This window comes from Streptomyces sp. BoleA5 (assembly GCF_000373665.1).
Taxonomy (GTDB): domain Bacteria; phylum Actinomycetota; class Actinomycetes; order Streptomycetales; family Streptomycetaceae; genus Actinacidiphila.
The window spans coordinates 115,344-163,124 of sequence record NZ_KB892103.1 but is presented as its reverse complement, the minus strand read 5'-3'; the positions used below and the strand labels follow the sequence as shown (position 1 = coordinate 163,124).

General features: G+C 72.5%; 41 protein-coding genes and 3 pseudogenes. 19 read left to right on the top strand and 25 right to left on the bottom strand.

Features of this window, described 5'->3' with window-relative positions:
* Positions 1-715 (top strand): hypothetical protein (locus B085_RS42920; protein ID WP_234018602.1); only part of this gene is annotated, 715 nt, incomplete at its 5' end.
* 75 nt (positions 716-790) lie between these two features.
* Here the strand turns inward: B085_RS42920 and B085_RS0119095 are convergent.
* Complete coding sequence (locus B085_RS0119095; protein ID WP_018560181.1) at positions 791-2,242, bottom strand: aldehyde dehydrogenase; 1,452 nt, start codon at positions 2,240-2,242, stop codon at positions 791-793.
* A gap of 59 nt (positions 2,243-2,301) precedes the next feature.
* On the bottom strand, positions 2,302-3,153 hold the full coding sequence (locus B085_RS0119090) for an oxidoreductase (protein ID WP_018560180.1): 852 nt from the start codon (positions 3,151-3,153) through the stop codon (positions 2,302-2,304).
* Between the two features lie 173 nt (positions 3,154-3,326).
* On the opposite strand from B085_RS0119090, the gene B085_RS0119085 reads away from it, so the two are divergent.
* Complete coding sequence (locus B085_RS0119085; RefSeq protein WP_106434976.1) at positions 3,327-3,872, top strand: TetR/AcrR family transcriptional regulator; 546 nt, start codon at positions 3,327-3,329, stop codon at positions 3,870-3,872.
* Positions 3,873-3,899: 27 nt separating this feature from the next.
* Here B085_RS0119085 and B085_RS0119080 read toward each other — a convergent pair whose 3' ends face one another.
* The 6 genes from B085_RS0119080 to B085_RS0119050 all read right to left on the bottom strand — a co-directional run bounded on the left by B085_RS0119080 (position 3,900) and on the right by B085_RS0119050 (position 9,996).
* Entirely contained in the window at positions 3,900-4,160 is a 261-nt protein-coding gene (locus B085_RS0119080; RefSeq protein WP_018560178.1) for a response regulator transcription factor, read from the bottom strand.
* A 231-nt stretch (positions 4,161-4,391) separates the two neighbouring features.
* Complete coding sequence (locus B085_RS0119075) at positions 4,392-7,268, bottom strand: SpoIIE family protein phosphatase (protein WP_037731988.1); 2,877 nt, start codon at positions 7,266-7,268, stop codon at positions 4,392-4,394.
* Between the two features lie 47 nt (positions 7,269-7,315).
* Positions 7,316-7,576: a hypothetical protein gene (locus B085_RS0119070; RefSeq protein WP_018560176.1), complete on the bottom strand. Its 261-nt coding sequence runs from the start codon at positions 7,574-7,576 to the stop codon at positions 7,316-7,318.
* A gap of 223 nt (positions 7,577-7,799) precedes the next feature.
* Positions 7,800-8,453, bottom strand: coding sequence for an FMN-dependent NADH-azoreductase (locus B085_RS0119065; protein ID WP_018560175.1), 654 nt, complete (start codon positions 8,451-8,453; stop codon positions 7,800-7,802).
* A gap of 771 nt (positions 8,454-9,224) precedes the next feature.
* Complete coding sequence (locus tag B085_RS0119055; protein ID WP_018560173.1) at positions 9,225-9,425, bottom strand: hypothetical protein; 201 nt, start codon at positions 9,423-9,425, stop codon at positions 9,225-9,227.
* Between the two features lie 214 nt (positions 9,426-9,639).
* Positions 9,640-9,996, bottom strand: coding sequence for a hypothetical protein (locus tag B085_RS0119050; RefSeq protein WP_018560172.1), 357 nt, complete (start codon positions 9,994-9,996; stop codon positions 9,640-9,642).
* 382 nt (positions 9,997-10,378) lie between these two features.
* On the opposite strand from B085_RS0119050, the gene B085_RS0119045 reads away from it, so the two are divergent.
* Positions 10,379-10,858, top strand: a complete 480-nt coding sequence (locus B085_RS0119045) for a MarR family winged helix-turn-helix transcriptional regulator (protein ID WP_037731965.1) — start codon at positions 10,379-10,381, stop codon at positions 10,856-10,858.
* A gap of 101 nt (positions 10,859-10,959) precedes the next feature.
* On the opposite strand, the gene B085_RS0119040 is transcribed toward B085_RS0119045, so the two are convergent.
* From B085_RS0119040 to B085_RS0119030, 3 genes are all read right to left on the bottom strand, one after another.
* Positions 10,960-11,292: a hypothetical protein gene (locus B085_RS0119040; protein ID WP_018560170.1), complete on the bottom strand. Its 333-nt coding sequence runs from the start codon at positions 11,290-11,292 to the stop codon at positions 10,960-10,962.
* A 175-nt stretch (positions 11,293-11,467) separates the two neighbouring features.
* A complete protein-coding gene (locus B085_RS0119035; protein ID WP_026251202.1) occupies positions 11,468-12,106 on the bottom strand; it encodes a DUF1345 domain-containing protein in 639 nt (212 codons plus the stop codon).
* 113 nt (positions 12,107-12,219) lie between these two features.
* On the bottom strand, positions 12,220-12,693 hold the full coding sequence (locus tag B085_RS0119030; RefSeq protein WP_018560168.1) for a carboxymuconolactone decarboxylase family protein: 474 nt from the start codon (positions 12,691-12,693) through the stop codon (positions 12,220-12,222).
* 109 nt (positions 12,694-12,802) lie between these two features.
* Between B085_RS0119030 and B085_RS42915 the strand changes: the two are divergent.
* Positions 12,803-13,538: pseudogene (locus tag B085_RS42915) on the top strand (class I SAM-dependent methyltransferase).
* A 74-nt stretch (positions 13,539-13,612) separates the two neighbouring features.
* Here B085_RS42915 and B085_RS0119020 read toward each other — a convergent pair.
* Together B085_RS0119020 and B085_RS48700 are read right to left on the bottom strand one after the other, a co-directional pair.
* A complete protein-coding gene (locus B085_RS0119020; RefSeq protein ID WP_018560166.1) occupies positions 13,613-15,913 on the bottom strand; it encodes an esterase-like activity of phytase family protein in 2,301 nt (766 codons plus the stop codon).
* Positions 15,914-16,201: 288 nt separating this feature from the next.
* A pseudogene (locus B085_RS48700) lies at positions 16,202-16,392 on the bottom strand (IS5/IS1182 family transposase); the annotation flags it as partial.
* Positions 16,393-16,486: 94 nt separating this feature from the next.
* Between B085_RS48700 and B085_RS0119015 the strand changes: the two are divergent.
* Positions 16,487-17,695, top strand: coding sequence for an acyltransferase family protein (locus B085_RS0119015; RefSeq protein WP_018560165.1), 1,209 nt, complete (start codon positions 16,487-16,489; stop codon positions 17,693-17,695).
* 215 nt (positions 17,696-17,910) lie between these two features.
* Positions 17,911-18,369: pseudogene (locus tag B085_RS0119010) on the top strand (transposase); the annotation flags it as partial.
* 175 nt (positions 18,370-18,544) lie between these two features.
* Here the strand turns inward: B085_RS0119010 and B085_RS47100 are convergent.
* A complete protein-coding gene (locus B085_RS47100; protein WP_078619960.1) occupies positions 18,545-19,150 on the bottom strand; it encodes a hypothetical protein in 606 nt (201 codons plus the stop codon).
* Positions 19,151-19,467: 317 nt separating this feature from the next.
* On the opposite strand from B085_RS47100, the gene B085_RS50830 reads away from it, so the two are divergent.
* Positions 19,468-19,824 (top strand): transposase domain-containing protein, encoded by a 357-nt coding sequence (locus B085_RS50830; protein ID WP_018560163.1) that lies wholly within the window; start codon positions 19,468-19,470, stop codon positions 19,822-19,824.
* A 280-nt stretch (positions 19,825-20,104) separates the two neighbouring features.
* Here B085_RS50830 and B085_RS0119000 read toward each other — a convergent pair whose 3' ends face one another.
* Positions 20,105-20,833 (bottom strand): NADPH-dependent F420 reductase, encoded by a 729-nt coding sequence (locus tag B085_RS0119000; protein ID WP_324603871.1) that lies wholly within the window; start codon positions 20,831-20,833, stop codon positions 20,105-20,107.
* Positions 20,834-21,149: 316 nt separating this feature from the next.
* Here B085_RS0119000 and B085_RS0118995 point away from each other — a divergent pair, with 316 nt between their 5' ends.
* From B085_RS0118995 to B085_RS0118975, 5 genes are all read left to right on the top strand, one after another.
* Positions 21,150-22,577: a hypothetical protein gene (locus B085_RS0118995; RefSeq protein ID WP_018560161.1), complete on the top strand. Its 1,428-nt coding sequence runs from the start codon at positions 21,150-21,152 to the stop codon at positions 22,575-22,577.
* Positions 22,578-22,652: 75 nt separating this feature from the next.
* Positions 22,653-23,906 (top strand): AAA family ATPase, encoded by a 1,254-nt coding sequence (locus B085_RS0118990; protein WP_018560160.1) that lies wholly within the window; start codon positions 22,653-22,655, stop codon positions 23,904-23,906.
* Positions 23,903-25,162, top strand: a complete 1,260-nt coding sequence (locus B085_RS0118985) for a DUF2201 family putative metallopeptidase (protein ID WP_018560159.1) — start codon at positions 23,903-23,905, stop codon at positions 25,160-25,162. Before B085_RS0118990 ends, B085_RS0118985 begins: the two co-directional genes overlap by 4 nt.
* Positions 25,163-25,283: 121 nt before the next feature.
* Entirely contained in the window at positions 25,284-26,696 is a 1,413-nt protein-coding gene (locus B085_RS0118980; RefSeq protein WP_037731964.1) for an APC family permease, read from the top strand.
* Complete coding sequence (locus B085_RS0118975; RefSeq protein ID WP_018560157.1) at positions 26,693-27,715, top strand: acetamidase/formamidase family protein; 1,023 nt, start codon at positions 26,693-26,695, stop codon at positions 27,713-27,715. Before B085_RS0118980 ends, B085_RS0118975 begins: the two co-directional genes overlap by 4 nt.
* Before the next feature lie 117 nt (positions 27,716-27,832).
* Here B085_RS0118975 and B085_RS0118970 read toward each other — a convergent pair whose 3' ends face one another.
* Positions 27,833-28,306 carry a carboxymuconolactone decarboxylase family protein gene (locus tag B085_RS0118970; protein WP_018560156.1) on the bottom strand — a complete coding sequence of 158 codons (474 nt, stop codon included), beginning with the start codon at positions 28,304-28,306 and terminating at the stop codon, positions 27,833-27,835.
* 90 nt (positions 28,307-28,396) lie between these two features.
* A complete protein-coding gene (locus B085_RS0118965; protein WP_018560155.1) occupies positions 28,397-28,987 on the bottom strand; it encodes a flavodoxin family protein in 591 nt (196 codons plus the stop codon).
* A gap of 180 nt (positions 28,988-29,167) precedes the next feature.
* Between B085_RS0118965 and B085_RS0118960 the strand changes: the two genes are divergently transcribed.
* Positions 29,168-29,776 (top strand): flavin reductase family protein, encoded by a 609-nt coding sequence (locus B085_RS0118960; RefSeq protein WP_018560154.1) that lies wholly within the window; start codon positions 29,168-29,170, stop codon positions 29,774-29,776.
* Between the two features lie 98 nt (positions 29,777-29,874).
* On the opposite strand, the gene B085_RS0118955 is transcribed toward B085_RS0118960, so the two are convergent.
* The gene (locus tag B085_RS0118955) at positions 29,875-31,095 is read right to left on the bottom strand and encodes a threonine synthase (protein ID WP_018560153.1); all 1,221 of its coding nucleotides are present in this window, start codon (positions 31,093-31,095) and stop codon (positions 29,875-29,877) included.
* Between the two features lie 503 nt (positions 31,096-31,598).
* Here B085_RS0118955 and B085_RS0118950 point away from each other — a divergent pair.
* A complete protein-coding gene (locus B085_RS0118950; protein ID WP_037731986.1) occupies positions 31,599-32,120 on the top strand; it encodes a GNAT family N-acetyltransferase in 522 nt (173 codons plus the stop codon).
* 3 nt (positions 32,121-32,123) lie between these two features.
* Here the strand turns inward: B085_RS0118950 and B085_RS0118945 are convergent, their stop codons facing one another.
* Positions 32,124-32,732, bottom strand: coding sequence for a TetR/AcrR family transcriptional regulator (locus B085_RS0118945; RefSeq protein ID WP_018560151.1), 609 nt, complete (start codon positions 32,730-32,732; stop codon positions 32,124-32,126).
* Positions 32,733-32,843: 111 nt separating this feature from the next.
* Between B085_RS0118945 and B085_RS0118940 the strand changes: the two genes are divergently transcribed.
* Positions 32,844-33,869 carry a hypothetical protein gene (locus B085_RS0118940; protein WP_018560150.1) on the top strand — a complete coding sequence of 342 codons (1,026 nt, stop codon included), beginning with the start codon at positions 32,844-32,846 and terminating at the stop codon, positions 33,867-33,869.
* A gap of 13 nt (positions 33,870-33,882) precedes the next feature.
* Here the strand turns inward: B085_RS0118940 and B085_RS0118935 are convergent, their stop codons facing one another.
* The gene (locus B085_RS0118935) at positions 33,883-34,083 is read right to left on the bottom strand and encodes a hypothetical protein (protein ID WP_158689766.1); all 201 of its coding nucleotides are present in this window, start codon (positions 34,081-34,083) and stop codon (positions 33,883-33,885) included.
* Positions 34,084-34,606: 523 nt separating this feature from the next.
* On the opposite strand from B085_RS0118935, the gene B085_RS0118930 reads away from it, so the two are divergent.
* Positions 34,607-36,496, top strand: coding sequence for an FHA domain-containing protein (locus B085_RS0118930; protein WP_037731962.1), 1,890 nt, complete (start codon positions 34,607-34,609; stop codon positions 36,494-36,496).
* Between the two features lie 9 nt (positions 36,497-36,505).
* Here the strand turns inward: B085_RS0118930 and B085_RS0118925 are convergent, their stop codons facing one another.
* Positions 36,506-36,853, bottom strand: a complete 348-nt coding sequence (locus B085_RS0118925; protein ID WP_018560147.1) for an ArsR/SmtB family transcription factor — start codon at positions 36,851-36,853, stop codon at positions 36,506-36,508.
* Positions 36,854-36,963: 110 nt separating this feature from the next.
* On the opposite strand from B085_RS0118925, the gene B085_RS0118920 reads away from it, so the two are divergent.
* Positions 36,964-38,265, top strand: coding sequence for an MFS transporter (locus B085_RS0118920; protein ID WP_199789219.1), 1,302 nt, complete (start codon positions 36,964-36,966; stop codon positions 38,263-38,265).
* 651 nt (positions 38,266-38,916) lie between these two features.
* Here B085_RS0118920 and B085_RS0118915 read toward each other — a convergent pair.
* Together B085_RS0118915 and B085_RS0118910 are read right to left on the bottom strand one after the other, a co-directional pair.
* The gene (locus B085_RS0118915; protein WP_018560145.1) at positions 38,917-40,095 is read right to left on the bottom strand and encodes a GDSL-type esterase/lipase family protein; all 1,179 of its coding nucleotides are present in this window, start codon (positions 40,093-40,095) and stop codon (positions 38,917-38,919) included.
* 77 nt (positions 40,096-40,172) lie between these two features.
* On the bottom strand, positions 40,173-40,742 hold the full coding sequence (locus B085_RS0118910) for a TetR/AcrR family transcriptional regulator (protein WP_018560144.1): 570 nt from the start codon (positions 40,740-40,742) through the stop codon (positions 40,173-40,175).
* 436 nt (positions 40,743-41,178) lie between these two features.
* Here B085_RS0118910 and B085_RS0118905 point away from each other — a divergent pair, with 436 nt between their 5' ends.
* The gene (locus B085_RS0118905; RefSeq protein ID WP_234018601.1) at positions 41,179-41,961 is read left to right on the top strand and encodes a hypothetical protein; all 783 of its coding nucleotides are present in this window, start codon (positions 41,179-41,181) and stop codon (positions 41,959-41,961) included.
* 74 nt (positions 41,962-42,035) lie between these two features.
* On the opposite strand, the gene B085_RS0118900 is transcribed toward B085_RS0118905, so the two are convergent.
* Positions 42,036-44,162, bottom strand: coding sequence for a SpoIIE family protein phosphatase (locus B085_RS0118900; RefSeq protein WP_018560142.1), 2,127 nt, complete (start codon positions 44,160-44,162; stop codon positions 42,036-42,038).
* 321 nt (positions 44,163-44,483) lie between these two features.
* Here B085_RS0118900 and B085_RS0118895 point away from each other — a divergent pair, with 321 nt between their 5' ends.
* Positions 44,484-45,065 carry a TetR/AcrR family transcriptional regulator gene (locus B085_RS0118895; protein ID WP_018560141.1) on the top strand — a complete coding sequence of 194 codons (582 nt, stop codon included), beginning with the start codon at positions 44,484-44,486 and terminating at the stop codon, positions 45,063-45,065.
* 247 nt (positions 45,066-45,312) lie between these two features.
* Here B085_RS0118895 and B085_RS0118890 read toward each other — a convergent pair whose 3' ends face one another.
* The gene (locus tag B085_RS0118890) at positions 45,313-47,727 is read right to left on the bottom strand and encodes a glycoside hydrolase family 32 protein (RefSeq protein ID WP_018560140.1); all 2,415 of its coding nucleotides are present in this window, start codon (positions 47,725-47,727) and stop codon (positions 45,313-45,315) included.
* Between the last annotated feature and the right edge of the window lie 54 nt (positions 47,728-47,781).

Below are 47,781 nucleotides of genomic sequence, written 5' to 3'. Positions count from 1 at the left end.
GGGCTCCGCGGTGTTTGATTCGCCGGTCGGGGGGTGTGGGGGGATGCTGGTGTATATGGGTACGCGTGTTCCTGCGGATTCCGTGGTTCGGGCCGATCTGCCTGCGTGGTCGCCGATGCTGGCGGTGGCGGGGCCGTTGCCGGGGGCGGAGGCGGAGGCGGAGTACGGGTTCGAGCCGTTGTTCAACGGGGCGCGGGTGCTGGTGTATCTGCCGGGGGACGGGCGGGTGCGGTTGGTGTCGGGGATCGGGCAGGACGTGACGGCGGGGTATCCGGAGCTGGTGGGGTTGGCGGGGGTGTTGCCGCCGGGTCTGGTGGGGGTGCTGGACGGGGAGGTGGTGGCGTTGGGGAAGCATGGCGGGGTGTCGGTGGAGCGGTTGCAGCGGCGGATGAGTGTGCGGCATCCGGCGGCGGTGGCGGAGGCCGCGGCGGCGATGCCGGTGCAGTTGGTGGTGTACGACATCTTGCATCTGGGGGAGCCGGTGTTGCATTCGCCGTTCACGGCGCGGCGGGCGTTGCTGGATGATCTGGGGGTGTCGGGGCCGCATGTGGTGGTGCCGCCGTACTGGCCGGCGATGGCGAGTGAGGCGTTGCACTACATCCGGCAGGAGGGGTATGACGGGGTGGTGGCCAAGCGGTTGACCAGTACGTATCTGCCCGGTCGCCGCAGCCGTGACTGGATCAAGGTCAAGAACCTCCACGCCGACGGCAACTGACCCCCGCTCGCGCCGCCGCGGCCGGTGACCGCCGGGCCCGGGGCGCGCCACACCGTCCGGGCCCGGCCCGCCCCGTCACCGCCGGCGGGTGATGGTCTTGTACTCGACGTAGCCGGTCAGGCCGACCGCGCCGTACTCGCGGCCGACGCCGCTCGCCTTGTGGCCGCCGAACGGGCCGTCGAAGCTCATCGGGGAGCCGTTCAGGGTGACGGTGCCGGTGCGCAGCCGGCGGGCGACCGCCAGTGCGCGCTCGGGGCTCGCGGTCCAGACGCCTCCGGACAGGCCGTACTCGGAGTCGTTGGCGATGCGCACGGCGTCGTCCTCGTCGTCGTAGGCGATCACGACCAGTACGGGGCCGAAGATCTCCTCCTGGGCGATGCGCATGCCGTTGTCGACGTCCGCGAACACGGTCGGGGTGACGTAGTAGCCCTGCTCCAGCCCGGGCGGAACCTCGGGGCCGCCGGTGACCAGGCGGGCGCCCTCCTCGATCCCCAGCCTGATGTAGTCGATCACGCGCTGCTGCTGGTCGCGGCGGATCATGGGGCCGATGAAGGTGTCCGGCTCGGAGGGGTCGCCCACCTTCAGCGACTCCACCATCTCCTTCAGGGCCGTGACGACCTCCTCGTAACGGCTGCGCGGCGCCAGGATCCGGGTCTGCAGGATGCAGGCCTCGCCGTTGTTCGCCAGGGAGCCGAAGCGCAGCCCCTGCATCACGGCGGGCAGGTCGGCGTCCTCCAGGACGACGGCCGCGGACTTGCCGCCCAGCTCGAGGCTGATCCGCTTGAGCTGCTCGCCGGCGATCGAGGCGATCCGCCGGCCGGCGCGGGTCGACCCGGTGAAGGCGATTTTGTCGACGTCCGGGTGCGAGACGAGGTGCTCGCTGGTCTCCCGGTCCGCGGGCAGGACGCTGAGCACGCCTTCGGGAAGACCCGCCTCGTGGAAGAGGTCCGCCAGCAGCATCATGCTCAGCGAGTTCTCCGGGGAGACCTTCAGGACCACGGTGTTGCCCGCCAGCAGGGCCGGGGTGAGTTTCGCCGTGGCCGCCGAGAAGGGCGAGTTCCACGGGATGACGGCGGCGACCACGCCGATGGGCTCGCGCCTGACGACGGTGTCGAAGTCCACCGAGGGGTCCGAGGGTTCGAGGACCTCCTCCCAGCCGAGCTCCGCCGCGGCCTTGAGGTAGGCCGCGACCTGGCGGGTCAGGAACGGCTGGCCGGCCCTGGTGAACCAGCCCGCCGAACCGTTCTCGGCGGATATGGCCGCGGCGATCTCGTCGGACCGGGCCTCGCGCAGCGCGTTGACCCGGCGGATCACCTCCTGCCGCTCCTTGGGGTCGGTGCGCGGCCAGGGCCCGTGGTCGAAGGCGACGCGCGCCGCGGCCACGGCGGCGTCGACGTCCGCGTCGGCCGCCTGGGCCACCCGGCCGAGCACGGAACGGTCGTGGGGGGAGCGGATGTCGAGGAGGAGGTCCGGGTCACTGGGGGACACCCAGGAGCCGCCGATGTAGAGCCTGTCGCGAATGATCATCAGTCATGTCCTTCCGGTGGGGGCGAGGGAGTGGGAGACGGCGGGGGCCGGGCCCGGGGTCAGGCGGAGCGGGGCACGGCCGGATGGTCCGTGGAACGGCTGACGTCCGCCCACGTCCTGGCCTCCGCGAGCCGGGCCTCCTCGGCGCTCAGCGCGATCTCCAGGGCGTCGCTGCCGAGCAGCAGGCGGCGCGGGGGCTCCTCGGCGCCGACGACGTCGACGATCGCGCGGGCCATGCGGGCCGGGTCGCCGGGCTCGTGGCCGCTGTAGGCCGCGAGCCGCTCGCCCCACAGCCCGACGGTCTGCCGGTAGTCGGCCGTGATCGGGCCCGAGGTCAGCGCGGCGCCGGCGGCCCAGCCGGTGCGGATGCCGCCCGGCTCCACGACGGTCACCTTGATGCCGAGCGGGGCCACCTCGTTCGCCAGGACCTCCGAGAAGCCCGCGACGGCGAACTTGGCGGTCTGGTAGGCGCTGAGGCCCGGCGTGCCGCCGACGCGGCCCCCGATGGACGAGATCTGCACGAAGTGTCCAGAACGCCGGCCGCGCAGCACGGGCAGCGCCGCCCGCGTCACGTTGACGACCCCGAAGAGGTTCGCCTCGACCTGCGCGCGGAACTCGTCCTCCGGGAAGTCCTCCACCGTGCCGTTGGTGGCGTAGCCCGCGTTGTTGACCACGACGTCGAGGCCGCCGAAGCGCTCGACCACCGCCGCGACCACGTCCCGGGCGCCGGAGGGCGAGGTGACGTCCAGCGCGAGGCTCTGCAGGCGCTCGGGGTGGGCCTGCGCCAGTCCGGCCAGTGCCTCCGGCCTGCGCGAGGTCACGGCGACCTGGTCCCCGGCCTCCAGCGCCGCGACCGCGAGGGCCCGGCCGAGACCCTGGGAACCACCGGTGATCAGCCATGTACGTGCCATGGAACGTTCCTCCTGTCCTGTGACGAGCGCTCCCGGGCCGATGGGTGGAACCGAGATCACTGTGGAAACTCGTCGACTAACTGCAACATCAATGTAGCACTCCTGATTGCGGATGCTGCGGTTGTGATGGCGATGTACGTCTAATTGCGACTCGCTGTTATCGTGTCGCCATCATGAGAGCTGATGCGGCACGTAATCTCGCAGCGGTCCTGCGCACCGGGGCCCGACTGCTGGCCGAGGACCCGGGCACCTCGATGTCGGCCATCGCCACCGCGGCGGGGGTGGACCGGACGACCGTCCACCGCCGCTTCGCCACGCGCGAGGCGCTGCTCAATGCGGTCTTCCACGCGAAACTCGACTCCGCCGAGCGTGTCCTGGACGAGGCGCGGCTGATGGAGGCACCCGTGCCCGTCGCCCTGCACCGCTACGTGGAGAGGATCGTCCCCGTCAGCCGCGAGTGGCCCGTCGACACGCGCCGCATGATGCGGCAGGATCCCGACGCGGACCGCCGGCGCGCCGAGCAGAGCGCGCGGCTGGACGCCTTCCTGCGGCGCGCCGCCGACGAGGGGTATCTGCGTCCAGACGCCTCCCCGGAGTGGGTGAGGGCGACCCTCGACCAGCTGGTGGACACCGTCGCCCACCGCTTCCCCGACGTGGAACCGCCGCGGGCGGCCGACCTCGTGGTGGACACGTTCCTCAACGGTTTCGGGCGGTCCTGACCTCGCGGGCGGACGGGGCCGTACGGCTCACAGCCCGAGTGCGATGGCGGTGCGGGTGAGTTCGGCGGTGCTGTGGATGCCGAGCTTGGCGCGGATGCGGCGGAGGTAGGCGTCGACGGTGTGCTTGGACAGTCCCATGTGGCGGGCGGTCTGGAGGTAGGTGCGGCCCGCGGCGATGTGGCGGAGGGTCTCGCGTTCGCGGGGGGCGAGTTCGGGGAGCCCGGTGCCGGTGTCGGCACCCGTCTCGGCGTCGGTGTCGGCGGGGGGCGTGGCGGGTGCGGGGCTCATGGGGGTGTCCTTCGGCGGGGCGGCTGTCGTGGCTGCTCGCGCCCTCGGAAGCGGGAGATGGGTGTCCGTTTAGGGTGTTTTGCCCTACATCCACCACCTTCGCGCTGTGGCGTCTTCGCCCTGTCCGCCGACTGTCACAGACGTGTCACACCGCGGCCTCCGGCTGGCGGCCCCGCGACCACCGCCCGTGCGGTACCGCTGTCCGCGAAGAGGAGCCGGACCGCCGGACGGTCACTCGAGGGGCGGTACGGCGTCCAGGTCGAACGGCTGCGGCGACGGCACGCGGACGTCGGGGTCAGGCAGTTGCTGTGCCGTCCAGATGCACTTGCCGTTCGGGGTGTAGCGGGTGCCCCACCGCTGGGACAGGGAGGCGACGAGCTGCAGTCCCCGGCCGCCCTCGTCGGTCTCGGACGCGTGACGGATGCGGGGCATCGTCAGGCTGTCGTCGGAGACCTCGCAGACAAGGTCGATGTCCCGCAGCAGCCGCAGCGCCATCGGGCCCCTGCCGTGGCGCACGGCATTCCCCACGAGCTCGCTGGCGAGCAGCTCCGTCGTCGGGGTCAGCTCCTCCAGGCCCCAGGCGGCCAGCTGGTCCCGGACGTGCCTGCGGGCGATCCCGGCCGCCCGCGGGTCCTCGGGGAGCGGCCAGCAGGCCATCCGGTCCTGGGCGAGGGCGTGGACGCGGGCGACGAGGAGCGCGATGTCGTCGCTGGTGGTCCGTCCGACGGGGAGCAGCCCCGAGATGAGGGTGTCGCAGAGCGTGCCCAGGTCGGCGCCGTCCGCGTCGGCCAGGAGCCGCGCCAGGTCGCCCAGGCCCTCGTCGATCTCGCGCTCGGAGGACTCGACCAGCCCGTCGGTGAACAGCACGAGCATGCTCTCCTCGGGGATCTGCAGCTCGACGCTCTCGAACGGCTGCTCGGCCGCCCCCAGGGGAGGGTTCGGCGCCGCCTTCGGGAAGCGCACGGTCCCGTCGGGATGCACGACCGCGGGCGGGGGGTGTCCGGCGCGCGTGACCGAACAGCTGCCGGTGGTCGAGTCGTAGAGGACGTACAGGCAGGTCGCGTAGGAGTCCGAGCCGAGTCCGCCGACGATGTCGTTGAGATGCCCCATGATCTCGTCGGGGGGCAGTTCGAGGCCGGCCAGGGTGTGCACCGCCGTACGCAGGCGCCCCATGGTGACCGCCTCGGACAGGCCGTGACCCATCACGTCGCCGATGACGAACGCGACCCGGCCGGCGGACAGCGGGATCACGTCGTACCAGTCGCCCCCGACGTCCGCGCCCTGCTCGGTCGGCAGATAGCGCGCGGCGAGCTCGCAGGACGGCAGCGCGGGCAGTTGCTGGGGGAGCAGGGCGCTCTGCAGCTCCCGGGAGCGGGTGTGCTCGGCGTCGTAGAGCCGTGCGCGTTCCAGGGCGTGGGCCACCAGGGCGCTGATGGCGCTCAGCAGGGTGCGCTCCTCGTCCGTCAGGCGCCGCGGCTGGTCGAAGGCGACCACGCAGACGCCGAAGGTGAGCCCGGAGGCGGTCAGCGGCAGGAAGGCCCACGATCCCTTCCCCGTCAGGTGCGGGCGGTCCGCCATCGCGGGGTAGCGGGCCGAGTACTCCTCCGCGGAGGATACGAACACCGGCCCGCTGGTCGAGATCGCTTCCCACACCGGGTCGTTGGCGCTCCGGGGACGGCCGTGGAGGTTGTCGAGGAAGGACTGGGGGTAGCCGACCGACCCCACGTTGTAGGCCCTGCCGTCCTCGAGCGCCTGCACCAGCAGCCCGGTGGCGGCGAACGGCGGCAGCACGCGCTGGGCGACGGCGTCCACCACGTCGCGCGAGGTCGTCGCCTTGGCGAGGGCCGCGGTGAGTTCGGCGATCCGTGCCGCGCGTTCGCCCGCCGCACGCTCTGCGGCGGCGCGCTCGGCCTCGTGCCTGCGGCGCTCGGTGACGTCCGTGAAGTAGAGCGTCACCCCGTCGGGCAGCGGGACCAGCCGGACCTGGTAGCAGGAGTCAGTGTCCGGCATCCGTACGTCGAAGCTCGTGGGCGCCGCCTTGGCCGCGGCCTCCCGGCAGCGGGACTCCAGCCCGGGGACCTGCCGCACCGAGGGCAGCGTCCAGAGCACCCGGCCGAACAGCTCCGCCTCGGAGGAGCCGAGCACGTCCTCCGCCTCCAGGTTGACGAAGGTGATCCGCCAGTCCTCGTCGGCGGAGAGGAAGCCGTCGCTCATGTACCGCAGCGCGCGGCTCAACGCGTCGCGCGCGGACCGGGACTCGTTGCTCTCCCACGCCGTGCCGATCATCCGGTACGGCTCGCCCCTGTCGTCCAGGACGACCTTGGCGCGGGTCTCGGTCCACCCGTAGCTGCCATCCGGGCGGCGCACCCGGTACTCGGCCTCGAACACGCCGTGGTCCCGGATCGCCTTCTCGACGGCGGCGAGCGTCCAGCGCAGGTCGTCGGGGTGCACGACCTTCATCCAGCTCTCGACCCGGGGCACGAAGTCGGCGGGATCGGTGCCGTAGACGGCCATGGCCGCGTCATCCCAGGCGAGTTCGCCCGTGCGGATGTTCCAGTCCCATGTGCCCACCTCGACGGCCTTCAGGGCCTGCCGCAGCCGGCTGCCGCTGGGTTCCTCGTGTGTGGGGCGGGTCGGGGGCGGGGCCTGGTCCACGCGTTCCTGCGCCCAGGCGGTCACCGCCTCGAGGAAGCGCCACTGCTCCTCGGTGGGCTCTCCGGCCGGGCCGGTCACGACGGTCAGCGACCCCACCGAGGTCACGCCGTCCGACAGCGCCACGGACGCCAGCCCCGTGCCGGGCCACCCCTTCCCCGCCAAGGGCCGGACCGCGCCCGCGGATCCGTCGGCCGCCCACACGCGCCCGCGCCGCCGCACCGCGCGGGCCGGGACCGCGGGGCTCTCCTGCTCGATGATCTCCCAGGGGCGTACGGACCCCGAGGACAGCCCGACCGTCGACACCAGGCGCAGCGCCGACATCGGCCCGCACAGGTGGACCGTGCCGCCCAGCCCGTCCAGCTCGGCGACCGCGTGCTGCAGTGCGAGCCGGAGCACCTCGCCCTCGGCGATGCCCTTCTCCACAGCGGCGAGCAGCGCCAATCGGTCGTTCACCATGTAAATGTACATTTCGTGAGGAAAGCTGGCAGGCGAGGCAGGCCTTACCTCGTAGCCCGGTTCCGCCCGGGTTCCGGCTCCCCGTCGAGCCGCGGGCCGCGCGAGGGTTCCCCCTGGACGTGCAGGCGGAAGAGGGCGTGCAGTACGTCGTCCGACATGCCGGCCAGGACGGCCTCCGGTGTGGTGGCCATCGCCTGCGCGAGGTCGTCGACCAGGTGTGCCAGACCGTCGATGCCGGTCTCCTGGGCGCCGGAGGCCGGGCCGGGGGCGGCGGGGCCGTGGTCGGTGGTCCTTTGGTTGCTCATGCGCATCTTCCGAACGGGGCGCGGTCGCCGCGGCGGGAGGCCGTGCGAGGTGTGCTGGACAGGGTCAAGGCTGCGTCAACGCGGCGGCGCCGGCCACGGAACGCTGTTCCTATGCCTCCCGGTACCAGGCCCGGCGCGAGCCGGCCGGGTCCTGCCCGTCCCCGGTGGGGCAGCGGCGGAAAGGGGCAGGACACGGGCGGGGCGCGGGCAGGACGGGCAGGCGTCAGGCGGCCCTGACGCGCTGCGCGACCTCCTTGCCCTTGGTGGTCGCGTCCTCCAGTGCCCGGGCCCAGGAGGCCTCGGCCAGCGGGACGAGTTCGGCCATGGCCGGGTTCGACGCCGCCGCGGTGAGTTCGGGGACGATGAAGTCCAGCTCCAGGCCCATGTACTCGCCGAGGATGGCCCGCAGGTAGTTCTGGACGTACTCGGAGGACTCCCGCGGGGTGCCGGGCGCGTAGGAGCCGCCGCGGCTGGCGATGACGGTGACCGGCACGCCCTTCACGCTGGACGTGTCACCCGTCGTGCGGCCGACCATGAGGACGTGGTCGATCCAGCTCTTGAGCGTCGAGGGGATCGTGAAGTTGTACATCGGGGCGCCGAGGAGCACGGCGTCGGCCCGCTCCAGCTCCTCGATCAGGGTCAGCCGGCCCGCGAAGGCCGCTTCCTGCTCGGGCGTGCGGGACGGGGCGTCGACGAACGCCGCGGAGAATCCGTGCACGTCGAGGTGGGGAAGCGGGTCCGCGGCGAGGTCGCGGTAGAGCACCGTGCCGTCCGGGTGCTGCTCGCGCCAGGCGTCGCGGAAGGAGAGCGCGACGGTGCGGGAGCGGGAGTCGGAGCCCGGGTGGAGGGAGGAGTCGAGGTGCAGCAGGGTGGCCATGTGAAGTTCCAGTTGCGTCAGGTGGGTTCGTGTCCCCGTGGGGCGGCTCCCCGGCGTCATGGCGCCGGGGAGCCCGGTGGCCCGCCTCGCCGGGGGGTGCGAGGTGCGGGTCCCACGTCTCCACCGTGGAGCACCCGGCTGCCGCGACCCAAAGAGGGGATTAGCCGCTAACTTTTGGTAAGTGGGGTGGTGTGCGGCGGCGAACCCATCCGGACGGATGGGGAGTTGACATGCGAAGAGGGCGCCTGCCCGAGCTGCAGCGGGGGCGCCGGAGGGGGCGTCGGCGGGGCGGCGGATCGCCGCGTCGTTCGCGCGCGTGGGGGCGTGCCCCGGTGTCGCGCCGGGCGGCAACCGGAGCCCCGCGACCGCGCGTTCGGCCGCCGGATGGCCGGCGCGCACCGATCCGAAGTCGTCCGCGACGACGTTCACGGGGTGCGGATCGCCGTGGAGGCGGACCGGACGGAGCCGGTCCGTGAGGCCGGGGGCGGCGTCGAGTCGCCGCCCGGACGCGCGCGGCGGCGCGGCGAGGGGTGCGGGCCGTCTGCCGGGACGTGTGGTGCGCGCGGGCTCGCGGCCGGCTCGCCCTGCGGGCGCCGGACTCTGCTGTCCCGTACGGGGGCGGCCCGGTAGGGGCGGAGGCCGGCGAGGTCCGGAAGCGGGTCCGGCGCCAGGGCGCGGACCGGCGGTTCGTCGGCGCCGGAGCCGGTCACGGAGCCCGGGTCACGGAGCGTGGGACGGGGGCCCGGTGACGCGCGGCTGCGCCGGGGTGGTTCAGTCCTGGCCGGAAGCGTCCAGCGGGCGGCGGTGGGTGCCCATGCCCGGGGCGCCGATGGAGGCGAGGTCCTCGCCGGCGGGCCGGCCGCGGTGCCGTCCGGTGCCGGAGGCGGTGGCCGGGGTCTGCCGACGCCGCATCGCCACGAAGGCGCTGGTGAGCAGTCCGCCGGACTTCGTCGTCGGGATGGCCTTGAGCATGGTGCTTGTTCTCCGGGTGGTTCGGTGTGCCGGCGGGATCGGCGGGATCAGCGGCATCAGAGGAGGAAGGGGAGCGGGAGCCGGCCGGTGCCGGGCCGTGCGAGGACGGTGCGGCTCGGCACCGGTGCGGCTCCCTGCCCTGGCGGACGGTGCGTGGCCGTCCGGTCGCCGGGGCGCGCGTGGTCCGGCGGGGTGTGCCGGATGCGGTCGCGCCTCAGCGGACGGGTCCGTGGCCGTAGGACAGCCAGACGGTCACCCAGTGGCCGTGGCTCCAGCGGGCCAGGCGGTGGCCGTCGAACCGGTAGAGCTTGCCGTCGTACCCGTGCCAGTACTGCACGCCGTGGTGGCCGTAGTCGTAGTGGTGGCGGGTGATCTCGTTGTTCCAGCGCCGGTCGTCGTTCCCGGCGCGGTCGCCGGTCCTGTCCCATGCCGTGTTGACGGACACGGTCTGCCGGTCCTGGCCGGAGGGCCGGGGAGCGGCCGAGGCCGAGCCGGTGGCTCCGAGCAGGGCGGTGCCGGCGAGTGCCACCGAGGCGGTGGAGGTGGCGATGATGCGCGTCCACTTGTTCATGACTGGTCGTCTCCTTGTTGTGCCCCTGTGTGGGGGCGTCGGACGACGGTCCGGCCGGTGGGCCGGTCCCCGTCGTGCGGAGCGATTCCGCGGGGCCGCCGGGGCGGGGCTCCTGGTTCGCAGGCGCTGGATCCGCTGGGACCGGCGTCGCTGTGAATCGCTGGTGAATGGAACCTAACAGATGATTGAGGAGGGTCAATCATTTGAGGGGTGTGACCATCGCCTCGGGCGAGGAATCCGGAGAAGTGGAATAACTTGGGCCTGAGGTCCGCCGGAGCTGCGGTGGATTGTCCGTCCATGGGTGGAACGTGTGCACCGAAATCGTTGAAGGTCATGGATTAACCACCCCTCACGATGGTTGGTGGCGCGCTATGATGAGTCCATGGCAGTGAACGAGATCGCGATTGAGGGTGCTGCAGGCGGCGACCCGCTGGAGCAGCTCGGTTTCCTGCTGGCCCGGCACGGCGCCATCGCCGACAGCCGCGTCCGGCGCGCCTTCGGCTCGTGCGGCCTGGCGCCGCGGGCCGGAGCCACGCTGATGCTGCTCGGCGGGTGCGGGTCCATGGGGCAGCAGGGTCTTGTCTCGGCGCTCGAGGTGGATCCGAGCGTCATGGTCGCGATCCTCAACGACCTGGAGTCCGCGCAGCTCGTCGAGCGCCGCCGCGACCCGGCGGACCGGCGCCGTCACATCGTCGCCATCACGGACCGGGGGCGCGGCGTCCTGGCCGAGGCCCGGGCCGCGGTGGACGAGGTCGAGCGGGGGCTCTTCGGCGATCTCTCCCCGGAGGAGGTCACGGTGCTCCGCGGGCTCCTGGCTCGGGTGCGGACGTCGCCGGGCGAGGAGTTCTGCTCCGAGGGGTGACCCCGGGCTCCGTTCCGGCGCGCGTCCGTGCGCCGGAACGGAACAGCACCTCCGGTGGCCGGAGGTGCTGTGGTCTTCGGGCCGGCGAGGTCGCCGGACCCTCAGTCGAGGATCACGCCGTTGTTGATGGTGCCGTTGTTGACGTTGGTGGAGTTGTTGTTGCCGACGACGATGATGATGCTGCCGTTGCCGCTGCTGTTCGGTCGGTTGCCGCCCTGGTTCCAGCGGCCGTCGCCCCGGTCCCGGTCCCAGTCGCCGTGCCCCCCGCCTCCGCCGTGACCGCCGCCCCTGCCGGAGGTCTTCGCGGCCGCGGCGTGCGCCTCGGACGGTGTGGTGGCGGCGAACGCGGTGGCGGGGATCAGTGCGCCTCCGGCGGCCAGGGTGGTCGCGGCAGTGAGGGTGACGAGGCGCTTGGTGAGGTGGGTGCGGGCCATGGTCGTCGTCCTTCGGGAGCGGTGGTGGAGGGGTTCCGGCGGTGCCGGTGGGCTGCCCCTGGGGGGCGTGAAGCCGATGCCTCCAGTAAGCCGGGCGCGGCGCCCGGCGTCATGTCGCTGCAATTCGGGACTTGACATGAATTCCGCACCCGGCGTACAAGCCCGCGGGTCGGCGTCAGCCGGTGACCACGCCGACGGCCAGGTTGATGGTGGTGGCCAGGATGCTGGTGCCGAAGACGTACGACAGCAGCGAGTGCCGCGGCACCGTGGCACGGATCGCCGGGCTGGAGACGTCCGTGTCGGAGACCTGGTAGGTCATGCCCAGGTTGTAGCCGAAGTAGAAGAAGTCCCGGTACGTCGGCGGGTGCGGGGAGTTGAAGTCGGTCCCGCCGGTCGGGACCGCGTGGTACACGTAGCCGTAGCGCGCGGCGTACATCAGGTGGAGCGCCGCCCAGGCCATGAACACCCCGCCCAGCGCGGTCGCCGCCGCGGCGTGATCCCTGTCGGAGCCACCGCGCAGGAGCAGGACGACGATGGCGAGCAGCCCGAACAGGGCCGCGCCCACCACCACGAGTTCTTCGACGACCGGCCGGAAGTCCTCCCGCCGCGCGTTGCGGTGGGCGGCGGCCGCGTCCATCGGCCACAGCACGAGCCAGCCCGTCACGACGAAGACCGTCTCCGTCGCGGCGATCCCGGCGAGCACCCCCAGCGACGCGTCCGACAGGACGCCGGCGACGAGCGCGCCGGCGGTCGCTCCGACGACGATCGCTCCTGCCGGTCGGGGGACCGCCGAGAGCGGCAAACCGGTGCTCATGCCGCATCGCGCTACAACCCCGCGCACATGGTTCACGGCAGCGGCACTTGGGACCGCGCGAAGGGGCGGCCGGCGGTGCCCCGGCCCGTGGGCACGGGCCGGGGCGTCCGTCCTCAGCCGAACTGGCCGGGCCGGTAGTCGCCCGCGGGCTGGCGGTTGACGACGTTGACGCGGTTGTAGGCGTTGATCACGGCGATGAGGCCGATCAGGGCGACGAGCTGGTCCTCGTCGTAGTGCTTGGCGGCGTTCGCCCAGACCTCGTCCGTCACGCCGCCGGCGGCGTCGGCGATGCGCGTGCCCTGTTCGGTGAGTTCGAGGGCGGCGCGCTCGGCCTCGGAGAAGACCGTGGCCTCGCGCCAGGTCGCGACGAGGTTCAGGCGCACCGAGGTCTCACCGGCCGCGGCCGCCTCCTTGGTGTGCATGTCGGCGCAGAAGGCGCAGCCGTTGATCTGGCTGGCGCGGATCTTCACCAGTTCCTGGGTCGCGGCCGGCAGCCCCGACTCCGCGGGCACCTTGCCCGCCGAGTTGAGGTGCTTGAAGAACCTGAGCGCGAGGGCGTTGCCGAACAGGTTCACGCGGGCTTCCATGGCGGTCTCCTCCTACGTGGTGACGGTTACGCAGCCATGACGGACGGGCCGGTGGAAATGTGACGTCCACGGATGTGACACGGGTCCCACCCCGGGTAGCGTCGCCCCCATGGCCGACGAGGAATTCCGGGACCCGCGGCTCGCCGCGCTCTACGACGCCCTCGACGATCCCGGCCGCGGCGACCTCGACGCGTACACCGCGTTGGCGCGGGAGTACGAGGCGCGCCGGGTCCTGGACATCGGCTGCGGAACGGGGGTGTTCGCCCTGCGTCTGGCCGGCCTCGGCATCGAGGTCGTAGCCGTCGACCCGGCCGGGGCCGCCCTCGACGTGGCCCGGGCCAAGCCGGGCGGCGAGCGGGTCCGGTGGATCCACGGTGACGCGACAGGACTGCCGCCGCTGTGCGTGGACCTGGCGACGATGACGGCCAACGTCGCCCAGGCGATCGACGACCCCGGGGTGTGGCGGGAGACGCTGCGGGGGGGCGTACGAGGCGCTGCGGCCGGGCGGCCGTCTGGTGTTCGAGACCCGGGACCCGGCGAGGCGCGCGTGGGAGGGCTGGAACCGGGAGGCGTCGCATCGGGTCGTGGACGTGCCGGGGACCGGACCGGTGGAGTACTGGGTCGAACTGCTCGACGTCAGCGGGCCGCTGGTGACGTTCCGTTGGACCTACGTCCTGGCCGTCGGCCGGGAGACGCTGACCTCGACCTCCACCCTCCGGTTCCGCCGGCGGGAGGAGGTCGAGGCGGCGCTCACCGCGCAGGGGTACGTCCTCGACGAGGTGCGCGACGCCCCGGACCGGCCCGGCCGGGAGCTTGTCTTCCTCACGCGCCGTCCGGAGGCGTGAGCGGCCCGCACGGGCCTGGCGCGTACGGCCGCCGGTGGAGCCGGCGGCCGTACGGGGGAGGGCGGCGTGGACGATCAGCGCTTGCCGAAGACCTTCCTGGCGGAACCGAGGTCCATGAAGACCGTCTCTCCGGTGGCGTCGGCCAGGCCGTCGTTGTCGGTCACGGCGTAGGCGTGGCCGTCACCGCCCACGGTGAGGCCCTCGAGCTTCTCCTGCGTCCACCCCTTCGTCGCCCGCAGGTCGGGCAGCACGTCGTGGGCCAGCGTCTTGGGCAGCACCTGGAGCGGTCCCGACGGGGCGGCGGACTTCGGCATGTCGACCGTGTACACCCGCTTGACCCTCGCGGCGGGGCCGTTCAGCTTGTCCCGCTCGATCAGGGCGAGCTTGTCGCCGACCGCCGTGATCTCGGACAGGCCGATCCAGTCGCCCGGGGTGTCCGTGGTGGCGATCCGGTAGCCGAACCAGCTCCACGTGCCCGACGCGACGTCGTAGCGGCCGATCCGGACGACCCCGGCCGGGTCGCCCTTGACCTCGCGCTGCAGGGTGGCCCAGACCACCTCGCGGCCGCGCCGGTCGGTGGTGGCGGTGACGCCCTCGAAGCCCTGCTTCGCCAGGCCCGCGGCGACGTCGGCCGGGAGCGGGACGACCTGGCGGGTCACCCCGTCGCGGTCGAGGCGGACCAGCTTGTTGCCGTCGCCGGTGGCGCCCTCGACGGCGAGCCAGAAGCCGCCCTGCGGACGGGCGTGGATGCCCTCGGCGTCGTAGCCGACCGGCTTGCCGTCGGCGTCCTTGACGGTCAGGGCCCGGGTGATGACCGCCGGCTGCCGCGAGGTGTCGATGGTCATGATCTTGGTGACGGAGTACGCCGCGTCGGTGACCGTGTACAGCTCGTGGCGCCTGCCGGGAACGGCGGACAGCGCGCCGAGCGCACCCCAGCCGATCGGCGCGCCGTCGGAGTCCGTGGCCGAGACGATGCCCGGGAACGACGGGGTGCCCTCGCCCAGCCGGAACAGGCTCACCGAGGCGCGCACGTTGACCGAGGCGTCGTCCTCCTCGCTGGAGACCACGAGCAGGTCGCGCGACGGGATCGGCAGCAGCCCCTCAGGGCCGTTGGTGATGGCCAGCATCTGGCGGAAGACCGGGGCGGTCGGGCGGCTGACGTCGTACACGGCGACGAAGTTGCTGCGCTCGGAGCCGACGAAGGCGTACCGCACGCCGTGGAAGGTGGCGACGACCACGCCCTCCGGCTCGGTGCCCTTCTTGGCCGCGCGGTCCTCGTTGTGCAGGCCGTAGCGGACGGCCAGGCGCTCGAAGCTGTTGCCCGCGTCCCAGACGACCTTGCCCGTGCGGCTGTCGAGGACGGTCCAGCCGCGCGTACCGCCCTTCCAGTCGCCCTCGTTGGCGGTCGCGAAGTAGCGGTCGTCGATCCAGTTGACGGCGTCGGGCTCGCGCCGCACGTCGGTGATCGAGCCGCTCTGGTCGATGACGCCGTCCTTGACGGTGTCGATGCCGCGGACGGTGGCCGTGCCGGCGGTGAAGGCCTTGGTGATGCGGCCCGTCGGCAGGTCCACCAGGACGACGCCGTTGTTCTCCTGCAGCGTCACGGCCAGCTGGTCGCGGCCGTTGACGGCGACGTACTCCGGCTCCGGGTCGGTGGGCTCCACGATCCCGGCGGCGGACAGCACGGGCAGCGCGGTGCCGTCGGGGCGGGTCAGCGGCACGGCCCGGGTGCTCCAGTGCTGCGGCGCGGCGCCCTTGAGGTCGACGATCTGCACGAAGCCGGCCGGGGCCTGGGGCAGGTCGCCCTCCTCGCCGCCCGGCGGGGTCGCCTCCTCGTCGCGCTCGTTCTCGATCGCGATCGCGGCGTACCGTTTGTCCTTGGTGACGGTGATGGAGTCCGGCTGACCGCCCAGGTCGAAGCTGGTGACCCGCTTGCGGTCGCGCAGGGATATGACGTCGAGACGCCCGGAAGGCGTGGAGTAGCCGCTGCTGGTGTTCACCACGACCAGCACGTACTGACCCACCACGGCCACGGAGGTCGGCTCGTCCTCGGCGTCGCCCAGCTCCGCCAGCGACAGCGTGCCGATCCCGCGGGGGCTGCCCGGGTCGGCGATGTCGAGGAAGCCGATCCGGCGCGCCAGGGCGTCGGTGTAGACCAGGGTGCGGCCGTCCTCGCTGACCGCCGAGATCTCGGCGACGGTCGCCGTGGCCGGGTCCTCGCCCGCGGGGCGGTTCTGGAAGACCGGGTACGTGGCGGTGCGCTGGAAGGTGGGCGTCACGTGCGGGTGGTGGGCGCTCGCCGGGCTCGCGGCCACCAGCGTGCCGGCGGCGACGGCCGCGGTCGTGAGCGCGGCGTAGGTTCTCTTGGGGAGCATCGTCTCTCCGTTGCGCTGCGGTCGGAAAGGCGATCATCTCGCCGCCGGACCAGCGCGATCGGGCCCACAGGTGAACAACCGGCGAAGATCGCCAGCACGGTGCGACCGGAGTGCCCCGGTCCGTACGCATGCGGGGGCACCGGCACCGCCCGTGTGGTGGACACCGCCGGCCGCGCCGAGCGGTTCCGGCGCCGCTGCGGGAGCGGGGGCACGGCGCCCGGCGGAAGCTGACGCGGGCCGCTGCCCCACGGCGGCGCTCCGGGACCGGCCCTGCCGGGTGGTGCCTCTGATGCGGGTGGTGCCGCAACGGAGTTCACGTGGCGAGCCGCCAACTCTCCCGGCCGGCGTCGGCCTGTTCGTGCTCGCCGACGGCTCGGATCCTGGCGTGGGTGGAGTTCACCGCCCGCTTGCCCCGCTGGGAACGTGCTCCATGGGCCCCGGTCAGGCACCCGGGTCGTCCCCCGAGTTCCCTGACTTCCGCCGCCCTCGATGTGAGCGGAGTTCGTTGCGGGGGTGGCGCGCGACGCCCGCGTTTCCAACACTGGTGACGTACAGGCGACGGGGGGCGCAGACATGGCGACGCACGCAGGCCGGGCGCAGGCACCGTTGACGGAGCGGCGGTCGGAGCTGGACGCGATCCGGATGCTGGTCGTGATCGGGCTGGTCTTCTTCCACTCGGCGCTCGTATTCGCCGCCGACGACGACTACTACGTCAAGAACGCGGAGACCACCGAAGCGATCATGATCATCGCCGGGTTCGGGGTCGTCTGGGCGATGCCGCTGCTGTTCCTCATCTCCGGCCTCGGTGCCTGGCACTCGCTCCAGCGCCGCGGCGCGGGCGGCTTCGCCGGCGAGCGGCTGCTGCGGCTCGGCGTTCCGCTGGTCTTCGCGACCCTCGCGCTGAACCCGCTGCCGCAGTGGCTGCGGCTGCGCTCGGCCGACGCCGACTACCACGAGTCGTACCTCGGCTTCCTGCCCCGCTTCTACGACGTGCACCTGGAGCCCGAAGAGTTCCCCTTCCTGGTCCAGGGCGAGCACTTCGAGACCGGCCATCTTTGGTTCGTCGTGCTCCTCCTGACGTTCTCCCTCGTGCTGGTGCCGTTCCACCGGTGGTTGCCGCGCGAGCGCGTCCGCCGCATCGGCGACCGGGTGGCGGAGGCGACCCTGCGCCGGCGGGGCCTGGTGCTCCTGCCGGCCCTCGCCTTCGCGGCGATCTGCGCCTTCGCACGGCTGGAGGAGGAGTACGCGGGCTGGCACCGCTGGTCGTACCTGCTGTTCTTCGTCGCCGGCTTCGTGCTCGCCGCCGACGACCGCTTCCGCACCGTGATGCGGCGTGACGCCGGGATCGCAGCCTGGCTCGGCGCCCTGCTGTTCGCGGCGGCCGGCCCGGGCTTCGCCCTGGCCGACGAGCCCTTCACGGAGATGACCGCCCTGGCCACGGTCTCACGGGCGCTGTTCGGTGCGGCCGGATGGTGCCTGGTGGTCGCCATCCCGGGCCTCCTCGACCGTCGGCGGCCGGAGCAGCCGCACGCGGCGCCGAACCCGGCCCCGACGACGCGCCGACGCCTCTATGGTCATCTCGCGGCGGCCGTGCTGCCGCTGTACGTCCTGCACCAGCCGATCGTGGTCGCCGTCGCGTACTTCGTGATCGGCTGGTCCGCGCCGATCCTGGTCGAGTACGCCGTGCTCGTGGTGACCGCACTCGTCCTCACGCTCGCCGCGTACGAGTTGCTGGTCCGCCGCACACGGGCGACACGCTTCCTGTTCGGGATGCGGCCCTAGCTAGAGGCAACGCCGTTCAGTGACTGATTTCGGCCCGTCGGGGTGAACTTCGACGATGTGCCTGATGGTTCAGGTCTGGTAGCCGTATTCCGTTGTGTGTGAGATATGCGGATGGGGGCGGGCTGACCGCTTCGGGTCGTATGCGCCGTGAGTCGGTGCGGATGCAGGCGGCCGAGCTGTTCGAGCAGGACATCAAGCCGCTGGAGGTGGCACGACGCCTGTCGGTTGCCGGGCTGATCGCGATACGGCCGGGCTCGCGCACGAGACTGTGCCACCGGTTGCGCAGTCACCGAGCGGGCAAAGGCGCACGTCGCAGCATGGGCGAGCGGGACTTCATCGCACTGATCGACGGCGCCCATCAGCTCGTCAAGGCACCCATCGTGCTGGTCTGGGGCCGTCTGAACACCCATTTCTCCCACGCCATGCGCAAGCTGATCGCCGAGCGCGAGTGGCTGACGGTGTTCCTTCTGCCCGCCTACTCGCCCGATCTCAACCCTGTCGAGTGGGTATGGGCACACGTCAAACGCAGCCTGGCCAACCTCGCCGTCGTCGCCCTCGAGCGCCTTGAGACCCTCGTCCGCAACCGGCTCAAACACCTGCAGTACCGGCCCGACACCCTCGACGGCTTCATAGCAGGCACCGGCCTGACCCTCAACGATCCAGCGTCACCCTGACAAGCCGAAGTCAGTGAGTAACCAACGAGGCGCCCCGGCAGAAGAGTTGAGACGTCAGACATCTCGCTCAACCGTCGAGGAGCCCCGTCCGCTTCGCACCGGGCTCCAACCAGCCGGCCGTCACCCGATCGGTGGCCCCCCTGAAAAGGCTCAATGAAGACCACCGGATAGGTGCTCAGCGCTTCTTTCCGCCGAAAGCCTCCATCGTGCATTCCTTCTCCACCTTGACCTGCTCGTCATAGCCCATGGTGTTATGGCCGGCATAATTCCAGCCAGAATTATCCGGCAAAGAGACAACCTTCAATCCCTTGGCGTTCAGGCACTTGATATTGGCTCGCCAGTTTTCGGCGTAGTGCGGGTTCCTTTCGGGATCCAACTCGGGCGGCTGACGAGGCAGCTTGTTGGCGCAGGTCTTCATTGCCGCCCTGGCGGTGGGGCTGTTGTCGCTCCCATCGATGACGTAGGGGCCCCGTGCTGAGGCCATCTTGTGGCCGTGCTCTTTCAGGCAGGTGGCGTACGCACGCCAGTAGCGGTCGCGGTCAACGTCTGAATCATCCAGGCGTAGTTGAGGGCGGTCGTCCTCTCCCCTGGGTGATGTCGCGTCGGCGAGTGCCGTGTCCTTCCCGGCTGTTGGCGTGCCGGTCGTCAAGGATGCGATGTCGTGCTCACCGGACGGGCCACCGGTGCTGCCTGTGTTACTGCCACAAGCGGTCGCGACGAACACGCAAATCAGCGCAGCGGTCCCGCCCAGGACGCGGGAGGAGATAGGTGATTGGGTCATGCCATCGAATCATGACCCACGAATGTCAGCAACCTGTCAAGAACCATTGGCCATCCGGTGCCGACCGCCTACATCGCCCACGCTCGCAGATGCCACACCAGAAGATGGGATCCCAGCCGCCTGGCTGGGCATAGACAGCTTCCTTCTGTGGGACGTCGTGTGGCAGGTACTGTAAGGGCGGGGGCTGTTCGTCAAGGCTCGTGAACGAGGCAGCGGAGCTGGTGTAGAAGAGGTTTGTCCTCCAAGACATCCTCACCACAGGAGCTCCGCTGTTGGAACAGGCTGTTATAACGAGACCGGGTGGGGTAGCGGCCGGGGTGTTCGCGCCAGGGCATATCGGCGAGCTGACCCGGATCGTGCCGTTCGAGATGGTCGATGCGGTGCTGACGCAGACCGGTACGGTGCAGCGCAGGGTGCGCTTGGTGTCGGCGAGGGTCACGGTCTACGTCCTGCTGGCCGGAGTGCTCTTCACCGGGCTGGGCTACCGGCAGGTCTCCACCGGTGGCAGGTTCCGGCCGGACGTGCAGCGCACCAGCAGGTCCGCTCCGGTGGCCGCCCGGCTGTTCAGCAGTGCGGAGGCCGCGAAGTTCCGGTCTCCCAGCAGCAGCATCCCCGCCCGCAGGTCCACCGCCGCCCACGCCGTACGCACCGTCCTCACCGGAATCCGCTGGTAACTCCCCGGCCGCAACGACACCGCACCCACACCCCGGAACCCGAGGCCACCCCGCATGCCTCCAGCGAAGCACCCCGCCGCCCCACCGTCAGCACCCCGAACAAGATCACCAACAGAGTCACGGCGTTGGCCCTTGAGGCCTCCCGAACGTGCCGGTCGCCGCTGCTCGTTGACGGCGCGCCCGCCTCCGCCATCGGCCGATCACGGGCTCGTGACCTGCGCGAACGCCGGATCCCGCGTGGCCCCGCCGGCGGCGGCGGCGGACGCCGCGGGCCCGGCCTTCAGCGGGTGGCGGCGGCGAGCGCGGCCCGGATCGTGTCGGCGGGCACAGGGACCCCCGCGACCTTCGAGAAGTCGGCCTCGTCGCCCGCGTACGGCAGACCGTAGACCGGGGTGCCGGGCTGGGAGCGCCAACTGTCGGCGAGGGTGCCGTAGTCGACCGCGTCGTAGCCGAGCACGTCGAGGAGGCTCGCCGCGTCCGCGACGGCGGCGGGGTCGTCGCCGGCGATCGGAAGGGCTGTCCGGTCGGGGGAGCCCTTGGGGCGGGCGAGCTCCGCGAGGTGGCGGAAGAAGATGTTGTTGAACGCCTTCACCACGTGGGCGTCGGGCAGGTGGCCCTGGAGTAGCCCGCTCTCCGTGCTCGTCCCGTCCTCGAGCGCGGCGATCCGGCCGTCGCGCTGGGGGTAGTAGTTGCCGGTGTCGATGACCGTCTTCCCGGCCAGCGGGGCCGCGGGGACCTGGTCGAAGGCCCCGAGCGGGATCGTCACCACGACCCAGTCGCCCGCCGCGGCCGCCTCGGCCGGGGTCGCGGCGCGGGCCCGGGGTCCCAGCTCGGCCACCAGGCCGTCCAGGGTCTCCGGCCCGCGCGAGTTGCTGAGCACCACGTCCAGGCCCGCGGCCACGGCGAGCCGCGCCAGGGTGCCGCCGATGGATCCGCTGCCGATCAGTCCGAGAGTCGCCATATAGAGCGCAACCCCGTACCCCTCGGTTCTGTTTCCGGCGGGCCGCAAAAAGCGGGCAAAGGCAGCAAGCGAGGAGGCGGATCGGCGGATCGGCGGATCCGCCGGGAACGGACGGGTACGGCGGAAGGCCCCCCTACGGTCATGGGCAAGGCGTCAGCGCCGCCGGGCCACGGGAGGGCGCCCCCTCGTGCCGTACCGGACCGGCTGAGGGCCCGGACCTCGGCGCGGCGCTCCGGCGGGGAGGCCTACGGCACCCGTTTATCCGGGGGGCCTGACAGATAGTGACGGTGAACGCTATGCTCCCGGCGATGACGACTGAATCCTCTTCCAGATTGGGGGACCCGTCCGCGCAAGGTGAGTGCTGATGCTCACTCAGACCGCGAACGAGGATTCCCGCCTCTCCTTCTGGCTGCGCGTGCGCGAGTTCGCCGTGCCGCCGTCCATGGTCGAGACCGCGACCGCCCGCCGCCGAACCGGTGACTGGGCCGGGGCGTGTGCCGCCGCCGGTATCGACGTCGACCTCGACCTGCGCTCCCTCGCCCGCACCCACGGCAGGGAACTCGCGGCCCGGGTCCGGGCCGACCTCCGCCATCTGGCTCCCGATCTGCTGCGCTGGCACATGCCGCGGGTCGCCCCCGACGGTCTGCTGCGCCCGGCGCTGACCATCACCCTGGCCCGGTACGGGGCCTCGGCGCCGGGGGGCGGCGACCGGGTGCACCTCGTGGTCCGGACCCCGCCCGCGTGGGCGGACGGCGGGCAGCGGTTCAGCCTGGCGCTGTGGGACCCGGCCCGCCCCGGGGCGGGCGCCCGCCACCATCCGCACCACCGGCCCCACCGGCGGTTCCGCCTCGATCTGCACCGGCACCTGTGGGACGCGCGCAGAACCGGTGAGCTGCCGTTCCGCGCCGGAACCGGCGGCCGGCGGCCCGTCGATCCGCCCCTCCTCCCGGACCCGGAACCGACCGGGCCACTGCCGCCGCACCAGCGCTGCGCGGTCGACCGGTGGGAGGACGAGGCGCGGATGGTGCTGCGTGCCGAGGGCCGGACCTCCGGCACCGTCACCGTGCGCCTGGGCTCGCGCCACCGGCTGCTCGTGGACGCGACCGGCGCGGACGACGGCGCGGGAGGGCCCACCGCTCGGATCACGGAGGCGACCGGAGCCGGCGGCGGCAACTGGTCCCTGCCGGTGCTGCCGGACGCGGCGACCTGGGTGCCGCCGGATGTGGAACTGCTCGCCGCCGGCCTGATCGCCGCCGACGGACTGCACCCGCTGGTGGCGGCCGCGCTCGTGCCCGGCCACCCGACGCCCGGGCCGTCCCTGCCGCGGGGCGGGCCGGGACTACCGCGCGTCGTGGAGTGCCGGGGCGCACCGCACCGGATCGGCCTGGTCGACGGCGTCCTGACGGCGCTGGACCACGAGCCGGAGGAGATCCGCCGGGAGGAGCTGCTGGTCGCGCTGACCGGCACCCCGCTGCCGTGCCTGCAGGCGATCGACCGGGCGCACCGGCGCCCGGAGTCCCTCTCCGACGTACGGGCACGCCTGGACCACGGCGACATCGCCGGCGCGCTGGCCGTCGTCGAGGGCCTGCTCGGTCCCGGCGCGGTGCTCCGCGACGGCCCGCTGCGGGACGAACTGGAGGCCGCAGCCCAACGGCGCATCGCCTACGGCTTGTTCCGGGCCGGCCTCGCCGGGCCCGCCCCCGGGCGGGTGCCGCCGCGCGCGTACCCCCCGGCGCTCCGCACCCGGCCCCGCCGCGGCCGTCCCGACCCGCGGTACCGCACCGCCCGCTGACCGCGGAGTGTGCGCGGCGCCCCCGCGCACGCCCCTGCACCCCTTCGGCTTCACGAACCCCCGAGGTGATCACCCATGCCCACGCACGCCCGCTCCGTCCTGCCCTCCGACCCGGCCGGCGAACCCCAACTCGACGTCGCCGAAGCCCTGTTGACCATGCTGCGCCGCACCACCACCGAACCCCGCCCCGACATCCAGCTGGAGGCCCTCACCCTGGCCGTCGCCGCCGACCTGCCGGTGCTGCTGTGGGGCGAGCCCGGGATCGGCAAGACCGCCGCGCTCACCCAGCTCGCCGCCGCGCTCGACCTTCCGCTGACCACGGTGATCGCCAGCGTCCACGAGCCGTCCGACTTCTCCGGCCTGCCCGTCGTCGGGGACGACCCCGCCGAGCAGGGCGTCCCGATGGCCCCGCCGGACTGGGCCGTACGCCTGGTCCGGTCCGGCCGTGGTCTGCTGTTCCTCGACGAGCTGTCCACCGCGCCGCCCGCCGTGCAGGCGGCCCTGCTCCGCCTCGTGCTGGAGCGGCGGATCGGCGCCCTGCGGCTGCCGTCCGGGGTGCGGATCGTGGCCGCCGCGAACCCCCGCTCGTCGGCGGCCGACGGCTGGGAGCTGAGCGCGCCTCTGGCCAACCGGTTCGTCCACCTCCAGTGGACCCACGACCACGACGTGGTGGTCCGAGGCCTGGGCGGGACCTGGCCCCGGGCGACGCTGCCCCGGCTCGATCCGGGCAGGCTGCCCGGTGCCGTGGACTTCGCCCGGCGCGTGGTGTGCGGGCTGCTCGCCGCCCGCCCCGGCCTGGTCCACCGCCTCCCCACCGGCGAGACCCGCCGCGGCGGTGCCTGGCCGTCCCCGCGCAGCTGGGAGATGACGCTGTGCCTGATCGCCTTCGCGACCGCGGCCGGGGCCTCCCAGGAGGTGCTCTCCCTGCTCGTCCGGGGCACCGTGGGGGACGGCCCGGGGCTGGAACTGCTGGCGAGCATCGACCGGATGGACCTCCCCGACCCCGAGGACGTGCTCGCCGACCCGGACGGTGCCGTACTGCCCGAGCGCGGCGACCTGCGCCAGGCCGTCCTGGACGGCGTGGTGGACGCCGTCCGCTACCGGCCGGAGAAGGCGCGCTGGGACGCGGCGTGGGCGCTGCTCGTCCGGGCCCTGGAGACCGGGGCCCCGGACCTGGTGGTCGTCCCGGCGACCACGCTCGCCTCGCTGCGCCGCGAGGACTGGGACGTCCCCGCGGCCATCGAGCGGCTGGCCGGAGCGGTGTCCCTGTCCCGGCGCGCCGACCGGGCGGCAGAGCGGTCCGGGCTCGTCGCGAAGGCCGGCCGGTGAGCGCGCGGGCGCCGGCGGCCCTGGACCGCGAGAAGCTCTTCGCCGCCCGGCTGTACGCCGCGCGGGTCCGCCCCTACCTGGCGACGGCGCTGTTCGCGCTGCACGTCGTGGAGTCCCGGCGGGTGCCGACGATGGCCGTCGACCCGCACTGGCGGTGCTACGTCTCGCCGGCGTTCGTGGACCGCACGCCGCTCGAGGAACTGGCCGGGGTGTGGGTGCACGAGGTGTCGCACCTGCTGCGCGACCACCACGGGCGCGGTGACCGCGTCGCACGGCAGCAGGGGCTGGAGGGCCCGGCGGAGCGGCTGCGGATGAACATCGCCGCGGACTGCGAGGTCAACGACGACGCCTTCGGGGAAGGGCTGGACACGCCCCGGGGCGCGGTGCTCCCGCAATCCCTGGGGCTCCCCGAGGGGAAGCTCATGGAGGACTACCTCGGACTGTTCGGGATCGGCCCGCTCACCCAGGACTTCGTCTGGCTGGACTGCGGCAGCGGCGCGGACGGCCTGGAACGCGAGTGGGACCTCGGTCCGGAGGGCGCCCACGGCCTGGGCGAGCAGGAACGCGACGCCGTCCGCTTCCGCGTGGCGCAGGCCGTCAACGGCCGCCCGGGCAACGCGCCCAAAAGCTGGCGGCGGTGGGCCGAGGAGGCGTTCCAGCCGCCGCAGCAGTGGCGGGACCTGCTGGGAGCGGCGGTGCGCTCGGCGGCCTCCGGTTCCGGCGCGGGCCAGGACTACAGCTACGGACGGCCCTCGCGCCGGTCGGCCGGCGTGCCCGGAGTCGTCCTGCCGAGTCTGCGGCGCAGACCGCCCCGGGTCTGCGTGGTCATCGACACGTCCGGCTCCGTCAGCGACGCGGAACTGGGCAGCGCGCTCCTCGAAGTGGCCGCCATCTCCCGCGCGGTGGGCGGCCGCCGCGACATGGTCACCGTCGTTCCGTGCGACGCCGCGGCACGGATCGCCCACCCGTTGTGCAGCGCCGAGGACATCCCGCTGGTGGGCGGTGGCGGTACGGACCTGCGCAGCGGCTTCGCGCGGGCGCTGCGCACCCGGCCGCGGCCGGACGTCGTCGTGGTGCTGACCGACGGTCAGACGCCCTGGCCACGGTCGCGTCCGGCGTGCCGAACGGTCGTGGGCCTGTTCCCCCGCCGGGGCGCGGGGCGTTCGTGGCGTGAGAACGACCCCGACTACGTGCCGGACACACCCCCGGACTGGGCCCGCGTGGTCGTCATCGGGTCGTCCGGGGCCGCCGGGTGACGGTCGCGGGAGGGGATCTCGTGTTCCGTCAGAATCCCTGTGCACAAGCGTTCCCCTGCGTCGGCCGCGGACCCTAAGATCACCCCGCCAGTCAGGGGACCGCGGCCGCCGGGGAGGCGACGTGAGCGACAGCGCACCTCATGGGCAAGATCTCGGGAAGTACGGCTACACCCAGCAGTTGGCGCGGTCACTGGGCTTCCGGGACCTGGTGGTCTACGGCCTGGTCTTCATGGTGCCGATCGCGCCCTTCGGCATCTTCGGCGGCGTCTTCCAGGGCTCGGGCGGCATGGTCGCCCTCGCCTACGCCATCGGCATGCTGGCGATGATGTTCACGGCGCACTCCTACGCCCAGATGTCCCGGGCTTTCCCGATGGCCGGGTCGGTCTACTCGTACGCGGGGCGGGGCATCGGCGCGCCGGTCGGCTTCCTGTCCGGCTGGATGATCCTGCTCGACTACATCCTCGTGCCGGCCCTGCTCTACCTGATCGCCGCCGTGGCGATGAACTCGCTGATCGCCTCGGTGCCGGTCTGGGTCTGGCTGATCGGGTTCGTCGTCCTCAACACCGTCGTGAACTGGCTCGGTATCGAGATGACCGCCCGGATCAACAAGATCATGCTGCTGGCCGAACTGGTCGTCCTCGCGATCTTCCTCGCCTTCGGCGTCCTCGCGCTCATCGGGGGCAAGGGCAACGGCTCCGGCTTCCACGCCTTCTACGACTCCGGCACCTTCTCCTGGTCCCTGATCTTCGGGGCGGTGTCGATCGCCGTGCTCAGCTTCCTCGGCTTCGACGGCATCTCCACCCTCGCCGAGGAGAACCGCGAATCCGCGCGGGCGATCGGCCGGGCCATGGTGGCCGCGCTGCTGCTCGCCGGAGCGCTGTTCATCGTGCAGACCTGGATCGCGGCGATGCTGGTTCCCGAAGTGCCTACGCTGATCAAGGAGGGAGACCCGGGCGGCACCGCCTTCTACGATGCCGCCCGGGTCGCCGGAGGCGAATGGCTGGGCACCCTCAGCGCGCTCGCCACCGCCATCGCCTGGGGCTTCGCCAACTCCCTGGTCGCCCAGGCGGCCACCTCCCGGCTGCTCTTCGCGATGGCCCGCGACCGGCAGCTCCCCGCCTTCCTCGCCAGGGTCGACGCCCGCCGCCGGGTGCCCGTCAACGCCACCTTCCTGGTGGCGGTGGTCTCGCTCGGCCTCGGTCTCTACATGAACTCCCGGGACGACGGCATCACGCTGCTCAGCTCGCTGGTCAACTTCGGCGCGATGACTGCCTTCCTGGTCCTGCACGTCTCGGTCGTCGTCCACTACGTCGTGCGCCAGGGCAGCCGCGACTGGTGGCGCCACCTGATCGCACCGCTGATCGGCTTCGCGATCCTCACCTTCGTGGTGGTCAACGCCAAGGTCACCGCCCAGCGACTCGGCTTCCTCTGGCTGGCCATCGGCGCCGTCCTGATGGTGGGTCTGCTCGTCGCCGGCCGGCGCACGGAGATACCCGACGAGCCCATCGCCGCCGAGGAGGCCGGACAGTCATGAACGACATCGACGTCGTACGGCTCCACCCCACCCCCGAGCAGTACGCCTACGCCTTCGGCGGCCCGCGAGAGCCGCTGCTGCGCGTACGCCCGGGCACGGTCGTGGAACTGTTCACCGAGGACTGCTTCGGCGGTCTGGTCCGCGGCCCCGACGACCTGCCGAGCAAGGTGTGCGAGTTCCCGTACCTCAATCCCGTCACCGGCCCGATCCACGTCGAGGGCGCCGAGCCGGGCGACACCCTGGCCGTCCACTTCGTCGACATCGCCCCCGCCCGCGACTGGGGCGTGTCGACCACCTTCCCCCACTTCGGCGCGCTGACCACCACGCACTCCACGGCGATGCTCCACGACCCGCTGCAGGAGGTCGTCTGGCGCTACGGGATCGACCGCGAGCGCAACAGCTGCCGGTTCCAGGCCCGCTTCTCCGACCACACGGTCGAGCTGCCCCTCGACCCGATGCACGGCACGGTGGGCGTCGCCCCCGCGGCCGGCGAGGTCGTCATGAGCATCACCCCGGGCGCGCACGGCGGGAACATGGACACCCCGGAGCTGCGCGCCGGCACCACCCTCTACCTCCGCGTCAACGTGCCGGGGGCGCAGCTGGCGATCGGCGACGGGCACTGCCGGCAGGGCGAGGGCGAGGTGTGCGGCACCGCGGTCGAGGCCGCGATGGACACCGTGGTGGTGATCGACCTGCTCAAGGGCGGCGCCCCCGCGTGGCCGCGCATGGAGGACGACCGGTTCCTGATGTCGACCGGGTCGGTACGGCCGCTCGAGGACGCCTACCGGATCAGCCAGCACGACCTGGTCGGCTGGACGTCCACCCTCACCGGCCTGCACCAGCTCGACGCGTACCAGTTGGTCAGCCAGGCCGGGCTGGCGCCGATCGGCAACGTGGTCGACACCAACTACACCGTGGTCGCCAAGCTGCCCAAGACCGTGCTGGGCGGGGCGCCGGCCTACGACGGGCTGCACCGGTCGCTGCGCGAGAAGGGCCTCGACTACCTCCGTACACGCTGAACCGCCGCCGGCGCCGCGGGGACGGCCGGGAAGCGCCGTCCGTCCCCGTACCGCGGTCGGGAACGGTACGGGGACGGACGGCCCGGCCTGGGCGACGCCGGCGGCGGGAACCGCAGGTCAGCCGAACATGCCGAGCTGGTAGCCACCGGCCGGCTGCTGGTTGATCACGTTGATCCGGTTGTACGCGTTGATCACGGCGATGAGCGAGATCAGGGCGACCAGCTGGTCCTCGTCGAAGTGCTTGGCGGCGTTCCCCCAGACCGCGTCGGAGACGCCACCGGCGGCGTCGGCGACCCGGGTGCCCTCCTCGGCCAGCTCCAGGGCCGCGCGCTCGGCCTCGTCGAAGACCGTGGCCTCGCGCCAGGTCGCGATCAGGTTCAGGCGCACCGAGGTCTCGCCGGCCGCGGCCGCCTCCTTGGTGTGCATGTCGGTGCAGAAGCCGCAGCCGTTGATCTGGCTGGCGCGGATCTTCACCAGCTCCTGGGTCAGGACCGGCAGCGTGGACTCCGCCAGTACCTTGCTCGCCGAGTTCAGGTGCCTCATGACCTTGCCGGCGAGGGCGTGGCCGAAGTAGTTCACGCGGGCTTCCATGCTGAGCTCCTCTGCTGTGGGGTGGGATTCGCAGTGATGACCGGGCCGCCCCGCCGAATGTGACAGCGGGGCGCCTGGCGGACCGTCCGGTCAGGCGCCGACGACCGCGCGTCCCGCGGCGTAGATGCGGGCCTGCTCGGCGACCCGGCGGCCGAGGTGCTCGGCGGTCGCGATGTCGGCCTTGTGGACCTCGTCCGCACCGACGTCGGTGTGCGTCTGGGCACCCGCGCCGAGGTAGATGCCGAGGCGGTTGAGGTCGTCCTCGGAGGCCGAGGTGCTGTTCCAGCCCGGGTGCAGGCCGAGGTTGACCCAGGTCATGCCGTGCTGGGCGGCGAGGATGGAGAAGTACTGCAGGGTGTGCAGCTTGTCGCCGCTCTTGGCACCGGAGTTGCTGAACCCGGCGGCCAGCTTGTTCTTCCACGAGTGGACGAACCAGCGCTTGGAGGTCGTCTCCGCGAACTGGTGGAAGGCACCCGAGGCCGTGCCCATGTAGGTCGGGGAACCGAAGACGATCGCGTCCGCGGCGTCGAGCAGCTCCCACTGCTCCTCGGTGATCTCGTCGACCTTGACCAGATGGACGACGGCGCCGGCTTCCACGGCACCGGCACGCACGGCTTCGGCGAGGACGGTCGTGTGGCCGTAGCCGGAGTGGTAGGCGATCGCGACGACGGGGGTGGTCATGGACGTTCCTCCTGCGGTGAGCTGTCCGGCCCCTCAGGGAGCCCTCATCCACCAGGACCGAACAGCTCCCACCGCTATGACGCCGACCGGCCGTTTGTGACGAGGAGCACGCCGGGGCCCGACACGCCGGTGACCGCCGGGCGGACGGGATGGCGGGCGGCGGCCGGGAATACTGCGGCCATGCGCGTCGACTTCGATCCCGAGGCCATGGGCGGTCCCGCCTTCTACCGCTTCCTGACCTCCGTGGTCGTGCCCCGGCCGATCGCCTGGATCTCCACCGTCACCCCCGACGGCCTTTCCGAGAACCTCGCACCGCACTCCTTCTTCAGCATCGCCAGCACCGATCCGCCGATCGTGCAGTTCACCTCGATCGGCCGCAAGGACTCGCTGCGCAACGTCGAGGAGACCGGCGACTTCGTGGTGAACTTCGCCACCGAGGCGCTCATGCCGCTGGTCAACGCCACGGCCACCGACTTCCCGCGGCACGTCAGCGAGTTCGACTACGCGGGCGTCGAGCGCGAGCCCAGTCTGAGGGTCCGTCCGCCCCGCGTCCGCGCCTCACCGGTCGCCCTGGAGTGCCGCTCGCACACCAGCCTGCGGATGGGCAACTCCACCCTCGTCTTCGGGCGCGTGGTGCACGCCGTGGCCGACCGGGACGTCCTGGCCGACGGCCGTCCCAGCGCCCCGCTGCTGCGTCCGCTCACCAAGCTCGGAGCCGACGAATGGGGCACGCTCGGCGAGATCCGGCACCTGAACCGCATCCCGTACGAGGAGCCCGGCCCCCGGTGAGCACCGGAGGGGAGCGCGGCGCCGATCTACGCCGGCGGCGCCGTCGAGCCGCGGACCACCAGGCGGCAGGGCCGCGGTTCTGTCCCGGCGGCGTGGGCTCAGGGGATGCGGTCGGTGAGCTCCAGGACCGGCGGGTCGACCCGGAACGACTCCGGGTACTTGGCCGCCGCGCCGGTGTTCAGCACCACGACCTCCTCGTCCCCGGACAGCCACCCCTGCTCGCGCAGGACCCGGACCGCCGACAGGGTCGCCGCGCCCTCCGGGCACAGCAGGGCCCCGTCGGCCGCGGCGCACCTGTCGCGGTCGGCGAGCAAATCCTCGTCGTCGACGGCGACGGCCCGGCCGCCGGTCTCGTACACCGCGTCGAGGACGAGGAAGTCGCCCAGCGCCTTGGGCACGGTGATGCCGAACGCCACCGTGCGCGCGTCCTCCCACGGCTCACTGGTGCGCTCGCCCTTCTCGAAGGCGCGCACGATCGGGGCGCATCCGGAGGCCTGCACGCTCACCAGCCGGGGCATCGGCCCTTGCAGCCACCCCAGGGCACGCAGTTCGAGCAGGGCCTTGTGGATGCCGATGAGGCCGACACCGCCGCCGGTGGGGTAGACGATGACGTCGGGCGCGCGCCAGCCGAGCTGCTCGGCGATCTCCAGACCCATGGTCTTCTTGCCCTCGATGCGGTACGGCTCCTTGAGCGTCGCCGCGTCCATCCAGACGCCGGGCTCGGCGGCGATCTTCTCCGCCACCAGCCGGCCCGCGTCACCGATCAGGCCGTTCACCAGGTACAGGCCGGCTCCCGCCGCGGCGCACTCGGCCCGCGTGATCGACGGCGCGTCCGCCGGCATCGCGATGAGCGCCTCCAGGCCCGCCCGCGCGGCGTAGGCCGCCCACGCCGCCCCCGCGTTGCCGTTGGTGGGCATGGCGATCCCGCGCGCGCCCAGTTCCAGCGCCCTGGCCACGCCGACGGCCGCGCCCCGCGCCTTGAAGCTGCCGGTGGGTATCAGCCCCTCGTCCTTCATCACCAGCCCCGGCACGCCGATCGAGGCGCCGTACCGCGGCAGCGGCACCAGGGGCGTCATGCCCTCGCCCAGGGTGACGACGTGTGCCGGATCGCGTACGGGCAGCAGTTCGTGGTAGCGCCACAGGCTCTGCGGGCGCCCCGCGAGGTCCGCGGGCGAGAGCGAGTCCCGGACCCGGTCCAGGTCGTAGCGGGCGAGGAGCGGCGATCCGCACGCGCACAGGTTCTGCACCCGGTCGGCGTCGTGGCGGCGGCCGCACCGCGCGCACTCCAGATGCGTCAGCGCACTGAATGGCAAGGTCATGCCTCCCTTCATACCTCGCCGGGCGCCTGGGATGGAAAGGCGCCGCCCGGGCGGCGCACGAGGTGCCATGGACGATGTGACGACCGGCCCCCCGCCCGCGGAACGCCGCGAGGGCGAGGTGGTCACCAGCGACGGGGTGCGGCTGTGCTGCACGGAGGCGGCCGCCTTGGGCACCACTCGTCCTCGTCCCCGGTTTCGCGCAGAGCGCCGCCGAGTTCGGCCCGCAGACCGACGGGCTGAGCAGCGGCCGCCGCCGCGTGATCGCACCGGACGCTTCTTCCCGTCCGGACGACCGAGTGGATCGCCTCCCTCGTCCCGGGTGCGCGGGCACCCGCGTCTCCTCCGCGGCCGAGGGAGGCAGCCACCTGATGTTCCGGGAGAACCCGGCCCTGTTCAACCGCGTGGTGGCAGGCTTCCTCGACGAGACCGTGACGTGGACGGCGCTGGGCGACCCGGATAATCCGGGTGCGGTAGGCCCGCCACGCCTGATACCCCTTCGTGCCATGAGTGATCTTGCGACAGCACGGCTTGTGCTCCATCCGATGACCGCCGCCGAGGCCGAGCGCGTGCTGGCGGGCGAACCGGACGACGCTGCCCGCTGGGCGTCCGGATACCCCGCCGAGGGGGATGTGTTCGCCGCCCGGCGCCTGCTGGAGACCTTCGCGGGCCCCGGCGACCCCCGGCCGTTCGGCAACTACGAGATCCGCCGCCGCGAGGACGGCCGGGTGATCGGCGGCATCGGCTTCCACGGCGCCCCGGACGAGAACGGCGACGTCACCATCGGCTACGGCCTCGTCCCGTCGGCGCGGGGCAGCGGATACGCCTCCGAAGCCCTGCGCGGACTGCTGCTGTTCGCGCGGGAGCGCGGCGTCACCCGTGTGAAGGGCGGCGCCGACCTGGACAACATCGCCTCGCATCACGTCATGACCGCGGCCGGCATGCGGCCGGCCGGACAGGACGAACGCGTCAGGTACTTCGCCATCACCTGGACCGGCGCGGGGACGGACACCGACCCGCGGGCCTGAGCGTCACCGGCCCGGGACGGGACCGTGCCGGCGCACCAGGGGCAGGTACACCTCGTCCACGATCTCCACCAGGACGTCGTCCGGCGCCGTGGGCACCCCGCGCACGACGAACTCGTTGCGCAGCAGGACGACCGCCACGGTGGCGACCCTGGGACGGAGCGCCTCGGGAGCGGCCTGACCGCGGGCGATCGCGCGGCCCAGGACCGTCAGCCACGGGGCGGCGACGGCGTCGCCGGACTGGTCCTGCAACTGCCCCAGGAATTCCGCCGCGCCGCCGGCCGCGGCGAGCAGTTCGCGCAGGATCGCGCCCAGGGGCGAACTCCAGTGGCGGTTCGCCCCGCGCAGCAACTCCAGGACGTCCTCCCGCAGATCGCCCGTGTCGGGGAGGGGGACGGACGTCGTCATGCGCCGGTAGGCGGCGATCCCCAGGGCGAGGCGGTGGGGCCAGCGGCGGTAGATGGCGTTCTTGTTGGTCCCGGCCCGGGCGGCGACCTTGTCCATGGTCAGCCCGGCGTAGCCGGACTCCGCGAGCTCGTCCACCGCGGCACGGAGGATCGCCTCCTCCAGGGCCGCTCCGCGCCGGCGCGTCTGCCCCGTGGGGTCCCCTGGCACGGCTCCTCCCCTCATCGGTACGGCGCGTACCTTCCGATTCTCCTTGCTGCCCGGGCTCCTCGGCAATTAGGGTACTTGCCGTACCGTAAATTCCGTCGGAGAGGGCGACGCATGCGCGCCAAGGGCATCAGCTACGACACCGGGTTCGTCTTCGGTGGACAGGTCGGCCACAAGGGGTTCGACCCGGACGTGGTGAAGCGCGAACTGCGCTTGATCCGGGACGAATTGCACTGCGACGCGGTCCGCGTCATGGGCGGCGATCCGAACCGGATGGAGCTCACCGCGGGCCATGCCGCGGACCTCGGGCTCGAGGTCTGGTTCTCGCCGTACCCGCTCGAACTCTCCGAGGACGAGACACTGTCGCTCTTCGCCGACTGTGCCGAGCGTGCGGAACGGCTCAGGCGGCGGGGGGCCGAGGTCGTGTTCGTGACCGGCGCCGAACTCAGCCTGATGAACAAGGGGTTCCTGCCCGGCGACAGCACCGCGGAGCGGGTGGCCTTGCTGGCCCGGCCGGACCGTGCCCGCGAGCACATCGCCGAGGCCGGCGAGCGCGTCAACGCCTTCCTCGGCAAGGCCGTGTCACTGGTCCGTGAGCGCTTCGCGGGCAAGGTCACGTACGCCGCGGTGCCGCTGGAACGTGTCGACTGGACCCCGTTCGACTTCGTGTCCCTGGACCTCTACCGGTCGGCCGCGATCGCCGACCGCTTCGCCGACGGCGTCCGCGACCTCGTCGCCCAGGGGAAGCCGGTGGCCGTCACCGAGTTCGGCGCGGCGAGCTACGAGGGCGCCGGTGACGCGGGCGCGCGCGGGCTGGAAATCGTCGAGTACGATCCGCGGACCCGCGCGCCCCTGCGGCTGAACGGTGCCTACGCGCGCGACGAGGCCGGCCAGGCGGCGTACCTGCGTGAGCTGCTGGAGGCGTTCGACGCCGGCGGTGTCGACACCACCTTCGTGTTCACCTTCGCCCTCCACGACCACCCGCACCGCCCCCACGGCGACCCCCGCGAGGACCTGGACCTGGCGAGCTACGGCGTCGTCAAGGTCCTCGACGGCCGCACCGGCACCGCGTACCCGGGGATGCCGTGGGAACCCAAGGAGGCCTTCACGGCACTCGCGGAGTACCACCGGGGGCACTGAGACGACGTGCCGCTCAGTCCTGCGGGGGGCGGTTCCGCAGCCGCGCGAGCTCCGACGCCCACCGGCCCCGGCGGTCGCCGACCGCCTCGTCGCCCTCCGGAGCGGGCACCGGCAGCCTGACCGATTCGCAGTACGCCTTCCACGCCTGGTACCAGTTGGGCGCCAGGACGGCGGCGAGCATGATGAGCGGTACGAGCACGGCGGATATCAACACGGCTGCTCCCTTCCGTGCGGCCGTCGCGCCGTCGGGGGCGCGAACAACGGTCGGTGGAAGCTGGTCCGCCGACCGGACCGGATGAGACGGGCTCCGTCCGTTATCGTCCTCGCGGCCGCGTCGAACGCAAATCGAGTGAACCGCCGCCGCCCTTGGCGCACCTGGTCATGCCGCCCTCGCGAGGTCGCGACGAGGGCGGCGGCCCCGTCGCCCCCGATGCTCCGAACGGATGACGCGACGGGACCCCTGGCCAGAGGTCATGGCCGCCGCGGCCGGCCCCCGTCCCGGGTCCTCCCGTCGTCGCGGTGGAGCTCCACCGCCGGCGCGACGGCCGCGTGGTTCGGGCGGCCCGTCGATGCGACGGATGACGGAGGCGGCCGGTCCCCGGGGGCGTAGCCGGCGGCCGTGCGGGGGGTGGTTCCGCGACGTGTTGGGCCGGGGGTGTTTCCCACGGTGGGCGGGTTGGGCAGCCAGGGACTGTGCGTGCGTTCCCCGGGGTTCGTTGACACGAGATGAGGGACCAATGCCTCCTGAGATAGTCGGGCGTCGAGGCACGTTGGCAGGGGAGAGGTTCGGGATCGGCGACAAGCCCGTCACGTTCGGGCGCAAGGCCGGGAACACGGTGGTTATCGCCAGCGTCAGCGTCTCCCGACTGCACGCGGAGGTGCGCCGCGAGGGTCACGGCTTCGTGCTCTACGACCGGGGGAGCAGCAACGGGACGCGGGTCAACGGGGAACCCGTGACGTCGCACGTGCTGCAGCCCGGCGACGAGATCGGCATCGGCGACGAGACCTTCGGCTTCGAGGCCGCCGACGCGATGGAGACCATCCTCGACCTCTCCGTGCTGGAGGCGCTGATACCGCCGGCGGAGCCGGAGGAGCCCGGACCGGTGCTGAAGGTGACGGTGGCGGGCGGCGGTCCGGTGGGCCTGGCGTTCGCCCTGCTGCTGGAGAACCTGATGGGCCGGCGGGTCTCGATCACCGTCCACGACAGCCGCTGGGCGCAGGAGGGGGACCGCGTCGTCTGGAAGGACGAGGGGCAGGGCAACGTACGGCGGCAGCAGGTCGTGACGGTGCAGAGCCGGCAGTATCTGAACCTGCCCGATGAGGTGCAGGACCGGCTGTTCACGGAGGGCACGTACACCGAGATGTGGCCCGCGGGCCCGGACTCGATCCGCGGTTTCAACCCGCGCAACATCCGCATCGCCTACGTCGAGGACACGCTGCTGGACCTGGCGAACGGCAGGCGCGACCGCATTCGCCTGGTCCCCGCCCGGTTCGACGCGGCCGAGCAGGCGGAGACGGTCGCCCAAAACCACGTCCTGGCGATCTGCGAGGGCGGCCGGTCGCGCACGCGCGAGCACTTCGCCGCCAGGTTCGGGACCCCCGACACGTCGATCTACTCCCTGGACGGGGAGCACCTCCAGGACGTGGTGCTGGGGCTGCGCGTCAAGTCGAGGCTCTCCGACCCCATGACCGTCCTGCTGACCGTCGCGCAGAACCGCTTCCTCCTCAACTCCCTGCGCGGCGAGGGCTTTTTGAACATGCGGCTGACCGACGCCGAGGCGCGCGAGGTGGTCGGGATCGACCCCGTGCGGCAGGTCTTCGAGCAGTGCATCGCCTCCCGCCCCTGTGTGATGAGCCGCGACGGCCACGGCGACTTCCACTGCTCCACCCACAGCACGTTCTTCCTGCCCGCCCTCCTGAAGGGCTCGGCGCTGTGGCAGCGCATCAAGGAGGGCTTGGCGCTCTTCGACGTCGACGAGCAGGACCTGAGCGCGATCACCGCCTTCCGTCTCGACATGGTGCAGCGCCCGCGCTTCACGGCGCGCCTGCACCCGGCGACCGCGGCCGGCCCGGGGACGTACGGGTTCCTGCTCGGGGACGCCGCCAACGCCATCCACTTCTGGCCGGGGCGCGGTCTGAACAGCGGCCTGGCCTCGGCGATCTCGCTCGCCCGCACACTGAGCGGCACCTGGCGCGGCAGGGCGCTGCGCGACGCGGACTTCGTACGGCACGAGGCGGCGATGTCGATGCTCCAGTACCGGCACAAGAGCCGCGCCTGGAACGCGATGATCACCACCGACGAGAACGGGGTGGGCCAGGCGATCAAGGACAAGATCGCTCGGAGCATCGAGGAGTCCGCCGCCGGCAAGCCGGACCGTGCGGCCGATGTCGACGCCCTCATGGAACAACTCCGCGCGATCCGGGAACGGCTGGCCCCGCGCATCGCAGGGATGCCCGACGACGCCGTCCTGCGCGAGCATCTGGAGACCCTCGGGAGCGAGACGTTGCGCACCCTGCGGGACAGCGGTCCGTGGGACACGGTCAGCGTCGGTGGTGAGGAGGTCGACATCGACATCTTCTACCAGGACGTGCGGGCCGCCTCGCGCACGGCTCCGGTGAGCGGCTGAGCCGCCGGGTCAGAGGTCGATCGGTCCGGGCGGTGCGGCGCCCGGCTCGTCGACGACGGCGGTGATCAACCCGGGGAAGCGGCTCTCCAGGTCCTGGCGCCGCAGGCTGACCAGGCGCTGCCGGCCGTGCGGGTCGTTGCGGATGACCCCGGCCTCGCGGAGCGTCTTGAGGTGGTGGGAGAGCGTGGACTTGGGGATCTCCCCGTTGACGGGCTGGCAGGCCGAGCCCTCCAGGGGGCGGTCGGCCAGGCGGCGCACCAGGTCGAGCCGCGAGGGGTCGCTCAGCGCGAAGAGCACGTCGGTCAGCACCAGGTCCGCGGTGTCGGGGTGCGGCAGCTCCCGGGGGGCTCCAGTCATGGTTCGATAATAGTTGAACAATCGGCGGATGTGTGTTTACCCTCGAACGGTTCGATATTTTTGGAACCGTTCGGAGAATCGATATGCACACCCAGCGCCCCGTGAGGCGGATGCCGCGTCCGGTCGGCTTCTGGTTGCTCGCCGCCACCCTGCTCGCCTTCCTGGCCGCCTCCAGCGCGCCCTCCCCGCTCTACGTGGTCTACCAGCACCAGTGGGGCTTCTCGTCGATCGTGCTCACCACGGTCTTCGCGGTCTACGTGCTCGCGCTGCTGGTGGCGCTGCTCACCGTCGGCGGGCTCTCCGACCACGTCGGCCGGCGGCCGGTGCTGCTCGCGGCGCTCGTCGTCGAGGCCGCGGCCATGGTCGTCTTCCTCGCCGCGGACGGCGTCGGGGCGCTGTTCCTCGCGCGCGTCCTGCAGGGCGTGGCGACGGGCGCGGCCGCGGGGGCCATCAGCGCGGGACTGATCGACCTGCAGCCGTCGCCCGGTTCGCCCCTCGGCTCACTGCTGAACACCGCGGCCCCGGCCACCGGACTGGCCGCCGGGGCACTGGGCGCGGGCCTGCTGGTGGAGTACGCCCCCGCCCCCACCCGCCTGGTCTTCGCCCTGCTGACCGCCGTTTTCGTGGTCCTGGCGGCGCTGGTGCTGTTCCTGCCCGATCCCGTCTCGCCGCGCCCGGGGGCCTGGGCCTCGCTGCGGCCCCGGGTGGCCGTGCCGGCGCAGGCCCGCCGCACCTTCCTGGCGGCGACGCCCTGCCTCGTCGCCACCTGGGCGATGGGCGGGCTCTACCTCGCGCTCGGTCCCTCCCTGACCGCCGGGGTGCTCCACCTCGGCAGCCACCTGGTCGGCGGCCTGGTCGTGACCACCCTCTTCGGTGTGGCGGCCGTCGCCTCGCTGGTCGTGCGCGACGTGACGCCGCAGCGGATGATGACCGGCGGCTCCGCGGTGCTCGCCGTGGGGACGGGGCTCACCCTGCTCGCGCTAGCCGGGCCCTCGACGGCACTGTTCTTCGTCGGGACCGGGCTCGCGGGCTTCGGCTTCGGCGCCGCCTTCCTGGGTGCCTTCCGCTCCCTGGCGGCACTGGCCCGTCCCACGGAGAGGGCGGAGCTGTTCGCGTCGGTCTACGTCGTGAGCTACCTGGCCCTGAGCGTCCCCGCCGTGCTGGCCGGGCTCGCCGTTCCGTCCTTCGGCCTGCACGACACGGCGACGGTGTACGGCGCCGTGGTGGTCCTGCTCGCGCTGCTCGCGGCCGTCTCGGGAGCCGCCGTGCGCAGGCCCGCGGTCGCGCTTCCGGGCCCGGCCACCTCCGCTTCCGTCGCCGCGGGTGAGCCTCCCGCCGTCACCGGCCGGCACGCCGTGCCCGCCGCGGCGTCCGCACCGGCCTCCGGGTCCGGGTCCGGATCGGGCGGCTGACGCCACTCCGGCCCGGGCCCGGCGCGCCCGCCGCGGGTCTCGTGGGGACAGCCCGGCCTGCCGTATCCGTCAGGCGTCCGCGTGCCGGGAGCGCAGCCGTACGGGATGGCGGGCATGGCTGCTCCCACGGCAACCCCCTCCACCGCGGAGGGCGCTGGTCGCCGTAGCCGCGGCTGACCGCCCTGCTGGGCGACGGCGTCCCGGCCCACGCGTGGCCGCACGCGGACCGGCGGATCTGGTACGCCGGCAACGCTGGACCGCATCTGCGGGCCATCACCCGGCTCACCGGCGTCCGACTGCGCTGGGACCGCTCGCCGAGGACCCCCGCCCGGCGCGGGACACGGTGCGAGCCGGGCCCCGGAGGCGGACCGGCCCTCCGTCCTCCCGTTGAGGACGAAGGCCGGCAGGGTTCCAGCTCCTCCGGCGGCGTCGCCGGCCGGAGGCCGGGGAAGTGCTCGAACAGGGCGGGGAGCGGTCCCGCGTGCGCCGTGTCGCGCGCGGCGTGCCGTACCGCCTGCCGGACTCGCCTCGGGCGGACCGGGGATGGCGCTGCCAGGGTGGATCCGGGCACCAGGTGAGGCAGATCGATGGGCCGCATGCCGTGATGCGGCGCGTCGATGACCCGCGGTGCCCCCGCCGTCGGCGCGCCGGTCAGCGACCGTCCGCGGCGAAGGCACCGGTGCCGGCGAACACCAGCCGGGCGAAGTTCTCGCCGATGCGCCGGTGACCCGCGGGGTCGGGGTGGACCTCGTCCGGCAGCGGCAGTTCCGCGTAGTCGTCCGCACCGTAGAGTTCGCGGCCGTCGAGGTAGTGCAGGTGGGGATCGTCGGCCGCCCGCCGGGCGACGATCCGGGCCAGCTCGTCGCGGATGACGTTGAGGGTCAGCCGGCCCGCGGCGCGTTCCGCCGGGTCGCCGGTGGCCCTGAACCGCAGGGTGCCGCCGTCGAAGTCCGGGGCCAGCGGGCCCGGGGTGTCCTCCTGGACGGGGCAGAGGACGGGGGAGACCACCAGCAGGGGCGCCGTGGGATGCCCCTCGCGCACGACGTCGAGGAAGCCGTGCACGGCCGGGGTGAAGGCGCGCAGGCGCATCGCGTCGGTGTTGACGATGTTGATGCCGATCTTGAGACTGATGAGGTCGGCCGGAGTGTCGCGGATCGCCCGGGCGGTGAACGGGTCCAGCAGCGCGCTGCCGCTGAAGCCCATGTTCACCAGCTCCACGTCGCCCGCCGCGGCTGCCAGGGCGGGCCAGATCTCCGTCGGATACGCGGCGTTGGAGCCGTGGCTGATGGAACTGCCGTGGTGCAGCCAGACTTTGCGGTCCCGGGGCGTCGGCGGCTCGACGGGGGCGTCGGTGCGCAGGGCGATCACTTCGGTGATCTCGTTGTGGGGGAGCCAGATCTCGACCTCCTTGTCCCCCTCGGGCAGTTCGCCGAACCGGGCGGTGCCGGCGGGCCCCTCGTGCAGCTCGGAGGCCTGGGTGACCATGTCGGTGATCTCCCGGACGTTGCCGCCGGCCACGGTGGCCCGCGCTGCGAGCCGGCCGTCGGCCAGCAGGTCGTACACGCCGTCCGCCGGGGGAGGAAAGCCCCGGTAGGCGCGCTTGGTGGGCAGCGTGTCGAGTTCGACGGTGGTCGCCCGGGTCCGGAAGACCAGCCGCACCCCGGACGGTTGCGCCTCCGCGGTGGCCAGTTGCTCGTCGGGGATCTGCCGGCGTGCCGCGGCGGGCAGGCGGTGGGGGAGCAGGCCGTGACTGGTGCGCTCGACGTCGACGGCGCCGCGCAGCATGTCCCCGGTGACGGGAGTGGTGATCAGGTTCTCATTCGTGTGCATGGTCCGGTGCCTGTTCGTGGGCGGTTCGCGGGCCGGGAGCCCGTACGTCGGGTGGGGAGGTTCGGGGGTGCGCGCCCTCAGGACGCGGACCGTTCGCGCAGCAGGGCGTCGAGCGAGTCCAGCGCCCATGTCCACGACGCCTCCGCGGCGACGGGCGTGTGGTCGAAGCCCCCCGCCAGTTCGAGACTGACGTAGCCGTGGAAGACGCTGCCCAGGAGGCGGACGGCGTGCGTCTGGTCCGGCTCCGGGATGTCGTAGCCGCGCAGGATGGCCCGCGTCATCTGGGCGTGCCGGACCCCCGCGCCGGCGGCCGCCGTCTGCGGGTCGAGCCTCAGCTGGGCCGCCGCGTAGCGGCCGGGGTGCTCCCGGGCGTACGTGCGGTACACGTTCGCGAAGGCGACCAGGGCGTCCTTGCCCGCGCGGCCGGCCAGCGCCTCGGCGGCGCGGTCGGCGAGTTCCTCCAGGGCCAGCAGGGCGATCCTGGTCTTGAGGTCCTGCGAGTTCCTGACGTGCGAGTACAGGCTGGCGACCTTGACGCCGAACCGCTCGGCGAGCGCCGAGACGGTCACCTGGGCGAAGCCGACCTCGTCGGCGAGCTCCGCGCCCGCCCGGGTCAGGCGTTCCGTGGTGAGTCCTACACGTGGCACAGCACGCCTCCTTCTTCCATAAGTGATTATGCACATGCCTAAAGCAATTAGGCAACTCGTCGGGGACCCGAGCCGCGAGCGGGAGCCCTGCGCTGCGAACGGCTCACCCAGAGTGCATCTTGAGTGACCATGTGTAACGGTCTATATGTGCGTCTGGGTTCCGCTGGGTTGAGGGGAATCCCGAACGGCCTCGGCCGTCGTGTGACTTTCCGCCTCGCCCAGGACGTCGAGTTCGGCCGCCCGGAGTCCGGCTCATGCCGCACGGCCGGCCCTGACCTCGTTCGCATCCCCCGCACGAACAACCACAACCACTCGTCAAGTACGGCTGAACGCGAAGGGTCACGACGCGAACGCCGGCCCGTCGTGCCGCGCTGCCGCGCGGCGCCCGGGCAATGGGCACCGCACGGGACCCTTCGGCTAATCGGAAGGAATGGGTGTGAAGGCTCGTATCGGATTGCGCCGGGGAAGGACGCTCGCGGCCGTCGCGCTGGCCGCGATCGTCACCTCGGCCCTCACGGGATCGGTGTCCGCCGTCGCGGACGGACACTCGGGTGACGGCATAGGCGCTGACCACTGGGGTGTCATCACCCGGAACACCATCGGCTCGCCTGTCGCCGCTCTTCGTGACGGCCCGTTCGGCTCGTTCGGCGTCACGGGATCCGCCTCCCGGCCGCCGTACGGCAACGGCAGCCTGGGCATCGAGGTGGCGGACGACTCCACCTCGCTCACCCCCCCGAGCGAGAAGGTCGACTTCGGCAACGAGGTCGACTTCTACGGCAGCCGGGTCCGGGACCTGACCGCGCTGGGATTCCACGTCTTCCAGACGGGCGAGAACGTGGGTTACGGCGGCACACGCAACCTGCCGAACCTCAGGTTCGAGATCAACCCGAGGCTGCCCTCGCTTCCGGGCGACACCTACTCCACCATGGTGTGGGTCCCGCCCGCCGTCGCGCCGGTGAACCAGTGGAGTGGGTTCCTCAACGCCACCACGACCGGCGACTGGTTCCTCAGCGGGAACGAGCTCGCGCCCCTTTGCACGCAGTCCAGTCCGTGCAACTTCACGACGCTGAAGAACGCGCTTCAGCAAGCGACCATCCTCTCCGTCGCCGTCGGCAAGGGCCGTGACTACAACTGGGTCGGGGCGGTCGACGGCCTGCGGATCAACCGGTACGTCTACGACTTCGAGGCCGACGGCGTCAGGGCCCGCCGCGTCGGCTGACGACCGGGAATCCTCTCCCGCGAGAAGCCCGGGCCGTCACCGGGGCGAGCTGCCTGGTGACGGCCCGGACGGCGTCAACCGCCTTTGCGCCGCGCCTCGATGAGCAGCAGCGCGATGTCGTCGCTGCGCGCGGGGGACTGCTCGGCGTGGTGCACGAGCGCGTCGGCGACGTCGTCGACGGTCCCGCTCCCGGCGCGCGCGAGACGTCGGGCGAGCGCGGCGATGCCGTCCTCGATGTCGGCGCCCGGAGTCTCGACCAGGCCGTCGGTGTACAGGGCGAGCACCGCACCGGGCGGCAGGGGGATGTCGGTCGGCGAGTAGGTGGCGGCGGGGTCGATGCCCAGGAGCAGCCCCGGCGCCAGGTCGAGGACCTCGACGTGCCCGTCGGGGTGGCGCAGCAGCGGCGGCAGGTGGCCCGCGGTGGCCAGCCGGGCCCGGTGGTGCTCCAGGTCCAGCTGGACGTACAGGCAGCTGGTGAACAGGCCCGGGTCCAGGTCGGTGAGCAGGCGGTTGGTGCGGGCCAGGACCTCGTCGGGCGGAGCGCCCGCGGTGGCGTGGACGGCCGTGCGGACCTGCCCCATCAGTGCCGCGGCGCTGACGTTGTGCCCCTGCACGTCTCCGATGGCCGCGCCTGCGAGGTGCGTGCCGAGCCGGATGAGGTCGTAGAAGTCGCCGCCGATGCCCATGCCGCGGCCGGCCGGCAGGTAGCGGGCGGCGACGTCCAGACCGGGTACGCGGGGGAGGGTCCGGGGGAGCAGGCCTTCCTGCAGTCTCTGTGCGAGGCGGTGCTTGGCGTCGTACAGGCGCGCCCGGTCCAGGGCCTGGGCGATCAGTCCGGCGGCGGAGGTGAGGACGGTGCGCTCCTCGTCGGTGAACGGGCGCGGCCGCTCGTAGGCGAGCACCAGCGAGCCGACGGGACGGCCCGAGGTGATCAGCGGCAGGAAGGCCCAGGAACCCATGCCGTCCTGGTGGAGGGCGGGCGGGTAGGCCCGCCGGAGCTCCGCGAAGGTCGGGAAGAAGCCGGGGACGCCGGTCGTCATGGCGCGGACGGCGGGGGTGTCCGAGGTCAGCGGGGCCGCGTCGAAGCGCTCCACGAGCTCGGAGGGGTAGCCGCGGTGGCCGATGATCCGCAGCCGGCCGTCCTCCGCCGTCATCAGGGCCAGCGCCTGGGCGCCGAAGGCGGGCAGCAGCTGGTCGGCCGCCTGGTCGGCGACGTCGCGCACGCCGATCGCCTCGGTGAGCGTGGCCGCGAGGTGCATCAGGTGGTACAGGACGGCCGCCCGGCCGGGTTCGGCGGGGGGCGCGGGGCGCAGCACCCGCGCGGGGTCGGTGGGCAGGGCGGCGGGGACGATGCGGACGCTGACACCGCAGGAGCCGGGGTAGAGGTGGAAGGACAGGCACGGGCCCGCCGGCGGCGAGGCGGTGAAGGAGGCCGGCTGCCCGCTGATCGTCGCGGCCCGGTAGTGGTCCTCGACGACGGGCTCGTCCAGCCACGGCAGGACCTTCCACAGGCAGGCGCCGAGGATTTCGGTGACGTCGGCGCCGAGGAGGCGGCCGGCCTCGGTGGTGGCGAAGAGGATCCGGCCGTCCAGATCCAGGGTGCAGCAGCCCCCGGGGAGGCGTTCGGCGAAGTCCACCGCCGACTGCGCCTCGGCCGGCCATGCCGCGCGCGGGCGCGGCGGCGGCAGGACGCGCGGTACCCGTGGCGCGGTGAGCGGCCGGCCCTGTTCCTCGGCGTCCCGCAGCAGCGCGAGGAGGTCGCGGCAGGCTGTGTCCACGGCGGCGCGCTCCCTGGGGCCCGGTCGCGGCGGGTGCGTACCGGGCCACTGCAGCACCAGTCCGCCCGGCGTGGTGGTGCCGTCCGTGACCGGGGCGGCGGCGAGCGCGAAAGGGTAGGGCAGCATGAGCGCGAGCCGCGGGTAGGTACGCGCCATCTCCTCCTGACCGCCGACCCACACCAGGCGCCGCTCGCGTACGGCGTCGGCCACCGGCGTGTGGTCGGTCAGCGCCACCCGCGTCCACGGGACGGCGGTCTTCCGGGAGACGCCGCTCAGCACGGCCAGCCGCAGGACAGGCTCCCCGGGCGGGAGCAGGTAGACCGCGCCCACGGACGCCTCGCTGTCCCGCAGCGCCCTGGCCAGGACGGTGTCGAGCGACACCGCCCCGAAGCCGGCGGCGGCCGGGGGACCCGCAGCGTCCATGCCCTCACCCTCCTCCGGCGGCGGGGCGGCGGCCCGTCGGCCTCGGGCGTCCGCCCCATTAAGAATTACCCATATGTGCGCTTCGTGTCCGTGGCCGACGGGCTTCCCCGGGTGTCCCGGGGTGTTGCGGCGGCCAACGTCATCGTCCTCAGGGGCTACGCCCCGGGCATGCGATGGCCGCTCACCAGAGATGGGATTCCGCCGCCCCCCATGCCTCGCTTCCGTAGGCGGGGGCGTTGGCCTGGTCGGCGGTGATGTGTTCGCCGTCTTGCCGGCGTCGGTAACTGGACTGTTCGTTCCGGATAGGCGTACACTCCGCCCATGGCGCGCGTGAGGGAGTTCGACACCGAAAAGGCCGTGGACGCAGCGATGAACGCCTTCCGCGGCAAGGGCTACGAGGGCACGTCGGTCCAGGACCTGGTGGACGCCACCGGTGTCGGCCGCGGCTCGCTGTACGCGGCCTTCGGGAGCAAGGAGGGGCTGTACCTGGCGGCCATGGACCGCTACCGGGAGCGGTACGCGCTGCCCCTGGTCGAGGCCCTGCGCTCCGGCGCCCCCGGTCGTGAGCTGCTCCGCGAGGTGCTGGTCGCCGCGGTTGACGAGATCGCGCGCGACGGCAGCCGGCGGGCCTGCCTGATCGTCGGTGCGGCCATGGAGCGTGTCGCCCACGATCCGCGGGTCGCCACGCACGTGGCGTCCACGACCGTCCTGCTGGAGGACGCGCTGGCGCAGGTCGTCGCGCAGGCGCAGGCCGACGGCCAGGTGTCCGGCAGGCGTGACGCGCGGGACCTCGCGCGCTACCTCGTCGTCACGATGCACGGCCTGCGGGTCATGGGGGCCGTCAACCCCGACCGGGAGGCGCTGACGGCCGTCGTGGACGCGGCCCTGGACGCTCTCGACTGACCCGCTCGTCCACGACCTGGGCGTTCCGCCGTCGGAGCACCGCGGGAGACGGCGGCGCCACAAACCGGAACGCCCACGGTGCGGTTCGACCTCGACGCCCCCTGACCGGAGCTTGGCGGTGACGGTGGAGTACACCAGGGACCATTTCGTGGTGTGCCGCGCAAGGCGGGCCTCTCGGACGTCGCCGACGAGGCCGGACCGCCCCAGGACAGGCCGCGGAGGCCCGCCCTGGAGCGGTCCCGACAGGTCAGCCGATGCTCAGGTTCTGCGCCTGCGTGTTCGCCGCGAAGCCGTTCACCCCGAACAGGCCGGTGGTGTAGACGTCGTCGGTGGCGTCGATGACGGGATCGGCGGCTCCGCCCAGCCAGACCCGGATGCGGGAACCGTCCGTGCGCACCTTCAGGTGGTAGGTGCGGCCCTCGACGATCTGCGTGGCATGGGTCGCGATGTCCCGCCCCGGCCGCCACAGCTTGACGACGCCGCTGGTGTCGATGTTCGCCGTGTAGCCCGCCCCGTCGTCGCGGGCCCGGAAGGTGAGACCGGCCGCTGTGCCGTTGGTGACGGACAGGTCCCCCTCGTAGGTGAAGTCGCCGCCCGAGCGGTCGCTGAGGTAGAAGCCGTCCTGCGGCGAACTGCCCCTCAGTCCGGCGGGGGTGACCGTCCAGGTGCCGCCCCGCGGGGTCCACCTGCCGGCGGGGAAGGCCGAGAAGCCGGCCGTACCGACGTCGAGGTTCTGCACCGTCGCCGTGCCGTGGAAGACGTTCACCCCGAACACACCGGAGGTGTAGGTCGTGTCGGTGGCGTCGATGACGGGCTGGGTGCCGTTGTCCAGCCAGACCCGGATGCGCGAGCCGTCCGTCTGCACCTTGAGGTGGTAGGCGCGGCCCTTGGCGATCGGGGTGGCGTGGGTCGCGATGTCCCGGCCGGGCCGCCACAGCTTGAGGACGCCGCTGGTGTCGATGTTCGCCGTGTAGCCGGCGCCCTGGGCGTTCGCGCGGAACGTCAGGCCCGCCGCCTGCGCGGTGTCCAGGGTGAGGTCGCCCTGGTAGACGGCGTCACCGCCGCTGCTCGCGCTCAGGTAGAAGCCGTCGCCGCCGACCGAGGCGCGCTTGCCGCCGCTGACGTCCGTCCACCCCCCGCCCGCGGCGTGCCACGGGCCCTTGAGGTTGCTCTCCAGGGTGGACTGGGCCGTTCCCCAGCTGGTGTTGAGCCGGGTGAAGGTCGCGGAGTCCAGCTTCACCCTGCCGCCGACGGCGAAGAGCCGGATGCCCTGGCTGTCGGCCGCCGAGTCGAAGTCGACGTTGTCGGACAACGAGTAGAGCCCGTCGTCGGCGAAGGTCTCCAACTGCCCGCGGTCCACCAGCAGCCGCATCGCAACCTTGCCGTTCCGCGGCTTGAGCGGCTTGCCGCGCAGGGTCTGCGCCCTGGTGTCGTAGACGACACTGCGGTCGGCGGTGCCGTCGGAGCGGGCGTGCAGGTCGAAGCCGAACTGCGTTGCGGTGGCGCCCTTCACGTCGAACTGGGCGGTGATCTCGTAGGTGTCGGCCTTGAGGTCCCCGAAGAGGTTGCCGCCCTTGGCCGCGTCGACCGTCTGGTTCTTCCAGCTCCGGGTCTCCGAGCCCAGCGAGGACAGCTCGGCGACCGGGGTCCGGGTGATCCGCGGCCCGTCCGGGGTGCTCACCAGGCCGAGGGAGACGGGGAAGGTGGAGTTCCCCGTCCAGGTGCTGCCGCGATTGCCGCCCTGCCAGGCCATCTGCACGGTGCGGCCGTCCGGCGTGTCCGCGAACGTCTGGGCGGCGTAGAAGGTGCCCCCGGCGTACGTGGTGCCCAGGTCCATCTGCTGCGGGCCGGCCCAGTCGGTGCGGAAGGTCGTGCCGTCGAAGGAGCCGACGACGTACTGGCTGGACGCGGAGGTCAGGACCCACCGCTGCTGCCCGGTCCTGCCGTCCAGGTCCAGGGGGTACATGTCGGGGCACTCGAAGAGCCACGGCGCCCCGAAGCGGCTGGCGAAGGTCCAGTCGAGCAGGTTCGGGGAGGTGTAGAGGTCGACACCGTTGCCGCCCTTGTTCGACCAGACGACCATGGCCCACCGCTTGCGTGCCGCGTCCCAGAACACCTTGGGGTCACGGCTCTCGACGGGTATCTCGATCTGCTTGCGGCCCTTGTCGTACGCCTGGAACGTCCGGCCGTTGTCGTTGCTGTAGAAGACGCTCACGCCGTCGGTGTTGGAGAACACCACGATCGGGTCCAGGGAACCCGTCTTCAGTCCGGAGGTGTTGTCCTTGTCCACGACGCCGCCGCCCGAGAAGAGCGTGCCGGGGTGGACGCCGGGTTCGAGCGCGATCGGCTTCTGGGTCCAGTGCACCAGGTCGGGGCTGGTGGCGTGGCCCCAGTGCATGGTGTCCCAGTCCAGGCCGTGCGGATTGTGCTGGTAGAAGAAGTGGTAGAGCCCGTTGGCGAACACCAGGCCGTTGGGGTCGTTCATCCAGCCCGCCTGCGAGCTGAAGTGGAACTGGCCGCGGAGCGGCTCGCTGTAGGTCGTCGCCGGATACGGGAATTCCGCGTAGTCCCCCACGGTCCCGGCGACCGCGGGGGTGCCCGGCAGTATGGCGGCCAGGCTCGCGATCAGGGCGACGAGCAGCGCCCCGACTCTTCGACGCATGTGAACCCACTCTCTGCACGCCGGTGATGTCATCGTTGACATATGTCATCGCTG

What these genes read in the sequence shown, in the direction of transcription:
- B085_RS0119095 (WP_018560181.1), bottom strand. Translation starts at nt 2,242, where the DNA reads ATGATCATTCGCGACAGGCTCTACATCGGCGGCTCCTGGGTGTCCCCC.
- B085_RS0119090 (WP_018560180.1), bottom strand. Translation starts at nt 3,153, where the DNA reads ATGGCACGTACATGGCTGATCACCGGTGGTTCCCAGGGTCTCGGCCGG.
- B085_RS0119085 (WP_106434976.1), top strand. Translation starts at nt 3,327, where the DNA reads ATGAGAGCTGATGCGGCACGTAATCTCGCAGCGGTCCTGCGCACCGGG.
- B085_RS0119080 (WP_018560178.1), bottom strand. Translation starts at nt 4,160, where the DNA reads ATGAGCCCCGCACCCGCCACGCCCCCCGCCGACACCGACGCCGAGACG.
- B085_RS0119070 (WP_018560176.1), bottom strand. Translation starts at nt 7,576, where the DNA reads ATGAGCAACCAAAGGACCACCGACCACGGCCCCGCCGCCCCCGGCCCG.
- B085_RS0119065 (WP_018560175.1), bottom strand. Translation starts at nt 8,453, where the DNA reads ATGGCCACCCTGCTGCACCTCGACTCCTCCCTCCACCCGGGCTCCGAC.
- B085_RS0119055 (WP_018560173.1), bottom strand. Translation starts at nt 9,425, where the DNA reads ATGCTCAAGGCCATCCCGACGACGAAGTCCGGCGGACTGCTCACCAGC.
- B085_RS0119050 (WP_018560172.1), bottom strand. Translation starts at nt 9,996, where the DNA reads ATGAACAAGTGGACGCGCATCATCGCCACCTCCACCGCCTCGGTGGCA.
- B085_RS0119045 (WP_037731965.1), top strand. Translation starts at nt 10,379, where the DNA reads ATGGCAGTGAACGAGATCGCGATTGAGGGTGCTGCAGGCGGCGACCCG.
- B085_RS0119040 (WP_018560170.1), bottom strand. Translation starts at nt 11,292, where the DNA reads ATGGCCCGCACCCACCTCACCAAGCGCCTCGTCACCCTCACTGCCGCG.
- B085_RS0119035 (WP_026251202.1), bottom strand. Translation starts at nt 12,106, where the DNA reads ATGAGCACCGGTTTGCCGCTCTCGGCGGTCCCCCGACCGGCAGGAGCG.
- B085_RS0119030 (WP_018560168.1), bottom strand. Translation starts at nt 12,693, where the DNA reads ATGGAAGCCCGCGTGAACCTGTTCGGCAACGCCCTCGCGCTCAGGTTC.
- B085_RS0119020 (WP_018560166.1), bottom strand. Translation starts at nt 15,913, where the DNA reads ATGCTCCCCAAGAGAACCTACGCCGCGCTCACGACCGCGGCCGTCGCC.
- B085_RS0119015 (WP_018560165.1), top strand. Translation starts at nt 16,487, where the DNA reads ATGGCGACGCACGCAGGCCGGGCGCAGGCACCGTTGACGGAGCGGCGG.
- B085_RS47100 (WP_078619960.1), bottom strand. Translation starts at nt 19,150, where the DNA reads ATGACCCAATCACCTATCTCCTCCCGCGTCCTGGGCGGGACCGCTGCG.
- B085_RS0118995 (WP_018560161.1), top strand. Translation starts at nt 21,150, where the DNA reads ATGCTCACTCAGACCGCGAACGAGGATTCCCGCCTCTCCTTCTGGCTG.
- B085_RS0118990 (WP_018560160.1), top strand. Translation starts at nt 22,653, where the DNA reads ATGCCCACGCACGCCCGCTCCGTCCTGCCCTCCGACCCGGCCGGCGAA.
- B085_RS0118975 (WP_018560157.1), top strand. Translation starts at nt 26,693, where the DNA reads ATGAACGACATCGACGTCGTACGGCTCCACCCCACCCCCGAGCAGTAC.
- B085_RS0118970 (WP_018560156.1), bottom strand. Translation starts at nt 28,306, where the DNA reads ATGGAAGCCCGCGTGAACTACTTCGGCCACGCCCTCGCCGGCAAGGTC.
- B085_RS0118965 (WP_018560155.1), bottom strand. Translation starts at nt 28,987, where the DNA reads ATGACCACCCCCGTCGTCGCGATCGCCTACCACTCCGGCTACGGCCAC.
- B085_RS0118960 (WP_018560154.1), top strand. Translation starts at nt 29,168, where the DNA reads ATGCGCGTCGACTTCGATCCCGAGGCCATGGGCGGTCCCGCCTTCTAC.
- B085_RS0118955 (WP_018560153.1), bottom strand. Translation starts at nt 31,095, where the DNA reads ATGACCTTGCCATTCAGTGCGCTGACGCATCTGGAGTGCGCGCGGTGC.
- B085_RS0118950 (WP_037731986.1), top strand. Translation starts at nt 31,599, where the DNA reads ATGAGTGATCTTGCGACAGCACGGCTTGTGCTCCATCCGATGACCGCC.
- B085_RS0118940 (WP_018560150.1), top strand. Translation starts at nt 32,844, where the DNA reads ATGCGCGCCAAGGGCATCAGCTACGACACCGGGTTCGTCTTCGGTGGA.
- B085_RS0118930 (WP_037731962.1), top strand. Translation starts at nt 34,607, where the DNA reads ATGCCTCCTGAGATAGTCGGGCGTCGAGGCACGTTGGCAGGGGAGAGG.
- B085_RS0118925 (WP_018560147.1), bottom strand. Translation starts at nt 36,853, where the DNA reads ATGACTGGAGCCCCCCGGGAGCTGCCGCACCCCGACACCGCGGACCTG.
- B085_RS0118920 (WP_199789219.1), top strand. Translation starts at nt 36,964, where the DNA reads ATGCCGCGTCCGGTCGGCTTCTGGTTGCTCGCCGCCACCCTGCTCGCC.
- B085_RS0118915 (WP_018560145.1), bottom strand. Translation starts at nt 40,095, where the DNA reads ATGCACACGAATGAGAACCTGATCACCACTCCCGTCACCGGGGACATG.
- B085_RS0118900 (WP_018560142.1), bottom strand. Translation starts at nt 44,162, where the DNA reads ATGGACGCTGCGGGTCCCCCGGCCGCCGCCGGCTTCGGGGCGGTGTCG.
- B085_RS0118895 (WP_018560141.1), top strand. Translation starts at nt 44,484, where the DNA reads ATGGCGCGCGTGAGGGAGTTCGACACCGAAAAGGCCGTGGACGCAGCG.
- B085_RS0118890 (WP_018560140.1), bottom strand. Translation starts at nt 47,727, where the DNA reads ATGCGTCGAAGAGTCGGGGCGCTGCTCGTCGCCCTGATCGCGAGCCTG.